The organism is Aliivibrio logei, assembly GCF_001691055.1.
Taxonomy (GTDB): domain Bacteria; phylum Pseudomonadota; class Gammaproteobacteria; order Enterobacterales; family Vibrionaceae; genus Aliivibrio; species Aliivibrio salmonicida.
The window spans coordinates 1-57,671 of sequence record NZ_MAJU01000002.1 but is presented as its reverse complement, the minus strand read 5'-3'; the positions used below and the strand labels follow the sequence as shown (position 1 = coordinate 57,671).

53 protein-coding genes (1 of these 53 running past the window's edge) are annotated in these 57,671 nt (G+C 40.7%); 24 read left to right on the top strand and 29 right to left on the bottom strand.

The window, feature by feature from the left end; translation table 11 throughout:
• From A6E04_RS00285 to A6E04_RS00275, 3 genes are all read left to right on the top strand, one after another.
• Positions 1 to 979, top strand: partial view of a PTS mannitol transporter subunit IICBA gene (locus A6E04_RS00285; RefSeq protein ID WP_065609303.1) — the 3' portion only. It extends 974 nt beyond the left edge of the window; the window shows 979 of its 1,953 coding nt (coding positions 975–1,953); its start codon lies beyond the left edge, outside the window; it ends in the stop codon at positions 977 to 979.
• 78 nt (positions 980 to 1,057) lie between these two features.
• Positions 1,058 to 2,206, top strand: a complete 1,149-nt coding sequence (locus tag A6E04_RS00280) for a mannitol-1-phosphate 5-dehydrogenase (RefSeq protein ID WP_065609301.1) — start codon at positions 1,058 to 1,060, stop codon at positions 2,204 to 2,206.
• Between the two features lie 49 nt (positions 2,207 to 2,255).
• Positions 2,256 to 2,786, top strand: coding sequence for an MltR family transcriptional regulator (locus tag A6E04_RS00275; protein ID WP_017022862.1), 531 nt, complete (start codon positions 2,256 to 2,258; stop codon positions 2,784 to 2,786).
• Between the two features lie 20 nt (positions 2,787 to 2,806).
• Here the strand turns inward: A6E04_RS00275 and arsJ are convergent, their stop codons facing one another.
• The 4 genes from arsJ to A6E04_RS00255 form a co-directional block, all read right to left on the bottom strand.
• Entirely contained in the window at positions 2,807 to 4,015 is a 1,209-nt protein-coding gene (gene arsJ / locus A6E04_RS00270) for an organoarsenical effux MFS transporter ArsJ (RefSeq protein ID WP_017022863.1), read from the bottom strand.
• A 70-nt stretch (positions 4,016 to 4,085) separates the two neighbouring features.
• Entirely contained in the window at positions 4,086 to 4,583 is a 498-nt protein-coding gene (locus tag A6E04_RS00265; protein ID WP_065609299.1) for a phosphatase domain-containing putative toxin, read from the bottom strand.
• A 17-nt stretch (positions 4,584 to 4,600) separates the two neighbouring features.
• Complete coding sequence (locus A6E04_RS00260) at positions 4,601 to 5,602, bottom strand: ArsJ-associated glyceraldehyde-3-phosphate dehydrogenase (protein WP_065609297.1); 1,002 nt, start codon at positions 5,600 to 5,602, stop codon at positions 4,601 to 4,603.
• Between the two features lie 16 nt (positions 5,603 to 5,618).
• Complete coding sequence (locus tag A6E04_RS00255; protein ID WP_065609295.1) at positions 5,619 to 5,948, bottom strand: metalloregulator ArsR/SmtB family transcription factor; 330 nt, start codon at positions 5,946 to 5,948, stop codon at positions 5,619 to 5,621.
• Positions 5,949 to 6,204: 256 nt separating this feature from the next.
• Here A6E04_RS00255 and A6E04_RS00250 point away from each other — a divergent pair, with 256 nt between their 5' ends.
• Entirely contained in the window at positions 6,205 to 7,191 is a 987-nt protein-coding gene (locus tag A6E04_RS00250; RefSeq protein ID WP_065609293.1) for a sensor domain-containing diguanylate cyclase, read from the top strand.
• Between the two features lie 61 nt (positions 7,192 to 7,252).
• Here the strand turns inward: A6E04_RS00250 and glmS are convergent, their stop codons facing one another.
• Both glmS and A6E04_RS00240 read right to left on the bottom strand, forming a co-directional pair.
• Complete coding sequence (gene glmS, locus A6E04_RS00245) at positions 7,253 to 9,085, bottom strand: glutamine--fructose-6-phosphate transaminase (isomerizing) (RefSeq protein ID WP_065609291.1); 1,833 nt, start codon at positions 9,083 to 9,085, stop codon at positions 7,253 to 7,255.
• 120 nt (positions 9,086 to 9,205) lie between these two features.
• Positions 9,206 to 9,970, bottom strand: coding sequence for a DeoR/GlpR family DNA-binding transcription regulator (locus A6E04_RS00240; RefSeq protein WP_012551255.1), 765 nt, complete (start codon positions 9,968 to 9,970; stop codon positions 9,206 to 9,208).
• A 226-nt stretch (positions 9,971 to 10,196) separates the two neighbouring features.
• Here A6E04_RS00240 and A6E04_RS00235 point away from each other — a divergent pair, with 226 nt between their 5' ends.
• From A6E04_RS00235 to A6E04_RS00220, 4 genes are all read left to right on the top strand, one after another.
• Positions 10,197 to 10,826, top strand: coding sequence for a response regulator (locus tag A6E04_RS00235; RefSeq protein WP_017022870.1), 630 nt, complete (start codon positions 10,197 to 10,199; stop codon positions 10,824 to 10,826).
• Positions 10,827 to 10,913: 87 nt separating this feature from the next.
• The gene (locus A6E04_RS00230; protein ID WP_012551257.1) at positions 10,914 to 11,537 is read left to right on the top strand and encodes a MarC family protein; all 624 of its coding nucleotides are present in this window, start codon (positions 10,914 to 10,916) and stop codon (positions 11,535 to 11,537) included.
• Between the two features lie 195 nt (positions 11,538 to 11,732).
• Complete coding sequence (locus A6E04_RS00225) at positions 11,733 to 11,999, top strand: DUF4212 domain-containing protein (protein WP_023604486.1); 267 nt, start codon at positions 11,733 to 11,735, stop codon at positions 11,997 to 11,999.
• A 10-nt stretch (positions 12,000 to 12,009) separates the two neighbouring features.
• Positions 12,010 to 13,713: a sodium:solute symporter family protein gene (locus A6E04_RS00220; RefSeq protein WP_017022872.1), complete on the top strand. Its 1,704-nt coding sequence runs from the start codon at positions 12,010 to 12,012 to the stop codon at positions 13,711 to 13,713.
• Positions 13,714 to 13,817: 104 nt separating this feature from the next.
• On the opposite strand, the gene A6E04_RS00215 is transcribed toward A6E04_RS00220, so the two are convergent.
• Both A6E04_RS00215 and A6E04_RS00210 read right to left on the bottom strand, forming a co-directional pair.
• Entirely contained in the window at positions 13,818 to 17,264 is a 3,447-nt protein-coding gene (locus tag A6E04_RS00215) for a PAS domain-containing hybrid sensor histidine kinase/response regulator (protein ID WP_065609289.1), read from the bottom strand.
• Positions 17,265 to 17,397: 133 nt separating this feature from the next.
• A complete protein-coding gene (locus A6E04_RS00210) occupies positions 17,398 to 18,543 on the bottom strand; it encodes a 3-phenylpropionate MFS transporter (protein WP_065609321.1) in 1,146 nt (381 codons plus the stop codon).
• A 205-nt stretch (positions 18,544 to 18,748) separates the two neighbouring features.
• Between A6E04_RS00210 and A6E04_RS00205 the strand changes: the two genes are divergently transcribed.
• From A6E04_RS00205 to fis, 9 genes are all read left to right on the top strand, one after another.
• Positions 18,749 to 20,581: a DUF294 nucleotidyltransferase-like domain-containing protein gene (locus A6E04_RS00205; protein WP_065609287.1), complete on the top strand. Its 1,833-nt coding sequence runs from the start codon at positions 18,749 to 18,751 to the stop codon at positions 20,579 to 20,581.
• Between the two features lies 1 nt (position 20,582).
• On the top strand, positions 20,583 to 21,215 hold the full coding sequence (locus tag A6E04_RS00200) for a 3'-5' exonuclease (protein ID WP_017022876.1): 633 nt from the start codon (positions 20,583 to 20,585) through the stop codon (positions 21,213 to 21,215).
• Between the two features lie 205 nt (positions 21,216 to 21,420).
• Entirely contained in the window at positions 21,421 to 23,370 is a 1,950-nt protein-coding gene (gene acs, locus A6E04_RS00195) for an acetate--CoA ligase (RefSeq protein ID WP_023604481.1), read from the top strand.
• Positions 23,371 to 23,828: 458 nt separating this feature from the next.
• Positions 23,829 to 24,278, top strand: a complete 450-nt coding sequence (aroQ, locus tag A6E04_RS00190; protein WP_012551265.1) for a type II 3-dehydroquinate dehydratase — start codon at positions 23,829 to 23,831, stop codon at positions 24,276 to 24,278.
• Positions 24,279 to 24,308: 30 nt separating this feature from the next.
• Positions 24,309 to 24,764: an acetyl-CoA carboxylase biotin carboxyl carrier protein gene (accB, locus tag A6E04_RS00185; RefSeq protein ID WP_012551266.1), complete on the top strand. Its 456-nt coding sequence runs from the start codon at positions 24,309 to 24,311 to the stop codon at positions 24,762 to 24,764.
• Positions 24,765 to 24,776: 12 nt separating this feature from the next.
• Positions 24,777 to 26,120 (top strand): acetyl-CoA carboxylase biotin carboxylase subunit, encoded by a 1,344-nt coding sequence (accC, locus tag A6E04_RS00180; RefSeq protein WP_017023492.1) that lies wholly within the window; start codon positions 24,777 to 24,779, stop codon positions 26,118 to 26,120.
• A 116-nt stretch (positions 26,121 to 26,236) separates the two neighbouring features.
• Entirely contained in the window at positions 26,237 to 27,121 is an 885-nt protein-coding gene (gene prmA, locus A6E04_RS00175) for a 50S ribosomal protein L11 methyltransferase (protein ID WP_065609285.1), read from the top strand.
• 195 nt (positions 27,122 to 27,316) lie between these two features.
• The gene (gene dusB / locus A6E04_RS00170; RefSeq protein WP_012551269.1) at positions 27,317 to 28,285 is read left to right on the top strand and encodes a tRNA dihydrouridine synthase DusB; all 969 of its coding nucleotides are present in this window, start codon (positions 27,317 to 27,319) and stop codon (positions 28,283 to 28,285) included.
• A gap of 22 nt (positions 28,286 to 28,307) precedes the next feature.
• Positions 28,308 to 28,604: a DNA-binding transcriptional regulator Fis gene (fis, locus tag A6E04_RS00165; protein ID WP_005421285.1), complete on the top strand. Its 297-nt coding sequence runs from the start codon at positions 28,308 to 28,310 to the stop codon at positions 28,602 to 28,604.
• Positions 28,605 to 28,743: 139 nt separating this feature from the next.
• Here fis and A6E04_RS00160 read toward each other — a convergent pair whose 3' ends face one another.
• Positions 28,744 to 29,046: a hypothetical protein gene (locus tag A6E04_RS00160; RefSeq protein WP_023604480.1), complete on the bottom strand. Its 303-nt coding sequence runs from the start codon at positions 29,044 to 29,046 to the stop codon at positions 28,744 to 28,746.
• 89 nt (positions 29,047 to 29,135) lie between these two features.
• The gene (gene zntR / locus A6E04_RS00155; RefSeq protein ID WP_012551271.1) at positions 29,136 to 29,555 is read right to left on the bottom strand and encodes a Zn(2+)-responsive transcriptional regulator; all 420 of its coding nucleotides are present in this window, start codon (positions 29,553 to 29,555) and stop codon (positions 29,136 to 29,138) included.
• A 280-nt stretch (positions 29,556 to 29,835) separates the two neighbouring features.
• Here zntR and purH point away from each other — a divergent pair, with 280 nt between their 5' ends.
• Both purH and purD read left to right on the top strand, forming a co-directional pair.
• A complete protein-coding gene (gene purH, locus A6E04_RS00150) occupies positions 29,836 to 31,428 on the top strand; it encodes a bifunctional phosphoribosylaminoimidazolecarboxamide formyltransferase/IMP cyclohydrolase (protein WP_065609283.1) in 1,593 nt (530 codons plus the stop codon).
• Between the two features lie 196 nt (positions 31,429 to 31,624).
• Entirely contained in the window at positions 31,625 to 32,917 is a 1,293-nt protein-coding gene (purD, locus tag A6E04_RS00145) for a phosphoribosylamine--glycine ligase (RefSeq protein ID WP_065609281.1), read from the top strand.
• Positions 32,918 to 32,979: 62 nt separating this feature from the next.
• On the opposite strand, the gene A6E04_RS00140 is transcribed toward purD, so the two are convergent.
• Together A6E04_RS00140 and A6E04_RS00135 are read right to left on the bottom strand one after the other, a co-directional pair.
• Positions 32,980 to 33,684 carry a DUF1481 domain-containing protein gene (locus A6E04_RS00140; protein ID WP_023604477.1) on the bottom strand — a complete coding sequence of 235 codons (705 nt, stop codon included), beginning with the start codon at positions 33,682 to 33,684 and terminating at the stop codon, positions 32,980 to 32,982.
• Positions 33,685 to 33,723: 39 nt separating this feature from the next.
• Positions 33,724 to 33,996 carry an HU family DNA-binding protein gene (locus tag A6E04_RS00135; protein WP_012551275.1) on the bottom strand — a complete coding sequence of 91 codons (273 nt, stop codon included), beginning with the start codon at positions 33,994 to 33,996 and terminating at the stop codon, positions 33,724 to 33,726.
• A 222-nt stretch (positions 33,997 to 34,218) separates the two neighbouring features.
• On the opposite strand from A6E04_RS00135, the gene A6E04_RS00130 reads away from it, so the two are divergent.
• Complete coding sequence (locus A6E04_RS00130; RefSeq protein WP_012551276.1) at positions 34,219 to 35,280, top strand: CNNM domain-containing protein; 1,062 nt, start codon at positions 34,219 to 34,221, stop codon at positions 35,278 to 35,280.
• Positions 35,281 to 35,376: 96 nt separating this feature from the next.
• Here the strand turns inward: A6E04_RS00130 and A6E04_RS00125 are convergent, their stop codons facing one another.
• Complete coding sequence (locus tag A6E04_RS00125; RefSeq protein WP_012551277.1) at positions 35,377 to 35,970, bottom strand: YjaG family protein; 594 nt, start codon at positions 35,968 to 35,970, stop codon at positions 35,377 to 35,379.
• A gap of 71 nt (positions 35,971 to 36,041) precedes the next feature.
• Here A6E04_RS00125 and A6E04_RS00120 point away from each other — a divergent pair, with 71 nt between their 5' ends.
• Positions 36,042 to 36,956 carry a D-2-hydroxyacid dehydrogenase gene (locus A6E04_RS00120; protein ID WP_065609278.1) on the top strand — a complete coding sequence of 305 codons (915 nt, stop codon included), beginning with the start codon at positions 36,042 to 36,044 and terminating at the stop codon, positions 36,954 to 36,956.
• Positions 36,957 to 36,996: 40 nt separating this feature from the next.
• On the opposite strand, the gene A6E04_RS00115 is transcribed toward A6E04_RS00120, so the two are convergent.
• The 3 genes from A6E04_RS00115 to nudC all read right to left on the bottom strand — a co-directional run bounded on the left by A6E04_RS00115 (position 36,997) and on the right by nudC (position 39,682).
• Positions 36,997 to 37,452, bottom strand: coding sequence for a tellurite resistance TerB family protein (locus A6E04_RS00115; protein WP_017023483.1), 456 nt, complete (start codon positions 37,450 to 37,452; stop codon positions 36,997 to 36,999).
• Between the two features lie 195 nt (positions 37,453 to 37,647).
• The gene (gene hemE, locus A6E04_RS00110) at positions 37,648 to 38,715 is read right to left on the bottom strand and encodes a uroporphyrinogen decarboxylase (RefSeq protein WP_017023482.1); all 1,068 of its coding nucleotides are present in this window, start codon (positions 38,713 to 38,715) and stop codon (positions 37,648 to 37,650) included.
• 202 nt (positions 38,716 to 38,917) lie between these two features.
• A complete protein-coding gene (gene nudC, locus A6E04_RS00100) occupies positions 38,918 to 39,682 on the bottom strand; it encodes an NAD(+) diphosphatase (protein ID WP_017023480.1) in 765 nt (254 codons plus the stop codon).
• Positions 39,683 to 39,844: 162 nt separating this feature from the next.
• On the opposite strand from nudC, the gene A6E04_RS00095 reads away from it, so the two are divergent.
• Entirely contained in the window at positions 39,845 to 40,327 is a 483-nt protein-coding gene (locus A6E04_RS00095; RefSeq protein WP_026025616.1) for an Rsd/AlgQ family anti-sigma factor, read from the top strand.
• A gap of 40 nt (positions 40,328 to 40,367) precedes the next feature.
• Here A6E04_RS00095 and A6E04_RS00090 read toward each other — a convergent pair whose 3' ends face one another.
• Genes A6E04_RS00090 through A6E04_RS00075 form a run of 4 tightly spaced genes read right to left on the bottom strand, consistent with a single transcriptional unit; the run spans position 40,368 to position 42,743 of the window.
• A complete protein-coding gene (locus A6E04_RS00090) occupies positions 40,368 to 41,204 on the bottom strand; it encodes a CsgG/HfaB family protein (RefSeq protein ID WP_017023479.1) in 837 nt (278 codons plus the stop codon).
• Positions 41,205 to 41,226: 22 nt separating this feature from the next.
• Positions 41,227 to 41,628 carry a curli assembly protein CsgF gene (locus A6E04_RS00085; protein WP_012551283.1) on the bottom strand — a complete coding sequence of 134 codons (402 nt, stop codon included), beginning with the start codon at positions 41,626 to 41,628 and terminating at the stop codon, positions 41,227 to 41,229.
• A 9-nt stretch (positions 41,629 to 41,637) separates the two neighbouring features.
• Entirely contained in the window at positions 41,638 to 42,099 is a 462-nt protein-coding gene (locus A6E04_RS00080; RefSeq protein ID WP_012551284.1) for a curli production assembly/transport protein CsgE, read from the bottom strand.
• Positions 42,096 to 42,743 (bottom strand): LuxR C-terminal-related transcriptional regulator, encoded by a 648-nt coding sequence (locus A6E04_RS00075; protein ID WP_012551285.1) that lies wholly within the window; start codon positions 42,741 to 42,743, stop codon positions 42,096 to 42,098. The genes A6E04_RS00080 and A6E04_RS00075 overlap by 4 nt, the downstream gene beginning before the upstream one ends.
• A gap of 255 nt (positions 42,744 to 42,998) precedes the next feature.
• Here A6E04_RS00075 and A6E04_RS00070 point away from each other — a divergent pair, with 255 nt between their 5' ends.
• Complete coding sequence (locus A6E04_RS00070; RefSeq protein ID WP_017023476.1) at positions 42,999 to 43,568, top strand: minor curlin subunit, nucleator CsgB; 570 nt, start codon at positions 42,999 to 43,001, stop codon at positions 43,566 to 43,568.
• A 21-nt stretch (positions 43,569 to 43,589) separates the two neighbouring features.
• Complete coding sequence (locus A6E04_RS00065) at positions 43,590 to 44,534, top strand: curlin associated precursor, CsgA like (protein WP_012551286.1); 945 nt, start codon at positions 43,590 to 43,592, stop codon at positions 44,532 to 44,534.
• Positions 44,535 to 44,608: 74 nt separating this feature from the next.
• Here the strand turns inward: A6E04_RS00065 and rpoC are convergent, their stop codons facing one another.
• From rpoC to tuf, 9 genes are all read right to left on the bottom strand, one after another.
• Positions 44,609 to 48,814, bottom strand: a complete 4,206-nt coding sequence (gene rpoC / locus A6E04_RS00060; protein WP_017023474.1) for a DNA-directed RNA polymerase subunit beta' — start codon at positions 48,812 to 48,814, stop codon at positions 44,609 to 44,611.
• 71 nt (positions 48,815 to 48,885) lie between these two features.
• The gene (gene rpoB / locus A6E04_RS00055) at positions 48,886 to 52,914 is read right to left on the bottom strand and encodes a DNA-directed RNA polymerase subunit beta (protein ID WP_017023473.1); all 4,029 of its coding nucleotides are present in this window, start codon (positions 52,912 to 52,914) and stop codon (positions 48,886 to 48,888) included.
• Positions 52,915 to 53,145: 231 nt separating this feature from the next.
• Positions 53,146 to 53,511 carry a 50S ribosomal protein L7/L12 gene (gene rplL / locus A6E04_RS00050; RefSeq protein ID WP_012551289.1) on the bottom strand — a complete coding sequence of 122 codons (366 nt, stop codon included), beginning with the start codon at positions 53,509 to 53,511 and terminating at the stop codon, positions 53,146 to 53,148.
• 55 nt (positions 53,512 to 53,566) lie between these two features.
• Entirely contained in the window at positions 53,567 to 54,061 is a 495-nt protein-coding gene (rplJ, locus tag A6E04_RS00045) for a 50S ribosomal protein L10 (RefSeq protein ID WP_012551290.1), read from the bottom strand.
• Positions 54,062 to 54,307: 246 nt separating this feature from the next.
• Complete coding sequence (rplA, locus tag A6E04_RS00035; protein ID WP_017023471.1) at positions 54,308 to 55,012, bottom strand: 50S ribosomal protein L1; 705 nt, start codon at positions 55,010 to 55,012, stop codon at positions 54,308 to 54,310.
• A gap of 4 nt (positions 55,013 to 55,016) precedes the next feature.
• A complete protein-coding gene (gene rplK / locus A6E04_RS00030; protein ID WP_017023470.1) occupies positions 55,017 to 55,445 on the bottom strand; it encodes a 50S ribosomal protein L11 in 429 nt (142 codons plus the stop codon).
• 119 nt (positions 55,446 to 55,564) lie between these two features.
• On the bottom strand, positions 55,565 to 56,110 hold the full coding sequence (nusG, locus tag A6E04_RS00025; protein ID WP_017023469.1) for a transcription termination/antitermination protein NusG: 546 nt from the start codon (positions 56,108 to 56,110) through the stop codon (positions 55,565 to 55,567).
• A 12-nt stretch (positions 56,111 to 56,122) separates the two neighbouring features.
• Complete coding sequence (secE, locus tag A6E04_RS00020) at positions 56,123 to 56,500, bottom strand: preprotein translocase subunit SecE (RefSeq protein ID WP_023604471.1); 378 nt, start codon at positions 56,498 to 56,500, stop codon at positions 56,123 to 56,125.
• 229 nt (positions 56,501 to 56,729) lie between these two features.
• A partial coding sequence (gene tuf / locus A6E04_RS00015; protein WP_065609276.1) for an elongation factor Tu occupies positions 56,730 to 57,671 on the bottom strand: 942 nt, incomplete at its 5' end.

Sequence of the window (57,671 nt, the reverse complement as noted above, 5' to 3'; positions counted from 1 at the left end):
CGTTTCATTTACTGTTGCCGCAATCCTAATGAAAACTCAAGCGACATCAGATGAAGATGACGGAACATCACTCGATGATGCGACATCAAAAATGCGTAATATGAAATCTGATTCAAAAGGTCAACCTTCTGGTATGACTGCTGAAAAAAGTAACTCAACAAAATTCAATAACATCCAAAAAATCATCGTAGCGTGTGACGCTGGCATGGGGTCAAGTGCAATGGGTGCAGGTCTGCTTCGCAAAAAAGTACAAGCAGCAGGCTTAAAAATCAGCGTAACAAACTGTGCTATCAATAACTTACCTACGGATGTCGATATTGTGATTACTCATAAAGATTTAACGGACCGTGCACGTAAGCACGCAGAAAACGCAGAGCATATTTCATTAACGAATTTCTTAGATAGCCATATCTATAACGATTTAATCGCTCGTATCATGGCTTCTACTTATCCAGAAGCGGCAAATGATGATGAGATGCCTCAAGTTTCTCCAGTGGCAGCAAATGACGATTTCTTTGAACCACAAAATGCACACCCTTTCCAAATCGAGTCAAAAAACATCCATCTTGGATTAACATGTAAAACGAAAGAAGAAGCCATTCAATACGCAGGAGAGCAACTCGTTTCTCTGGGTTATGCTGAACCAGAATATGTATCGGCGATGTTTGATCGTGAAAAACTGGTCTCCACTTACCTTGGCGAATCTATTGCCGTACCACATGGAACAATAGAGGCCAAAGACCGAATAATCAAAACAGGCATTGTTATCTGTCAGTACCCATCAGGTGTTCAATTCACTGAAGACGGTGATGATATCGCTAAATTGGTTATTGGTATTGCTGCAAAAAATGATGAACACATTCAAGTAATTACTGCAATTACGAATGCACTTGACGAACCTGGTGCCATCGAAAAACTAACATCGACTAACAGCGTTAGTGAGGTTTTAGAGATTCTTTCAGGCGAACAAGCAGCATAAGTATTTAGTACCAATAAGAAGTCAGCTTTACCCCTATAGGGCTGGCTTCCTCCTAATATAAAATTGAAGGTAATTATTATGAAAGCAGTACATTTTGGCGCAGGTAATATCGGTCGTGGTTTTATTGGTAAAGTTCTTTCTGATTCAAACGTCGCTGTTACATTCGCAGATGTTGATGCACCGTTAGTTGATCAACTTTGTCATGACCAATCATACAAAGTAAAAGTCGTTGGGTCTAAATGCCAAATCGACACAGTTACTCATGTAACTGCCGTAAACTCAACCAGTGACGATGTTATTGAGCGTATTGTACACACCGATTTAGTGACAACCGCGGTTGGCCCTAACGTATTAAATATTATTGCAAAAACCATCGCAAAAGGTCTAACCAAACGTTTTGAAGCCAACAATGAATCACCACTTAATATCATTGCTTGCGAAAATATGGTTCGAGGTACTACTCACCTTAAAAATGAAGTGTACTCTCATCTTGACGACTCTTTTCATGCACGTTGTGACGAATTAGTTGGTTTTGTTGATTCTGCGGTTGACCGTATTGTTCCACCATCAGAAGCGGCCAATGACGATTTACTTGAAGTCACCGTTGAAAGTTTTAGCGAATGGATTGTTGATGAAAAACAATTCAAAGGTGGCGTACCTAATATTGCTGGAATGGAAAAAACAGACAATCTAATGGCGTTTGTTGAGCGCAAACTCTTCACTTTAAATACCGGTCATTGCATTACGGCTTATCTTGGTGCATTAAAAGGCCATGAGACCGTACGTGACGCGATTCAAGACCCTGAAATTAGAACCGAAGTAAAAGCCGCAATGGAAGAAAGTGGGGAAGTGCTCATTCGTCGCTACGGTTTTGATAAAGAATTACATGCTGCCTATATCGAAAAAATCTTAGGCCGATTTGCGAATCCGTATTTACGAGATGAGATTGATCGCGTTGCCCGTCAGCCAATTCGTAAATTAGGTGAAAATGATCGCCTAATCAAACCGTTATTAGGTACAATCGAATACGGAATTGAAAATAAAACACTATTAAAAGGCATCGCTGCCGCATTTAAATACGTAAATGACACAGATCCACAAGCAGTAGAGCTACAAACTCGCTTACAGGAATCTGGCTTAAAAGCGACACTAGCGCATTACACCGGATTAAATGAAAACAGTGCAGAAGCGAAAAAGATTGAAGCAATCTTTACGACATTAAACTAATAAGAAACAGTTAGAGAGGCGTAATGCCTCTCTCTTTTATGGCTATTTTATGACAGAAGTAATAAACGAATCTAACATCATTGAACGACTAGACGATGCACCTTCTGTGCGTGGTTTTTTCATCATTGCTGTCGATATTCTTAATGAATCTATCGACGGGTTAATCCAACGTATTTTTCGTAAAGATGACTTCGCAGTTCAATCCGTGATCGGCCCATTACTTCAAGATTCAGGTCCACTCGGCGATTTAAACGTAAGGTTAAAGCTTCTTTTTGGCTTAGGTGTATTACCCAATAATACCTATCATGATATTGAAGGCTTAATTCAACTTCGTAATAAATTAAACGCTGAAATGAATGAATTTCAATTTACCGATCCACAAGTAATCACACCGATAAACTCACTTCATTTAGTTAAAAGAATGGGAATGATTCAACTAGAAATCACCCCAATGAATGACGACACCGACCTGATGTTCTATCAAATGCAAATAGATCGACAAAAACAAATGATCCGTTCTGGTCTGTCATTAGCAATTGTCGATATTTGTGCAGAATTACAGAAAGAAAGTCCATTTTAATGATTTAATCTCTATTAACGTCATTCTGTATTTTTAGGTAATTTAATTGATATCAGCGTAGATAGAAGCAAGAAACCGAAAGATACCCACAAACACGCTGCAAAACCTGCCACTTGAAAGACTAGTCCAGATAAAATCGTTCCGATCAAACGCCCCATCGCATTCGCCATATAGTAAAAGCCAACGTCCATAGAAACACCATCGCCTTTGGCGTAACTCACAATTAAATACGAATGCAGTGATGAGTTAATCGCAAAGACAGCGCCAAAAATCAACAAACCAATCACGATAGTATATTCAGCCTGCCATTCAATTTGGACTAAATACGCAATAATCCCCGTGACTATCGTTAACAGCGCAACCCAATGTAATGCCACTCTGCCATCAGGGGTTTGACCTTCTTTTTTACCTGTTATCTTAGGAGCAAATCCTTGAACAACCCCATAAGCAATAACCCACAATGCTAAAAAACCACCCACTAAAGAGTGATCCCAACCAAACACACTGCCTAAATAAATCGGTAAAGCAACGACGAACCAAACATCTCTTGCACCAAACAAAAATAAACGTGCCGCTGATAACTGATTAATCTGTTCTGATTTTGAAAATAACTGCGTAAATTTAGGTTTGGACTTTGCTTTTCCCATGTCACCATCAAGCAACATTACGCTACCAAGAAAAACAGCAAAAAGAACCGCTGCCATCCCGATAACGGCAAGCTGAAATCCAACCGTCGTTAATAGTAATCCACCTAAAAAGAACCCGGCCCCTTTAAGCGCATTTTTAGAACCAGTAAGAATCGCTATCCACTTATAAAGTGCCCCTTCTTGATCGCTAGGCACCAATGTTTTAATCGCACTTTTTGCACTCATCTTATTCAGATCTTTAGCAATACCAGATAATGCCTGTGCTGCCATCACCCATGGGATAGTTAACCAAACACTCGGTAATGCCAGCATCAATAATGCAAAAACTTGCATTATCAAACCAACATTCATGGTTTTATTTAGCCCTAGCCGAGCCCCTAACCACCCTCCGAGTAAATTCGTTACTACACCAAAAAATTCATAAAATAAAAAGAGGGAAGCAATGGCTAAGGTGCCGTAACCTAAATCATGAAAATACAGCACCACCAACATACGCAATGCGCCATCAGTAATGGTGAAATTCCAATAATTAAACGTCACTAACATATACTGTCGAACGTTATGGCTAAATTGAGAAAACATAATAGAAAACCTAATAAAATGAAAAGACCTTAAAACGAAAAAACAATATTAAGGTCTTTGTTAATGCAGATTATTTGTGATCAATAAAATCAATGTATTCAATTTGCACAGGCTTAGTGAAAGCCCCCGGACGTAACGCTTGAACTTGCTGTTTAATTACATCCAAATCCCAGCCTAAATCCAACAGTAAATGCCCAGCAAGTAATCCTGTACGACCAGATCCCCCCATGCAATGCATTGCTACTTTGCCATTGCTTTCTACCACTTGTTGCAGCTCAGGCGTTGCTAATTTCCATTGTTTTGCAAATTCATCCCCCGGTGCACAATCATCTTCAATGGGAAGATAAAACCATTTCATCCCTAGACGTTGTACCTCTTCACCAAGAGAGCCTACGCCTTTTTCGGTAAGTTCATCTTGGTTTAACGCCGTGGCAATGGCTTCTACACCTTGTGCTTTTAATTGCGTTAGAGATTCGATTAATTCAACGCCCTTAGTTCCCGGACAAGGCGTTAAAATCAACGCGCCATGAGTGCCAGAAACCGGTAATTCCCAAGTTGGATGTGTCATTATGAAACCTCTTAAAGTTAAGCTAAGCCAACAGTACGAACGAGTTCAGCAGTACGCGTCGCATACCCCATTTCATTGTCATACCATGCATAGATTTTTACCATTCGCTTACCTACAAGCATGGTAGATAACGCATCAACAATGGTTGAACGTTGGTCACCTTTATAGTCAATCGATACTAATGGGCGATCTTCATAACCTAAAATACCTTTTAGATCACCATAAGCCGCTTCCTTCAATAACTGATTTACTTCTTCAACCGTTGTGTCTCTTTTCACTTCAAAAACAATGTCCGTCAAAGACGCATTCGCTAAAGGGACTCGAACTGCATGACCATTAATTTTGTTTTCTAATTCAGGGAAGATTTCAACAATTGCTTTTGCCGATCCTGTCGTCGTTGGGATCAAACTCATTCCACATGCACGAGCACGACGTAAATCTTTATGGGGTGCATCTAAAATAGTTTGTGTATTAGTTAAATCATGAATAGTCGTAAATGCCGCGTTTGCGATACCAAACTCCTTATTGATAACTTTAACAATTGGTGCAAGGCAATTGGTAGTACAAGAAGCCGCAGTTACAATCTGATGAATTACAGGATCAAAAATATCGTCATTCACGCCAACAACGATATTCGCAACACCGTCTTCTTTTACTGGCGCAGACACAACGACACGCTTTACACCTTGCGCTAAATATTTATCGAGAAATGAGCGAGAGCGATGAACCCCTGTCGCTTCAATAACAACATCACAACCAGACCAGTCAACAGCATCAATGTCTTTTTCTTGTGTGGCCATTAGCTTTTGGTCACCAATGATCATAGTGTTGCCATCGGTAGTCACAGCATGATTCCAACGTCCTTGAATTGAATCGAACTCAAGTAAATGCGCTAGAGTATGGGCATCACCCGCCACATCATTAATTTGTACAAATTCAAGCTCTGGCCAATCAAATGCCGCTCTTAAAGCCAAACGTCCAATGCGACCAAACCCGTTAATACCTACTTTAATTGTCATCGTTTTAATCCTTAATTTAACAACATGATTTTATTGCGTTTAATTTATCGGTGTCTTTTTGATATTCAATCTGTAAGCAATTCGATTGCTTCAAACCCTCAATAATTTTGTTTAGCCAACCAGGTAATTGAGTACTAACTTGATAATAAACCCACTGCCCTTCACGGGTATCGACCAATACACCAGATTGACGTAGTTGAGCTAAATGCCGAGAAACTTTCGGTTGGCTTTCTTCTAACGCTTCGGTTAACTGATTTACACATAAACGGCCTTCACGCGCGATAAGCAATAAGCAACGCATTCGAGTTTCATCTGAAAGCAGTTTAAAAAATTGATGAGGTAACATAGTAAACCTTAAATATGGATATACGCATTTCCATATATGATATATATTATAGTGTAAAAAACAATAAAAAAACCACGGAGTCACAAAAGGTTCATATAAGAAAATAAAACCTAAATAGTGGTTCAGTAATCACTTCTCTAAACTAAAAGGTAAATGGTTTGATTTTGAACCTAATGACAATGAAATTAACATTTAATAATGATAGTTTTATAACTATACAAAATTCAAATAATAATCGCCTTACATGGATGTGCGTATGACAGCGTTTTTCACTTCTCATTTTGATTCACAAGACAACATTATTGACCTATCAAAATGGCAAGAACTTGCAGATTTAATTGTTGATATTTTTGGGGCCGACTGTGGTGCCGTTATCGAATTTACAGGTCATTCTTTCCATACCCTTATAAGCAGTAATAATAAAACAAATTTTCTTCGCCAAGGTTCTGAATGGCCTAGTGACAGCAAAAGCTTTTGTCGTGCCATTGTAGAAACAGGCAAAGAGTTATATGTACCTGATGCGTTAAAGAACGAATATTGGATTAATGCCCCAGCAGTTGAAGATGGCCCTGTAAGATCTTATTGTGGTGTTCCTGTCTTTCATCCTGATGGCTCTATTTATGGCACTATTTGTGCGATAGATACAAAGCATACTAATTATAAAAGTGCATTAGTTAAGCTACTGCATCACCTGTCAAAGCTCATTACGGCTGATTTGAAAATGGCAGAAGAAGCTGAGCAACATCGACAAATGGCACTTACCGATTCAATGACAGGGTTACTTAATCGTCGTGGATTAGACATTCTAGGTAAGCAGAAATTAAAAGATTCAAAAAGATACCAAGATAATATTGGTATCCTATATTTTGATATTGATAATTTAAAACAAGTAAATGACAACCATGGCCACGAATTCGGAGATCAATGCATTCAACTATTGGCCGATATTTTAAAAAGTACAATCAGAGAGTCGGATTTAACTGCTCGTACTGGCGGGGATGAGTTTATTGCTTTAGCCTTGCTGAATAAGGAAAACGACAATGAACTTGCCTTACTCGCAGAACAAATCCGCCAACGTTACCAAGAAAAAACAATGCATCAACCAGGCTTAAACCTCACCAATATTAGTATTGGTCGTCATCTTGAACCTTATGATTCAGTACTATCACTTAAAGACATGTTCATTAATGCAGATACCGCTATGTATAAAGAAAAAGATCAAAAAAAATCCATCAATGAATAATCAAATAAAAACGGCAACCTATCTGAGGCTGCCGTTTTTTATTTCAATCTTATAAGTAAACTTACTCTACCGTTACCGCTTTTGCTAAATTACGAGGCTGATCGACATCCGTCCCTTTAATCAGGGCAACATGATACGAAAGTAACTGCATTGGAACCGTATAATAGATTGGTGCAGTTATATCACTAACATGAGGCATGGTAATGATCTTCATGTTTTCATCGCCTTCAAAGCCCGCTTGCTCATCCGCGAAAACATACAGCAACCCACCACGAGCACGTACTTCTTCTACGTTTGATTTTAATTTTTCTAATAAATCATTGGTTGGGGCAACCACTACCACTGGCATATCCGCATCAATCAACGCTAAAGGACCGTGCTTTAATTCACCGGCGGCATACGCTTCCGCATGAATGTACGAAATCTCTTTTAATTTCAACGACGCTTCCATAGCGATTGGATAAAACTCTCCACGCCCTAAAAATAGCGTGTGTTGCTTGTCAGCAAAGTCAGGGGCTAACGCTTCAATTTCTTTATCAAATGACAGTGCTTTTTCTATTTGAGCGGGCAAAGCATGCAAGGCTTCAACAATCTCTTTCTCTTTCTCTTTCGAGATACGATTTTGTTGTTTACCTAACGCCGTCACTAACATCAATAACGCCGCAAGTTGAGTGGTAAAGGCTTTCGTCGATGCCACACCAATCTCTGTTCCTGCTCGCGTCATAAAGGCAAAATCAGATTCACGAACAAGAGATGAACCAGCAACATTACACACCGTCATTGCGCCCATGTAACCACGCTCTTTTGCTAGACGAAGGGCTGCTAACGTATCAGCCGTTTCACCCGATTGAGATAAGGTAATTAATAAGCTATTTGGACGCGTTACAAATTTACGGTAACGGAACTCAGACGCAATTTCGACATCACAACTAACACCCGCCAGTGACTCAAACCAATAACGAGCCGTCATTCCCGCGTTGTAAGAAGTACCACATGCGATGATTTGTACGTGTTCTACTTTGTTTAGTATCTCAACGGCATTAACACCAATACTCTCAGTAACCACTGAATCATGGGTGATTCGCCCTTCCATGGTATTGATTAAGGCTTTTGGCTGCTCGAACACTTCTTTTTGCATAAAATGACGATATTGACCTTTGTCTCCCGCATCATGCTCGGCGTTTGATTCTGTCACTTCACGCTCAACTTGTTCGCCACGCGCATCAAACACTCGAACATCACGACGAGTAATTTCAGCAACATCTCCTTCTTCAAGGTACATAAAGCGACGAGTTACGTTTAATAACGCCAGTTGATCTGACGCTAAAAAGTTTTCACCCACACCGCGACCAATAACGATTGGGCTACCAGAGCGAGCGACAACTAAACGCTCAGGATCACGACGATCCATTGCAACAGTACCGTACGCACCATCAAGTTGAGTCGCTGTTTTTTGTACCGCTTCAATCAAAGAATCCGACGTTCGTAATTCCCACTCAACTAAGTGTGCAATAACCTCGGTATCCGTTTGAGATTCAAATACATAACCGCGTTCTTTTAATAGCGCACGTAATGATTCGTGATTTTCAATAATGCCATTGTGAACAATCGTAATATCACCGGAAACGTGTGGGTGAGCGTTCACTTCAGACGGCTCGCCATGCGTTGCCCAACGAGTATGAGCGATACCAGTACCGCCGACCACATGTGATTCATTGACTGCATCCGCTAATTCTTTAACTTTACCTAAGCGACGCAGTCGAGTGTAATTACTGTCCGCATCAACAACGGCAACACCAGCCGAATCATAACCGCGATATTCTAAACGGCGTAATCCTTCAACTAATATTTCCGCAACGTCTCTTTGTGCAACAGCACCTACGATTCCACACATGGCAATACTCCATTATTCTATTTTTAAATTTAGTGGGCCCAATCCTGGTAATGCGATTGGTCTAGATAATGAGCTGGCAACAAAAAGCTCACTATTGATATTCTTTATTGAGGAATTAAATCACTGAGCTCTAATGACTCGTACGTTATGTGACTCAATTTTTTTCTGATGTTCTTCGCTTAAATCATTATTGGTGATCAGCACATCAATACTGTCCCATGGCAATTCCACATTCGGAATTTTTCGACCAATTTTTTCTGATTCAACCATTAAAATTACTTCACGAGCGACTTCAGACATCACTCGACTTAAACCCACCAGTTCATTGAAGGTCGTGGTTCCACGCTCTAAGTCAATGCCATCAGCACCAATGAACAACTGATCAAAATCATAGGATCTTAATACCGACTCTGCCACTTGACCCTGAAATGAATCAGAATGACTGTCCCATGTTCCACCTGTCATTAATAACGTGGGTTCATTTTCGATTTCTTGCAATGCATTCGCCACCGGTAATGAATTGGTCATAACAACCAAACCATTTTTCGTTGATAATTGGTTAATCAACGCCGCCGTCGTACTGCCACTATCAATAATGATTCGATTATGATCTTTAATCAGTTCTACCGCTGAAATAGCCAAAGATAACTTTCGATTCGAAACTTCTTCGCACGTATCTTCTTGAATGATATTTGAAGGCATTAACACCGCCCCGCCATACTTACGCATCAGCAAACCATTCTTCTCTAACTCCGTTAGATCCTTACGAATGGTTACTTCTGATATATCAAAGAGCTCCGAAAGTTCTTCAACCGTAATTTCCCCTTTCTCAATTAATAAAGAAAGGATCATATGTCGACGTTGTTTAGTGTTTCTTTTTGACATGACAAACTCAGTAAGTTTCGATTTGAAAGAAGTTTAGTTTCGTTTCATTCAATTGTCTAGTGTTGAGAATTAATTCGTTTTAAATATTAAGATCCCACGAATTTCATTTCATTTTTAAAAATAGAAATAAGATTAGAGAGGCAGCGCAGACTTTAGCGTCTAAAAATTGCTCGAAAATGGGTTAGATGTTAATTTTATTAGATTACTCATGAGGAATTTTGTAGCCATGGACGACAACTACACCATCATTATCGCGGACGATCATCCCTTATTTCGCAATGCGCTTTTTCAATCCATTCATATGGCGATCAGCGGAGCCAATCTACTCGAAGCCGATTCTCTAGATGCACTCTTAACTGTATTAGAAAAAGAGCCCGATCCCGACTTATTATTACTCGATCTTAAAATGCCGGGCAGTAACGGAATGTCTGGTTTAATTCACCTTCGCTCTCAATATCCAGACCTGCCTATTGTGGTTGTCTCTGCCAGCGAAGAAAGCAGCATTGTCTCTCAAGCAAAGAGCCATGGGGCTTTTGGCTTTATTCCAAAATCAAGTGACATGCGATCATTAATTTCAGCGTTGAACCAAATTTTGGCAGGGGACTCTTATTTTCCAGAAGGCTCTATTAAAAACAGCCAAGCGTGTGATGATCTCACGACAAGAATAAGCAGCCTTACTCCTCAGCAATATAAAGTGCTTGGTATGCTGTCAGATGGCCTACTCAACAAACAAATTGCGTATGATTTAGACGTATCAGAAGCGACGATCAAAGCTCACATGACCGCAATTTTTCGAAAATTAGGCGTAAAAAATCGTACTCAAGCGGTTATTTTTCTACAACAGACAGAAAGTTAACCTCGATATAACACTCTAGCCTATAAATTAAGGTAATCTATAGGTCTCTTTTATATCCCTCTGTTTAACCTAACTCTGGGAGAGTTCATGATAAGCATCCTCGTTACTCAATTCGTTGTTCTTTGGGCTGTTATCGATCCTATCGGTTCAGTACCTGTCTACCTTTCACAAACCCAACATTTATCAGCCAAACAAAGAAAAGCTGTCGCACTAAAAGCCGTTGCGATTGCAACCTCTGTGCTGTTATTTTTCCTCGTTATTGGTCAATTATTATTAGAAGCAATGCAAATCCCCTTACCCGCGTTCCAAGTTGCTGGTGGATTGGTTCTTCTTATCTTTGCCTTAACGATGATTTTTGGTGAAAGCAAACCAGAACAAGAACAAAAATTGAGTGAAGACATCAGTCATTCTGACTTAGCTAATTTGGCGGTGTACCCATTAGCCATTCCATCGATCGCCTCTCCTGGCGCCATGATGGCCATCGTAATGTTAACTGACAATTCTCGTTATTCTTTTATAGATCAGTCAATTACTGCCGCGGTAATGATTGTTGTGCTGATCATTACCTTATGTTTATTACTTGGTGCGACCTTTATCCATAAAATTATTGGCAATGTTGGTGCTGCAATAATTAGCCGTGTAATGGGGTTAATCTTAGCGGCAGTGGCGGTCAATAATCTTCTTATGGGGATTAAAAATTTCTACTTTTAATGAATACCGATGCCTTAGACCTTGGTATTGATTAACATAAGTTTAACATAGAAAAATCACAGCCCACCTCACATAAAACGCTCATATATTGGGCGTTTTTCTTTATCTGCTCGACTAAAGTTGCACTGTTTTCTTTTCTTCTCGCTGCTAATCTCTTTTTGGTTACATATCATTAACATTAAAAAGGAGCCGGCTATGGCGTTCGAAACAAAAGAACAAGCACAAGCCTATTGGAAGGAAAATCTAAGGATAATGGGTGGACTACTCTTCGTCTGGTTTGCCGTCTCATTTGGTGCAGGCATTTTATTTGTCGATGCTCTGGATACGATTCAAATTGGGGGCTTTAAATTGGGCTTCTGGTTTGCACAACAAGGTTCAATTTATACCTTTGTTGCCCTGATCTTTATCTATGTGGTTCGCATGAACTCACTGGATAAAAAATACAACGTACAAGAAGACTAGAGGAATTAGCATGGATATCCAAACTTGGACGTTTATATTAGTAGGTATCACTTTCACCCTTTATATCGGTATTGCGATATGGGCAAGAGCAGGATCAACCAGTGAATTCTATGTGGCAGGCGGAGGGGTTCACCCTATTGCTAATGGCATGGCAACCGCCGCTGACTGGATGTCGGCTGCATCATTTATCTCAATGGCAGGTATCATTTCTTTTGTTGGTTATGATGGGACTGTTTATTTAATGGGTTGGACTGGCGGCTATGTTTTATTAGCTTTATGTCTTGCGCCTTATTTACGTAAATTTGGTAAGTTTACGGTACCAGATTTTATTGGCGAGCGTTATTACTCACGAACCGCTCGTATGGTTGCGGTGTTCTGTGCCATCTTTGTCTCTTTCACGTATGTGGCAGGACAAATGCGTGGTGTTGGTGTGGTGTTCTCTCGGTTCCTAGAAGTTGATATCAACGTCGGCATCATCATTGGTATGGGTATCGTATTTTTCTATGCGGTATTAGGCGGTATGAAAGGCATCACTTATACGCAGGTTGCTCAATTCTGTGTTCTCATTTTCGCCTTCCTTGTTCCTGCTGTTTTTACTTCAATCATGATGACGGGTAATGTATTTCCTCAAATTGGTATGGGGTCTACTGTTACCGGTTCCGAAGTCTACTTATTGGATAAATTGGATGGATTAACCACTGAATTAGGATTTACACCTTATACCGATGGATCTAAGAGCATGGTCGATGTCTTCTTTATCTGTGCTGCACTAATGGTTGGTACAGCAGGGCTTCCTCACGTAATTATTCGTTTCTTCACGGTTCCTCGTGTTAAAGATGCACGTATCTCTGCAGGTTGGGCTTTACTGTTTATTTCATTCTTATACACCACTGCACCTGCGGTTGCCGCGTTTGCTCGTGTGAATATGATAGAAACGATCAATGGTCCAGACAGCCAAGGGGTTGCCGCTGCGGATGCACCGAGCTGGTATAAAAACTGGGAAGATACGGGTCTTGTTGCTTGGGAAGATAAAAATGGCGATGGTAAAATGTTCTACTCTGGTGATGAACGTAATGAAATGGACATCAACCGAGATATCATTGTTCTAGCATCTCCTGAACTGGCAAACTTACCAAACTGGGTTGTTGCATTACTAGCGGCGGGTGGCTTAGCCGCGGCATTATCAACGGCTGCTGGTCTATTACTGGTAATCTCGACCTCTATCTCTCATGACTTACTGAAAAAAGGCTTTAAGCCAAACATGACCGATAAACAAGAGCTACTCGCAGCCCGCCTTGCCGCCATCGTTGCTATCATTGGTGCAGGGTATTTAGGGATCAATCCGCCGGGCTTTGTCGCACAGGTGGTTGCCTTCTCGTTCGGTTTAGCAGCAGCTTCTTTCTTCCCAGCCATCATCTTAGGTATTTTCTATAAGAAGATGAATAAGGAAGGCGCAATTGCAGGCATGATTTCTGGTGTTACCTTTACTACCGCTTACATCGTTTACTTTAAATTCATTAACCCAGCAGCAAGCACACCAGACAACTGGTGGTTTGGTATCAGCCCTGAAGGGATCGGTACCCTAGGTATGTGTCTAAACTTTATTGTTTCGATTGCAGTAAACAAAGTCACCGCAGAAGTACCACAAGATGTTCAAGATCTGGTTGAATCGATTCGTTATCCTAAAGGTGCCGGTGAAGCTCACGATCATTAATCTGATAATGTTCAGTTTAATAGAACCAGAATAACGTCAGAAAAATAATTTGGCTGATATGAAAAGGGAGTTAGTGTGCTAGCTCCCTTCTTTTATGATTAGCCCTAAACCTCTGAGGTAGTGTGGCGATTTAACACAGATCTTAATTTTAACGGTTTGACTGGCTTTGCAATAAAACCAAAACCATTACTTTTAATACTTTCTAGTAAATCCTCAGTTTTATCTGCACTGATCATCACCCCTTCAAAATTATTTCCTAAACGTAAGCGGCATTGTTGTAATACTTCTAAGCCCGTTCTGTCGTTATCCAATCGGTAATCTGAGAAGATGACATCGGGTACCCAATCCTCTTCTAAGCAACGTAAACTGCCCATCAAATCCGTCGCCGTTTTGACTTCACAACCCCAACGTTCAAGTAACGATTCCATACCAATCAAAATATCGGGTTCATTATCCACACACAACACACGAACCGAACTTAATGGCAATTCAGGCTTTTGGGTTATGGTAGGCGCATCGCTTTCAAGCACCACACCACGCTCCAATGTGACAGAAAATACAGAGCCGTTATTTACCCATGAACGCAGAGAAATAGTATGCCCGAGCACATGAGAGATCCCTCTCGCAATCGCTAACCCTAACCCTAGCCCTTGATCAGCTCTGCTTTGATCGACACGAGTAAACTCTTCAAAAATGGCTTGTTGTTTTTCTTCTGGAATACCAATACCACTGTCCCATACATCCAGACGAATTTTACCTTCGATTCTTCTGGCACCCAGTACCACTTTGCCTTCTGGGTTATATCGAAAGGCGTTGGTTAAGAAGTTCTGTAATACTCGACGTAATAATTTCGGATCGGATTCCACCACCACATCAGAATGAATCACTGAAAAATCAATGCCTTGTTGTTTTGCTAACGCACCAAATTCGGCTTCTAAATTAGAGAGCATATGGTGGAGTGAAAAGCCGTGAACATTAGTTTCTAACTTACCCGCTTCTAAACGAGAAATATCCAATAAATCGCCGATTAACTCTTCTGCCGCCCCTAATGCACTTTCAATATGCCCTGATATTTTCTTTGTCTCACCGTCTTTAGCGACTTCGCTTAATGAAGACGCAAACAAGCGGGCGGCATTCAAGGGCTGCATTAAATCATGACTCACCGCCGCTAATAATCGTGTTTTTGAGTGCGAGGCTTTTTCTGCACTTTGGGTAGCGCCCACCAATCTCTGATTCAATTTTTCTAATTCTTTGGTTCGTTCATGCACTCGAAATTCTAGGCTTTCATTGGTTTCTTTTAGGGCTTTTTCTGCCTGTCTAAATACCGTGATGTCGGTAAAGCTCATCACAAAACCACCGTTTGGCATCGGGTTACCTTGCACTTCAATAACCTGTCCATCTGCTCGAATTCGAGAAGAAACGTGTCGAGTGCCTCGCTCTAAATGCTCAACTCGTCGCTTAACGTGCACTTCAGGATCACCCGGCCCACAAAGCCCTTGCTCTGCATTATGTCGGATAACATCCGCTATCGGACGCCCGACTTGAATAAGTCCTGCCGGAAACGTAAATAACTCTAAATAGCGTTGATTCCATGCCACTAGCTTCATCTGCTTATCAACCACAGCAATGCCTTGGCTTATGTGCTCGATCGCTCCTTGCAATAACCCACGACTAAAATCATAAAGTTCAGAAGCCTCATCAACAATGGTTGCGACCTCTTCAAGTTGCATATTTCGTCCCTGCAAAGCAGACGTCAGTACCAAGCGAGAAGAAGAGGCACCAAATACTCCGGCGAGCACTCTCTCTGTATGACGAATCAATTGAGAGCTAGCTTGTTGCTGTGGAAGTAACGCATCACCATGCTGCTGAGCAAACTGACGAAATGCTTTTCTTGCTCTTTTTCGCCCGACAAAACGGGACGCTAACATTTCAAGTTCAGCCACTGTCACGCGAGTTTGGTATACGCTTACATCCTCACTTTCAGGCAAGGGAGCACCAACAAAAGCCGCGGCTTGTAAACGCTCACTTAACGACGCTCGAGTAACAGAAGAAACAAAAATGAACAACATGGCATTCAAACTTAAGCTCAACATCATTCCCCAATCGGACGTTTTAACCTCCAGATTTTGCAGCCAATTAGGCGGAGTAATAATCCACAATAAAAAATTATTCTCAGCACTGCCCGCTAACATTTGCGTCTGACTCATCAGCGTGATTAACCACACCACAAAGCCAATCGCCAAACCCGCATAGACTCCTTTTTTATTTCCTTGTCGCCAATACAAACCACCAATAAGTGCCGGTGCAAATTGCGCAATTGCAGCAAACGCTAATAACCCAATAACAGAAAGAGAATCGATTGAATCTAACGCTTGATAAAAACCCCATGCGCCAACTAATAATAGAATTATCAACAACCGACGAATCGTCACTAATAATTTAGAAAAATGCCCAAAGGTTCGAGACGTGGTTCTTACTCTACGTAAGAGTAAAGGCAAGACTAAATCATTCGAAACCATAATCGCAAGTGCAATGGTCGAGACGATCACCATCCCACTTGCCGCTGAAGTCCCTCCAACAAAAGCAAGTAATGCCATGTGTTCAGCACCAATAGACAATGGCACACTAATGACAAAAGAGTCACTAACGCCACCAGAGAGCAATGCCTGTCCTGCCCATGAGATAGGTAAGACAAATAATCCCATCAATAATAAATAAAGAGGAAAGACCCAGCGTGCAGTCCTTAAGTCTTGTGCTTGTTCATTCTCTACCACTGTTGTGTGGAACTGACGAGGCAAACAAATTATCGCCGCCATCGTTAATAACGTATGAAACAATAAGGTAATTAGATTAGGCGATTGATAGGTGTCTTTTGCGACAGTAATCAGATCGACCGTTGGCTCTGAATACGCCAAATATAAAATGAATCCACCAACCGAAAGAAAGGCAACAAGCTTAACAATGGATTCAAAGGCCACTGCCATCATCAATCCACGATGATGTTCAGTGGTATCTATATGTCGAGTACCAAATAGAATAGTAAAAATCGCTAATGCACCACTGACAAACCAAGAAATGTGGCCATCTTGATAGCCTAAATCCTGAGCTAAATTAGGAGCAACAAGATCGAGCCCCATGGTGATCCCTCGTAATTGCAACGCAATATAAGGAAGAATACCAATCACCGCAATGACCGTAATCACACCAGCTAAACCTTGAGATTTACCGTAACGAGCCGCAATAAAATCAGCAATGGACGTAATGTGCTCTCGCTTTGCAATCAGAATAATTCGGGCTAAAAAACGCCATGCAAAAACAAACACAAGAATGGGGGCAAGATAAATAGGAAGAAAAGACCACGGGTTGCTAGTGGCTTGGCCTACCGTGCCATAAAAGGTCCAAGAGGTGCAGTAAACCGCAATAGAAAGACTGTAAATCCACGGGCGATAATGCGATAACCACCCTTTTTGACGATCACCATACCAGGCAATTAAAAATAGCAATCCTAAATAAGCCAGCGAAACTGGCACGACGATCCATCCTTGTGTCATCACTCATCCTTGGTGATACCACTCTCAGTTCTGATCATAAAAAAACGCCAGAGTGGTACGAATATTCTGTCGCACCAGTCTAACGTTTTATTATTACTTCGCTTTTATCCAAGCCAACAAATGTGATTAGGACCTATTTATCTTTTACTTTATCCAGCTTAATCATTAAGGCAAAGGCACCCATCACTGCCATACCCCAGAAAATATGCGCTCCCCACACTTCATAACCCCAACCACTTAATGTTGTCATTAAGGCAATAAAGGCACCAAGCGGAATCGCATTATATAAGGCTTGTAGTGGGATCATTTTGTTTTGAGGGAATTTTTGAATGTATTGAATGGCGGCCAAATGTGCCATCGCAAAGGTAACACCATGCAGTGCTTGAACCAATATTAGTGCCGATAACTCTGTCGTTGCCGCCGTTAATCCCCAGCGGATCATTACACCGACAGCCGCCACTTTAAATAAAGTTGATACCTTCCATCCCGCGAACAATTGCTTACTAAAGGCAAACACCAACACTTCAGCGACAACACCTAGGCTCCACAAATAACCAATGGTACTTTCTTCATAGCCTGACGCTTTCCAATAAATAGAGCTGAAACTGTAATACGCGGCATGGCTACCTTGAATTAACGACACTAAAATAATAAATTTTAATACCGGAACTTCACGAAGTAAGGCCAATAGTTTAGGGCGAGTTTGGTCTTCTTCCGAGACTGACACTGGCATTGGATTTGGATTACGCATCACTAAGAATAACGCCGCTAAAATACCAGCAATCGCAGTGTACACAATCATGTCGGTGCCAAAGCCTGACACTAGGTAACCCACGACCGTTGAGCCGGCAATAAAGCTGACTGAACCCCATAAACGAGTTCGACCATAATCTAATAACTTATTTTTCGCATAATAATTCGTCATTGCATCGGAGAGCGGTATAGCTGGACCACAGGACAAATTAAACAACACGGTGACAAATGCCATCCACCAGAAGTTGCCGCCATTAATAAGAAACAACCCAAGTGCAATCAAGGAGGCAAACGTTAATGCGCGCAGGGCTGGAATTAAATATTCAACTTTATGCAAGCGAGGAGTGATCACTAAGTTCGCCACACAACGTGTCGCAAATCCCAAACCAATTAAAACACCAATATCTCCTGCTGATACCCCTTGGTCGGCAAACCACAGCGCCCAAAAAGGCAAATACACACCATAGGCAAAAAAGAACCCACCAAAATATTGAGAGATCCAAGCAAAGGGAGAAACGCGTACCATGACAATGTCCAAAGGGAATAAAAAAGAGGCCGTCATTATGGCATCCTATTGATTTATAAAAAGGGAAAACAGAACAGAAGAAAAATGCACCTTTTAAAATGTGATAAACCCGAGATTTTAGAACTTTATGGGTAGACTAAAGTCCTCTTCATACTGTGCCTTTTTTTAGCCAAAATAGTAAAAAGGAACGCACAGAGGATGGGTTATGCCAAACGATATTGATCTCACCATTGCACCCTTCAATAAATTAAACGACAGACAGAAAAAGACGTTAATTAATCATCTTGATATTGCGTATTTTCGGCATGGCGACACGTTACTTTATCAAGGTCAGCCTTCTGAGCATCTTTTCATTATCATTAAGGGCATTGTTGAAGAACGATCCAGCAGTAATGGAGAAATTTACGCTCATTATACGAATGACGATATTTTTGACGTACGATCTCAACTCGAACAACCCGTAAAACATACCTATCAAGCCATTGAAGATACCTTGTGCCACCTGCTGCCTACCGCCATTTTCCTTACTCTTTATCATGAAAACACAGAGTTCGCCGCTTATTTCAATAGCAGTTTGGCCACACGAAAAGCGTTAATGACACAAGCTCATCAACAGCAAAACTTAGCGGAGTTTATTCTCACCAAAATAGATAACGAAACCATTCAACCCAGTTTAGTTGTTGATTGGAATACCTCATTACAGCAAGTCACTCAATTATTAAAAGACAATGCAGTGGATGCATTATTTGTTGAACTAAACCAATACGATACTCGCCATAAATCGAATACTGCGCATTTACCGATTGGGATAATTACTCGAACAGATTTACTGCACGCTCTTATGCTCGAAGGCTATTCTCCTAATCATCCGGTAGGTCCAATAACCACTTACCCGATAGTAAGTATCAAAAAATACGATTATCTGTTTAATGCCATGACACTAATGACCCGCCACCACGTGAAACGAGTGGCAGTTGTTGAAGAAAATAAGTTGATCGGTATGTTAGATATGACTCAAATATTGAGTTTATTTTCCACCCACTCCCATGTACTCACATTGAGAATTGCTCGAGCACAAACCATTGATGAACTCGCTTTGGCGGCCAACAGCCAAGCACAGTTAGTTGAAACGCTTCTTAACAATGGAATTCGTACCCGTTTTATTATGGAATTGATTTCTACCATTAATGAACAAATTATAGAAAAAGCATTTAATCTCACCGTGCCTAAAGCTCTGCATGATCATTGCTGCTTGATCGTGATGGGATCGGAAGGAAGAGGCGAACAAATTCTTAAAACCGATCAAGACAATGCCTTAATCATTAAAGAAGGATTGGAGTGGCATCAATGCCATGAACTGATGAAGAAGTTCACTCACACCCTGTTGCAGCTAGGCTATCCATTATGCAAAGGGAATATCATGGTCAGCAATGCACATTGGGTAAAAACTGAATGTGAATGGCAACATTACATCACCAAATTAAGCACCGAATATAACGGTGAAAACATGATGCACCTTGCTATTTTATCGGATGCTCATGCCGTTGCGGGAAATCATCAATTACTTTCTCCTTTAAAACATTTATTAACTCAGAAGATGCAAGAAAATGAGCTCGCACTCAGTATCTTTGCTCGCCCTGCATTGCAATTTATTGTGCCATTAACTCTATTCGGAAAAGTAAAAAACAAAAAAGAAGGCATTGATATTAAACAAGGCGGCATTTTCCCTATCGTTCACGGAATTCGAACTCTCAGCTTAGAACATGGTATTACCGACACAAACACATTTACTCGTATTGAACTTCTTTGCCAACAGAACATCCTTGAATCCACAACAGCAGAAAATTTGAGTGAAGCTCTAAAGCTATTTTTTAAATTACGCTTACGCCACCAGTTAGAAGAAGTAAACCCAATGCCCAGTAATCAAATTCACATTCAACGATTAGATAGAAGTGAACGTGATTTACTTCGTCACAGTTTACACATCGTTAAAAAATTCAAAGAATGGCTTGGTTATCATTACCAAATTAGGGATTAACATGAATCAACTTCAACGCCTGTGGTGGCGCTATAAACTACAAAACCACTCGAATCACTTTCTTTTTGAACGCTACAACGGCGAAGAATTGGTTTCTATTGATTGCGAAACAACAAGTCTTGACCCTAATCATGCGGAATTAGTGTCGATCGCGGCCATAAAAATAAAACAGAACAGAGTATTAACAAGCCAAACGATTCACCTCAAATTAAGACCACCACACAACCTAACGTCAGAATCAGTCAAAATACATCAACTAAGGCATCACGATCTCTCTCATGGACTGTCCGAAAAAGACGCTATCATTCAATTACTTCAATTTATTGGTAATCGACCGATTGTCGGTTACCACATTCACTACGACAAAAAGATTTTAGACCGCAGTTGCTTACGTCACTGTGGTCACCCTTTTCCTAATAGGCTAATCGAAGTCTGCCATATTTATCACCATAAATTAGAGCGCCTATTACCTAATGCGTATTACGATTTAAGTATTGAGGCCATCTCTACCCATTTAGATCTACCACAAGCCGAACGCCATGATGCTTTGCAAGATGCCATTGCCGCAGCATTGATTTATGTTCGCCTTCATTATGGTGATTTCCCTGAACTGCCTACCCCAAGAGCGCTTTAATTCACAACTTACTGATCTGAGTCTCAAAACGCTCTTCTCTTTTCCTCTCAAACTCAGTCATTTCCTCTTTCTCTGACTAAAGTCTAATTGTTGAAAATCGATTTCTAGCAGAAAGTAATATCAACGAAGCGCAGAACCAATGAAGGGGCTGCCATAAAATCCAGTCATAAATTGGATATTTGCTGTATTCACAAGGAGAATCAACATGAGTGACATTCACGTATACCCAGTCAATCAAGACATCGCAAAAAATGCACATGCCGATGAAGATAAATACCGTGAAATGTATCAGCAATCCGTCATCAATCCCGAAGGGTTTTGGCGTGAGCACGGACAAATAGTCGACTGGATGACTCCTTACACTAAAGTGAAAAACACCTCGTTCGATACTGGTCACGTAGACATCAAATGGTTTGAAGATGGTGAATTGAATGTCTCTGCAAACTGTATCGATCGCCATCTTGCTGCTCGCGGTGATGAAGTCGCGATCATCTGGGAAGGTGACGATCCACAAGATGATGCATCAATTACCTTCAATGAGCTGCACGAACAAGTGTGTAAATTCTCAAACGCACTTAAGAGTCAAGGCGTTCGCAAAGGCGATGTCGTGTGTATTTACATGCCAATGGTTGCAGAAGCAGCCGTTGCAATGCTTGCTTGTACTCGCATTGGTGCGGTTCATACTGTTGTTTTTGGTGGGTTCTCACCAGAAGCATTGGCTGGTCGAATCGTTGATTCCGATGCGAAAGTCGTGATTACCGCCGATGAAGGCGTTCGTGGCGGTCGTACCGTACCTTTAAAGAAAAACGTCGACGATGCATTAAATAACCCTGAAGTAACAACCATTGAAAAAGTCGTTGTATTCCAACGTACCGGTAATGATATTGATTGGAATGAAGAACGCGATGTATGGTGGCATGAAGCAACCGCTGTAGCTTCTGCACATTGCGAACCAGAAGCCATGAATGCTGAAGATCCTCTTTTTATTCTTTATACCTCTGGCTCAACAGGTAAACCCAAAGGCGTATTACACACCACTGGCGGCTACCTTGTTTATGCAGCAATGACCTTCAAATACATCTTTGATTACCAAGAAGGTGAGGTGTTCTGGTGTACCGCTGATGTAGGTTGGATCACTGGCCATACTTATTTAATCTACGGACCTCTCGCTAATGGCGCAAAAACCATTCTGTTTGAAGGTGTACCAAACTACCCAAGCACTAGCCGCATGAGTGAAGTGGTAGATAAGCACAACGTAAATATTCTTTATACTGCGCCAACAGCCATTCGAGCACTCATGGCTCACGGTAATGATGCTGTAGAAGGAACCTCAAGATCCTCATTACGCGTGATGGGATCCGTCGGCGAACCGATCAACCCTGAAGCATGGGAGTGGTATTACAACACCATTGGTGACGCTCGCTGTCCAATCGTTGATACGTGGTGGCAAACCGAAACGGGCGGGATTTTAATCTCTCCTCTTCCTGGTGCAACAGCTTTAAAACCGGGCTCGGCAACGCGTCCTTTCTTTGGTGTTCAACCTGCTTTGGTTGATAACATGGGTAACCTTATTGAAGGTGCTGCCGATGGAAACCTCGTGATTACCGATTCATGGCCGGGTCAAATGCGCACCATTTATGGCGATCACGACCGTTTCGAACAAACTTATTTTTCAACGTTTAAAGGCATGTACTTTACCAGTGATGGTGCTCGACGTGATGAAGATGGTTATTACTGGATAACAGGCCGTGTCGATGATGTGCTCAATGTGTCTGGTCACCGAATGGGTACCGCTGAAGTTGAATCCGCCTTGGTTTCTTTCAGTAAAATTGCAGAGGCTGCCATTGTCGGTGTTCCTCATGATATTAAAGGCCAAGCGATTTACGCATACATCACCTTAAATTCGGGCGAATACCCAAGTGCTGAGCTCCATAAAGAAGTCAAAGATTGGGTAAGAAAAGAAATAGGCCCTATCGCAACACCTGATTTCTTGCATTGGACCGACTCATTACCAAAAACACGTTCAGGGAAAATAATGCGTCGAATTCTTCGTAAAATTGCGACGGGGGATACTTCAAATCTAGGCGATACATCCACACTTGCCGACCCTAGCGTGGTTGATAAACTAATTGAAGAACAAAGAAAAATTGCTTAACTGAATAGATTTAAGAACATAACGGGCTAGAGCAAAAACTCAAACCGAATGAAAAAGTCGCTATTATTCGTAATAGCGACTTTTTTCTTGTGATTTCAAGCTCAAATTTACATATTGATAACGAGAGATATTTAACTCAACCAAATAAACAAAATACAAAACTGTATAATTGTTCAACACATTGAAAGTATTTGTTAACTAATCATAAAATGGTTGAACCAACTCATTAACCTAAGCTCTAATCTCATAAATAGAGATGACATTCACCCAAGCTTCGATACATAAAATAAGAACTTAGAGCTGATAAGACCAGTATTTTGCTGCGATTTGCTGTGATATTGTCTATAATTGCTTTTTATGAGCATTCGCAAGGCAAAAATTGCAAAAGCTCATCAAATCGAATATAAAAGGTGTGCTTTTTTTACTTTAACCGTAAAAACAAGGAATTTAGCATCACAATGTCTACTCAATCGCGAATTTTAATACTAAATGGCCCTAATCTTAATTTATTAGGACTTCGAGAGCCGGCACATTACGGCAGTCAAAATTTAGAACAGATCGTTAACGCTCTGACCATTCAAGCAACTGCATTGAATGTCGAACTTGAGCATTTACAATCTAACCGTGAATATGAGTTGATTGAAGCGATCCATAATGCTTATCAACGTATTGATTTCATTATTATCAATCCAGCAGCGTTTACACATACCAGTGTCGCTTTACGTGATGCTCTGCTTGGGGTTGATATTCCTTTTATTGAAGTACATTTATCTAATGTCCATGCACGCGAACCTTTCCGCCACCACTCTTATCTTTCAGATAAGGCCGTTGGTGTGATTTGCGGTTTAGGCGCAGATGGCTACGAATTTGCTTTGAAGGCGGCAGTAAAACGTCTGCGTTCAAATTGATCACTGAATATAAACAGAAGAGATTACACAATGGATATCCGTAAAATTAAGAAACTGATTGAACTAGTTGAAGAGTCTGGCATTGCTGAACTTGAGATTTCTGAAGGTGAAGAATCTGTACGTATCAGTCGCGCTGTAGCTCCTATGGCTCAACTAACACCAATGCAACCATACCCAGCGCCAGTTGCTCCTATGGCTGCACCAGTAGCCGCTCCGGTAGCTGCAGTTGAAGCTCCAGTAGCCGTAGCCGCTGGTCATAAGGTGTGTTCTCCAATGGTTGGTACTTTCTACGGTGCTTCAAGCCCTGATGCAAAACCATTTGTTAAAGTTGGCCAACAAGTTACTGCTGGCGATACATTATGTATCGTTGAAGCAATGAAAATGATGAACCAAATCGAAGCAGATAAGTCTGGTGTAGTGACTGCTATCCTAGCTGAAGACGGCCAACCGGTTGAATTCGACCAGCCACTTGTTGTGATCGAATAAATAGAGGTCACTATGTTAGATAAATTAGTTATCGCAAACCGTGGTGAAATTGCACTGCGTATCTTGCGAGCATGTAAAGAGCTTGGCATCAAAACGGTTGCTGTGCACTCTACTGCTGACCGTGATTTAAAACACGTATTACTTGCTGATGAAACCATTTGTATCGGTCCTGCTCGCAGTACTGACAGCTACTTAAACATCCCACGTATTATTAGTGCGGCGGAAGTAACAGGTGCAGTTGCTGTTCACCCTGGTTACGGTTTCTTAGCTGAAAATGCTGACTTTGCAGAGCAAGTTGAACGTTCAGGCTTTATTTTTGTTGGTCCTAAAGCGGAAACTATTCGCATGATGGGTGACAAAGTGTCTGCGATCAGTTCAATGAAAAAAGCCGGTGTACCTTGTGTTCCGGGTTCTGACGGCCCGTTAGATAACGATGAAGCAAAAAACAAATCATTTGCTAAACGTATCGGCTATCCAATTATCATCAAAGCCTCTAGCGGTGGCGGTGGTCGTGGTATGCGTGTTGTTCGTGCAGAAAAAGACCTTATTGAAGCGATTGCAATGACACGTGCAGAAGCAACAGCGTGTTTTGGTGATGGTACGGTTTACATGGAAAAATTCCTTGAAAACCCTCGTCACATTGAAGTTCAAATCATTGCTGATGGTCAAGGTAACGCGATTCATCTTGGCGAACGTGATTGTTCTATGCAACGTCGTCATCAAAAAGTGGTTGAAGAAGCTCCGGCTCCTGGTATCACCGAAGAAATGCGTAAATACATTGGTGAGCGTTGTACGCGTGCTTGTGTTGATATCGCTTATCGTGGTGCCGGTACGTTTGAATTCCTATATGAAAATGGTGAATTCTACTTCATTGAGATGAATACTCGTATTCAAGTTGAACACACAATTACCGAAATGGTAACGGGTATCGACTTAATCAAAGAGCAACTGCGCATTGCTGCAGGTCAACCTCTTTCATTCACTCAAGATGATATCAAATTGCGTGGTCACTCAATTGAGTGTCGTATTAATGCTGAAGATCCTGTTCGTTTCCTACCTTCTCCAGGTAAGATTGAACGTTTTCATGCACCAGGTGGTATGGGAGTTCGTTGGGAATCTCACATTTACACTGGCTACACAGTACCGCCACACTACGATTCAATGATTGGTAAGCTAATTACTTACGGTGAAAACCGTGACGTAGCTATCGCACGTATGAAAAATGCATTAAGTGAAATGATCATTGAAGGCATCAATACAAATATCACTCTACACTTAGATATTATGAATGATGAAAACTTCCAACATGGTGGCGCTAATATCCACTATCTTGAGAAAAAACTGGGTCTTCAATAAGACACCAATTTCATTCTTTAAGTTAAAGACATAAATAAAGGCCATGAGTAATTATACTCATGGCCTTTTTCTATGATAAAATTCGTCGATATTTTCAACTAAATAAAGTGATCCCCATGCCTTGGATTCAAGTAAAACTAAATGCAACATCTGAAAATGCTGAACTAATCAGCGACATGCTAGTAGAAGAGACCGGTGCTCTTTCTGTTACATTTTTAGATGCTAAAGATACCCCTATCTTTGAACCTCTTCCTGGAGAGACTCGCTTATGGGGTGAAACGGACATTGTAGCTCTTTATGATGCAGAAACCGACATGGATTTAGTCATTACACAATTGAAAGCAAGCACCGTACTTGATGACAATTTTGCCTACAAAGTAGAGCAACTTGAAGATAAAGACTGGGAACGCGAATGGATGGATAACTTCCACCCAATGAAATTTGGTGAGCGCTTGTGGATTTGCCCAAGCTGGCGTGAAATTCCAGAGCCAGACGCGATTAACGTCATGCTTGATCCTGGTCTTGCATTTGGCACAGGAACGCATGCAACAACCGCACTTTGTCTTGAATGGCTAGAAAGCATCGATCTTACTGGTAAAACAGTTATCGATTTCGGTTGTGGTTCTGGCATCTTAGCGATCGCCGCTATCAAACTAGGTGCAGCGAAAGTGGTTGGGATCGATATAGATCCTCAAGCGATCACAGCATCAAAAGACAATGCAACTCGCAATGGTGTTGCTGATCAACTAGAGCTTTTCCTTCCTCAAGACCAACCAGAAAACCTTGTCGCTGACGTTGTTGTTGCTAATATTCTTGCCGCTCCTTTACGTGAACTTTCAAGTATTATTACGGCTCATGTGAAGCCTGGAGGCGCACTAGCTATGTCTGGTGTACTCGATACTCAGGCAAATAATGTCGCTTCATACTACTCAGACAACTTCACTCTTGATGCGATTGCAGAGCAACAAGAATGGTGCAGAATCTCAGGAATTAAGAAGTAACGGCCTCTAAGACCTACTCTTCCTAGAAAAAACTTCAATGCCTCAATACTAAATTTGAGGCATAAAACCATCTAATTGACTGAAATATAAACAAATTACACAAACAATTTGTAAATGCTCAAAATTTGGTCTTTTCAGGCGAGGAAAAAATGCGTAAAATGCGCGCCCTTGCTGACACAAACGTGCGTGGATGTTTTGCAGATAGGTAAATATACATTAAAGAACAATCTTATCGTTGCTCCTATGGCTGGTGTGACTGATAAACCTTTTCGTGAGTTATGTATGCGTTACGGCGCAGGCATGGCTGTGAGCGAGATGATGTCTTCTAATCCAAAACTGTGGAAAACATCTAAGTCCCAAAATCGCATGGTACATGAAGGTGAATCTGGTATTCGCTCGGTACAAATTGCAGGGGCAGATCCTAAGTTAATGGCGGAAGCAGCGCGATACTGTGTTGAGACTGGTGCGCAAATCATCGATATCAATATGGGATGCCCTGCTAAGAAAGTGAATAAGAAGCTTGCAGGCTCAGCGCTCCTACAACGCCCAGATTTGATTGAAGAGATCTTACTGGCAGTTGTGAAGGCGGTTGATGTTCCTGTCACTCTGAAAACGCGCACAGGCTGGGATCCGGACAATAGAAACTGTGTTCAGGTTGCAAAAATGGCAGAACAATGCGGCATTCAAGCTTTAGCGCTCCATGGGCGTACCAGAGCTTGTATGTACAAAGGTGATGCTGAGTACGACAACATTAAAGCGGTAAAAGAAGCGATTTCGATTCCGGTTATAGCAAACGGTGATATTGACTCACCGGAAAAGGCTCGTTTTGTGCTTGATTACACCGGCGCAGACGCTTTAATGATCGGCCGACCTGCACAAGGTAGGCCATGGATTTTTCAAGAAATCCAACATTATTTAGAAACGGGCGAATTCATGCCACCTCTTCCAATTGAAGAAGTGAAGGCCACTTTATTGGGTCATGTTCAAGCGCTTCACCTATTTTATGGTGAGTTTTTAGGCCCTCGCATTGCTCGTAAGCATGTGGGTTGGTATTTAAAAGAGCACGAACAAGCAAATGAATTCCGCCGCGGCTTTAATGCTATTGAAGATGCCCATCAGCAACTTCAACAGCTTGAAAGCTATTTCGACCACGTTGCATCATAATAACAGAAGAGCTAAACAGAATATGTTCGATCAATCTATGACTTCAGAAGCATTAACAGTTACAACAGTTACAGCACAAGACCAGATTACTCAGAAGCCACTACGTGACTCTGTTAAGGCTTCGCTGAAAAACTACTTAGGCCAATTAAACGGTCAAGAAGTTAACGACTTATATGAATTAGTATTAGCTGAAGTAGAGCAACCTCTACTAGACATGATCATGCAGCATACTCGCGGCAACCAAACAAAAGCAGCAAATATGATGGGTATCAACCGTGGTACTCTTCGCAAGAAACTTAAAAAATACGGCATGAACTAATCACGCCTTATGAAAAATTTAAAGCAGTGTTAAGCAATTAACACTGCTTTTTTTATATCTAATAATCTTCATATTACTAGAAATAAAAAAGCCGATACTACATCACTGTAATATCGGCTTTTTTATTTGATTTACTCGACTACGGCCAAGCGCGCTTCTTAGCACCACCAGTCCCGGCCCCTGAACGAAGAAGTTCGACAGCTTTTGCTGTTTTCTCTTCAATGCCTTTTAAACGCTCATCTAACTCACTTAAATCTGCAGATGCTCCGGCTGTACTAGAGCCTTTAGATCCCGCATCCACCATTTGAGCGATTTTTGCGTTCTGGGCTTCAATACGCTTAATGCGAGCATCTAGCTCCATTACCGCTTTGCCTTGCTCACTGATCTTTCTATCGATAACTTTCAGAGCAGAAAGCAATTTGATTACGTATTGTTTTTCCATTAATGGGCTCTCACCTAATTTTCGCTCAAACTTCTATACATTACTTATCGACCATTTTATCAACATCTTTAATAAACAGTCACAATAAATTACGCTTTCTTCTCTTCTAAATCAGCCAATGCCGAAAGTATTGAACAATGCGAAGCATCATCATCAATATGACCACAACACGCATCATTAATACTTTTCAATGCAATACGAATGTCGGTTAACTGTGCAATTTTCTCATCTATAATCGTTAACTTGGTTTGAGTGATCGATTTAACTTCTGCACAGCTATGCTTGGTTGCCTCTAAGCGAATCGCAAGCAACTCTTTAATCTCATCAAGAGTTAGACCTAATTGCTTTGCTTTTAAAATAAAACGGATTTGTGCTAGATTTTCTTCATTGTAAAGACGATAGCCACTATTGCTTCTTCCTGACGGAATGAGTAATCCATTCTTTTCATAAAAACGTAATGTATCACTGGTTACATTACAGTGTTTTGCCAATTCACCAATTAAATACATTTTCATTAACTCTAATCCTTCTTTGTCTGCTCTCATTTTCATTCTTTTTTCATAAAAATGGCATCTTTTTTTGAGAATGCAATCGATTGCGGGAGCTTTTTTGTTTAACTTTAGTTAGAATATGCGCCATTACGTTGATGTGATGTTTCGCGCTTAACTCTTTATTAGGGTATTTCCCAAAACTGGCCAATTGCTGTTTGCTTTCTTTATAAGAATGATAAACAGAACAAGTTCATTTTTGGCAAAAATCCTAACTTAATTCTAAAGGAAGAAAGTAGCAATGAATAACCCACGTCCGATCCGTCGCGCGCTAATTAGCGTATCTGATAAAACTGGTATTGTAGAATTTGCTCAAGCACTGACTGAACGTGGTGTAGATATTCTATCTACTGGCGGCACTGCTCGCCTGCTTGCGGAAAAAAATATCCCTGTAACAGAAGTATCTGATTACACTGGCTTCCCAGAAATGATGGATGGCCGCGTTAAAACTCTTCATCCTAAAGTGCATGGTGGTGTTCTTGGTCGTCGCGGTCAAGATGATGGCATCATGGAACAACACGGCATCGGCCCTATCGATATCGTTGTTGTAAACCTTTACCCATTCGCTGAAACCGTAGCAAAAGAAGGCTGTACCCTTGCAGATGCTGTTGAGAACATCGATATCGGTGGTCCAACAATGGTTCGCTCTGCGGCTAAAAACCACAAAGACGTTACTATTGTCGTTAATGCTCACGATTACGATCGCGTCATTGCTGAAATGGACGCTAACGAAAAATCACTGACTCAAGCAACGCGTTTTGATTTAGCGATTGCAGCATTTGAGCACACCGCTTCTTACGATGGCATGATCGCTAATTACTTCGGCACTATGGTTCCTAGCTATGGTGAGAATAAAGAAGGCGATAACGAATCTAAATTCCCTCGCACCTTCAATCAACAGTTCGAGAAAAAACAAGACATGCGCTACGGTGAGAACAGTCATCAAGCCGCTGCATTCTATGTTGAAGCCAACCCTGCAGAAGCATCTGTATCAACGGCTCGTCAAATTCAAGGTAAAGCCCTTTCTTACAACAATATCGCAGACACTGACGCTGCTCTTGAGTGTGTGAAAGAATTCGACGAACCAGCCTGTGTTATCGTTAAACATGCAAATCCATGTGGTGTTGCCCTAGGTAAAGATGTTCTTGAAGCTTATGACCGCGCTTTCAAAACAGATCCAACATCAGCATTTGGCGGTATCATCGCATTTAACCGCGAACTAGATGCAGCCACAGCAACGGCAATTACTGAACGTCAATTCGTTGAAGTGATCATTGCTCCTTCTGTTTCTGCTGAAGCAATTGAAATCGTCGCAGCTAAGAAAAACCTTCGCCTACTTGAATGTGGTAAGTGGACAAGTAAAACAACTGGCTTTGACATTAAGCGTGTTAACGGCGGCCTGCTAGTTCAAGACCGTGACCAAGGCATGGTATCTGAAGATGATCTTAAAGTGGTTTCTAAGCGCCAACCAACTGCTGAAGAATTAAAAGATGCGTTGTTCTGTTGGAAAGTAGCAAAATACGTTAAATCTAACGCCATTGTTTACTCTAAAGGTGACATGACTATCGGTGTCGGCGCTGGCCAAATGAGCCGCGTTTACTCTGCAAAAATTGCCGGTATTAAAGCCGCCGACGAAGGTCTTGTGGTTGAAGGCTGTGCAATGGCATCTGATGCATTCTTCCCATTCCGTGATGGTATTGATGCTGCTGCTGAAGCGGGTATTAAGTGTGTTATCCAGCCAGGAGGCTCTATGCGTGATGACGAAGTTATTGCTGCTGCCGATGAACATGGTATGGCGATGATCTTTACGGGTATGCGCCACTTCCGCCACTAGGGAATACAGTAACGAGAGCGCTTCGCTTCTAGAGGCTAGAACGCTGCGCTCCTATAAGTGCAAAAGAACACACTTTGTGAGTTTACATTACTCTTATAGTTTCTAGTTTCTAGTTTCTAGTTTCTAGCAAACTGAACTTTGTATTCACCAATTTGCATAATTTATTCCCATTACAATATGCTATTAAGGATTAAAAATGGACATTCTTATTATAGGTGCAGGCGGTCGTGAGCACGCGCTTGGCTGGAAAGCAGCACAAAACCCAAACGTTGAAACGGTATTTATCGCTCCAGGTAATGCAGGTACAGCGCTTGAACCAAAATTAGAAAACGTAGCGATTGATGTTGAAGACATCGCTAGCCTTGTTGCATTCGCTAAAGAAAAAGCCATTGAGCTAACTATCGTTGGCCCTGAAGGCCCATTAGTAATTGGTGTTGTTGATGCATTCCGTGAAGCAGGATTACCTATCTTTGGTCCAACGAAAGCGGCAGCACAACTAGAAGGATCTAAAGCGTTTACTAAAGACTTCTTAGCTCGCCATGATATCCCAACAGGCTACTACGCTAACTTCACTGAGATTGAGCCAGCATTGGCTTATGTTCGCGAACAAGGCGCACCTATTGTCGTTAAAGCCGATGGCCTTGCTGCTGGTAAAGGCGTTATTGTTGCGATGACTCTGAAAGAAGCTGAAGATGCTATCAAAGACATGCTTTCTGGCAATGTTTTTGGTGAAGCCGGTAGCCGTGTCGTTATCGAAGAGTTCTTAGAAGGTGAAGAAGCAAGCTTTATCGTGATGGTTGATGGTGCTAGCGTTCTACCTATGGCAACAAGCCAAGATCATAAACGTGTTGGTGATAAAGATACAGGCCCTAACACAGGAGGCATGGGTGCATATTCTCCAGCGCCTGTTGTCACACCTGAAATCCATAACCGTATTCTAGAAGAAGTTATCTACCCTACCGTTCGCGGCATGGATGCAGAAGGCGCACCTTACACTGGCTTCCTATATGCAGGTTTAATGATTGATGCTGATGGTACACCAAAAGTAATCGAATATAACTGCCGCTTTGGTGATCCAGAAACACAACCAATTATGATGCGCATGGAATCAGATCTTGTAGAACTGTGTTTAATGGCTATCGATGAAAAACTGGATGAAGCAGAATCTAAATGGGATCCTCGTGCTGCTATTGGTGTTGTTCTAGCTGCCGGCGGTTACCCTGCCGATTATGCAAAAGGTGATGTTATTTCTCTTCCTGCAACAGAACTTGAAGGTCAGAAAATATTCCACGCAGGAACAACCAACAACGCCGCTGGTGATGTGACAACAAATGGTGGACGTGTACTTTGTGCGACCGCACTGGGTAATACCGTCTCAGAAGCTCAAGAGCGCGCATATGAGCTAACTAAACAAGTAAGTTGGAATGGAATGTTCCATCGCAATGACATCGGTTACCGCGCCATTGCTCGCGAATTAGAAAGCAAGTAAACATTACTTTTCTACAAATAACAAAAAAGGCGCTGTGATAGCGCCTTTTTTCTAATAACAGATTACTCTTGAATCAGTTCAGGGCGTTCTATACAGGCAGAACTGTCGTCTGTTAATAGTAATAATTCGGACATTTTTAATACTGCTTTATCTTTATTTTCAGTGGTTCCTAAAAACGAAATAAAACTGTCTAGCCCTGAAAGTCGAGCCACCACAAAGTTAGGCAATATTTGATTAAACTCTAATTGATCGTATTGCTTACCATCACACGAGTAAAATGTTTCACCATCCCACTCACCTTGGAATAACGAGTTATCATTCTTATCTAACTCTTCCACTTTCGCAATTAAGTATTTGGACTGATCTTGAAACTGAGTTAATTGATTTGGCATTAACGGGAATATTTTTCCATCTTTACGATAACGCTGATATACCGCTTCACCATTGCTGTTATAGCGAACATGCATCATGTAAGGAATTAGTCCATCACTACCATCAAGCATCTCGCCTTCACGAACGGCTTCAACCAGTGTGCTTTTTTCCCAACGATATGTTGTTTTATACCAACCATAATCCCCCATAGTGACGTAATCAGAAGCAATAACAGGTTGTTGTAAACGACGTGTATACCAATAGTAACTCGTTGCGTCACCTTGGATTTGACCACCAGTCAAGACCGTTGGTTTTATGCGTTGTTCGTCTAATGGATTAGATGAACAGCCAAAAAGAAATGCGGAGAGAAGTAAGGTGGATAGAATGCGCTTCATAAAAATGCCGAGTTAAGGAATAACTCGGCAAAGTATATCTTAGTTTACTGATTCTTTCAGTGCTTTACCGGCAACAAATGCTGGAACATTAGCCGCTTTAATTTGAATCTCTTCACCAGTCTTAGGGTTGCGACCAGTACGAGCTGCGCGGTGATTAACTTTAAATGTACCAAAGCCAATAAGTTGAACCTGATCGCCATCTTTCAATGCGCCAGTTACGCCTTCTAGAGTCGCTTCAAGAGCTGCTTTTGCTTGTGCTTTTGATAGGTCTGCTTTTTCAGCAATAGCATCAATTAACTGGGTTTTATTCATTAGGGTTTCCCTTCTATTTTTTTTAAAATCACCTTCACTCTAATGCATAAAGCCCCTACCTGGCAAAGGTTTGTCGCTATTCTTGCTGCAGAATGCGCGTTCTTTAGGCATAAACTGAGTAACGTCTCACAATTTGTTACTAATTTTCAATTATGAGTCATTGTAATTTGCTCATTCAATACCCATTTTATAAGGGCTTGCTTACTTTTTTTGAGATTACTAATGTTAATTTTATCCATCTATATCGCTATTTCTATCAGCGTATCTTTTATATGTTCTGTTCTTGAGGCTATTTTGCTCAGTATCAGTCCTAGCTATCTAGCCCAAATGCGACAGGAAAAACATCCTTCTGCAGAAAGATTAACGCAACTAAAAAACAATGTAGATCGCCCTTTAGCTTCCATTTTGACACTAAACACTATTGCCCATACCGCAGGTGCTGCAGCATCTGGTGCTCAAGCTTCCATCGTATTTGGCAGTGAATGGCTAGGCGTATTCTCTGCGTTCTTAACATTCGCTATTTTATTGTTCTCTGAAATCGTCCCTAAAACTATCGGGGCAACCTATTGGCGTCAACTCGCACCACTTGCGGGGAAAATGCTTTATTGGATGGTTTTATTACTAACGCCTGTTGTATGGGCTTCAGAGCAATTAACAAAACGCTTAGCTCGTGGACATCAGCCTCCGAAATTAAGAGACGAAATTGCAGCAATGGCTACGCTTGCAAAAGAAAATGGGGAATTTGCGGAAGGTGAATCAAAAATCTTAACTAATATTTTAAATATTAAAGATATTTCAGTGACTCAAGTGATGACTCCGAGAACGGTACTGTTTCGTGTAAATTCAGAAATGAGTATTGACGATTTCTTACAAGATTATGCAGACACTCCATTTTCTCGCCCTTTAGTTTACAGCGAAGACAGCGATAACATCATTGGTTTCACACATCGATTAGAATTATTCTCTGCAGTACGTAAAGGTCAAGGCAGACGTACTTTAGGCTCTGTGATGCGTCCAATTCAAGTGGTCATTAGTACTTCAACATTGCCAAAAGCTTTTGAGCATCTAATGAAGCACAGAGCACAGCTTGCTCTTGTCATTGATGAATACGGTACCGTTCAAGGCTTATTGACTCTAGAAGATATCTTTGAGTATATGGTTGGTGAAGAGATCATTGATGAAGCAGACAAAACGACAGATATGCAACAATTAGCTCAACAACGTTGGATTAATTGGAAAAATAAACATGGCGTGATCGATAATACAGATGCAGAAGAACACTAATATTATTAGTGCGTAGTATAAAGGTGTTAGCAAGCCCCTTTAGATAAAAACAAAAAAACCGATGAATAATCATCGGTTTTTTTATATGAGAAAAAATTAATATTGCAGCTCTAAGCCTATATTACTTACATTTTCATCTCTTAATTCTTGGCGTAAATCTTTAATCAAATCAATATCACGTTCTTCAGCTTCACGCAGTGGTCTAAAGATAGCCCATTGAACGTCCCACTCTTCACAAATCACTTCAATTTCTTTTTGATTTTCATCAGTGACTTCTTCACCTGTTTGAGCTTCAACCAACTGAGCAACTGTTGTTACTGATAATTGGCTAACCTTAAACATTGCATCTTCTAAAACATCGCGATCTAAGATCCCATGTAAAAAAGTAGATAGAGCAACACATGCATCAATCGCTGGATAAGTTAGATAAATTGAATCATCATTTACCTCTGGGATCATTTCTTCTAGTTTTTCTAATTGACGTTCAAAATTAATTTTGGCATTTTTAACGGTCAATAGCTCCCAAATACTATCTAGAATAACTCGATAAGTTTGAGGCTCAGCAAAGCCTGTTGCCTTACAATAATGCGCGTAGTTTGGATACATACGTTCACATAAAGAAGCCATAAAAGTTATTTGTTGCCATGGTTCAAATTTTTCTAAACGAACTTGGATAGGATTGCGTAACATATACGATTCTACACTATAAAAAAATGACGCTTTAAGTGTACTTGATAACCACGAATGACAAAAGGAAGGTTATGAATAAATTACTTATCATTTCACAAGAAAAAGAGAAATATATCTCTCTTTTTGAGCAATCGGATCTTCCTGATCTTGAAATTTGTCATGATCTGAAAAAAGCGGACATTATTCTTGCCGATCCACCACTGATTAAAGACCTTCTTAATCAACTTAAATCAGTCAAATGGATCCAATCAACCTTCGCAGGGATTGATACGTTAATACAACCACATTTAAGACAAGACTACGATCTTACTAATGTAAAAGGGATCTTCGGCCAACAAATTTCAGAGTATGTTTTAGGTTATTCTATTCAGTATTTCCGACATTTCCAACACTATGCTAAACAACAGCATAACAAAGAATGGTTAGTTCATTCTTATTCTAGTTTATCGGAAAAAAGCATGGTGATTTTAGGTACGGGATCGATAGGTTGTTATTTAGCAAAGACAGCAAAAGCACTCGGTTTTAGTGTTTCTGGCATTAATCGCTCAGGTATCCCACCGAAAGACTCGCCATTTAATCAAGTATTTCATATCTCAGAAATAAAAAATGCGCTTAAAACGGCCGATGTCATCGTAAGTACTCTTCCTAAAACGGAACAAACAATAGACCTACTTAATATAGATACATTAGAAAATTGCAATCAGGCCCTATTATTTAACGTTGGTCGTGGAGAAGTGTTGGATAACTATGGATTGTTGAATGCTCTCACTTCAGGATCGTTATCCCATGTTTTTCTTGATGTGTTTAATAATGAGCCTTTATCACAGGAGTGCCCGTATTGGCACCACCCAAACATTACGATTACCCCTCATATCGCTGCACTTAGTTTTCCTGAGCAAGTATTTCAGCAATTCTCAGAAAACTATTTACGTTGGCATGATGGTTTTTCATTACTTAATCAAATTGATTTTGATAAAGGCTATTAATCTCAGGCTTTCATTCTATTCACATATCGTTATGCGAGTATTATTCACTCGCTTTTTTGGCTGCTAGTTTTGCTCGGATAAATGCTGAATGTTCAATGTAAATAAGGTCTGATACTTGTCGTATTACGGCCTCTTCCATTGGTTCAATAATCCCATCCGCGTATGCAATTTCCCACATGCCTTCGATTAATTGAAAGCGCTCTTCTGGCAGTAAACTGCGTAATTTAGTCGTAAATTCATACAAAGAAACGGATGCTTTACTTTTTATTTTAGCTTGAACAAGTAACTCTTGAGCACTTTCTTCATTAAGATCAAGCAGCTTAATTAATAATTGTATTTTTGCCGCTTCTTCTTTTGCATTCACTTGATGATCAGCATTAGAAACTTCACACAATAATGATGCCATTGCTAAATTCATACCCGCGGTATCAATCGCACCACCCTCACCGCCTTCATGCATAATTTTACGGAATAATGTCTGTAATTGTTTAAACATGTTATGCCTCTTACTTTAATCTCTATATATTATGGAATGTATTCAGGTACTAATTAAGAATACTCAATGATTCTTTGAATGCCAATAAGTATACGACAACACTTATCTTCACGTGTTCCTTTTGACCTCTGCTTACCATCAAGCATAAAAAAAGAGGCTCTACTAATAGGCCCCTTGATTTTCTTATTCTATCTACTATTTATGATATGGTTTTGATAACTCATGAACCGCATCAACAAATACACCCGCATTTTCAGGCGGTACATCAAGATGAATACCATGACCTAGATTGAATACGTGGCCTGTTCCTTCATTACCAAACCCTTCAAGAATAGTGCTAACTTCTTGGCGAATACGCTCAGGTTGTGCATAAAGGATTGATGGATCCATATTACCTTGCAGAGCAACTTTATCACCAACACGTTTCTTCGCATCAGCAATATTGATTGTCCAATCCAGACCAATGGCATCACAACCTGTTGCTGCAATTTGCTCTAACCACATTCCACCATTCTTTGTGAATAGAGTCACAGGAACACGACGACCTTCATTTTCACGAATTAATGCATCGACAATTTTATGCATATAACGTAATGAGAACTCGTTATAGTCACGAGGGGTTAATACACCACCCCATGTATCAAATACCATGACCGATTGTGCACCGGCTTTAATTTGAGCATTAAGGTACTCAATAACAGTATCTGCCAATTTATCGAGTAATAGATGTAATATTGCAGGCTCTGCATACATCATTTTTTTGATTTTAGTAAAAGCTTTAGAGCTTCCGCCTTCAACCATGTAAGTCGCCAGCGTCCACGGGCTACCAGAGAAGCCAATCAATGGAACTTCACCTTTAAGATCTTTACGGATCTGACGTACGGCATTCATTACGTATTGTAATTCACCTTCAGGATCAGGAATGCCAATTTTATCGACGTCTGCTTTACACGTAATTGGACGTTCAAATTTAGGACCTTCGCCGGCTTCAAAGTACAGACCTAGACCCATTGCATCTGGAATCGTCAGGATATCTGAAAATAAAATCGCAGCATCTAGAGGGAAACGGCGCAAAGGCTGAAGCGTAACTTCAGAAGCAAGTTCTGCATTCTTACACAAAGACATAAAATCGCCCGCTTCTGCACGCGTGGCTTTATATTCTGGTAGGTAACGGCCTGCTTGGCGCATCATCCAAACTGGTGTGTAATCTACTGGTTGTTTTAATAACGCACGTAGGTAACGGTCGTTTTTTAATTCTGTCATGATCTTTCCCCATACTTAGATCCCGCTATTGTAACATCCAATTCATTGAACAGAAGCTTACCTTTGCTAGCGAGATCATATTTACTTAATGTTCTCTTAAAACCAAATGACCACAAATTAAAAATTGTCTTATAAATGAAGTGAGATATCCTATTTATAATAGAATTATAAATTAAAACGTTACCCTTTTTCATTCACTATTTTAGGCTTTTATTTTCTCTAATGTGGTCTCAATTAATGTTCTCGCTATCGTGCCTTTTGGTGCCAATTCGGGCAAATCATCCTCACAATACCAATCCGCTTTAATTAACTCATTTTTATCAATACGAATGTCGCCAGAATCATAATCCGCCATATACCCCATCATTAAACTTGAAGGGAACGCCCAAGGCTGACTCCCTATATAACGGATATTTTTTATCTTAATGCCCGTTTCTTCAAACACTTCGCGCTCAACGGCCATCTCAAGCGTCTCACCGACTTCCACAAAACCAGCTAAAACGGTAAATAATCCCCCTTTATGCCTTTGATGTTGTGCAAGTAAGATCTGCTCACCACGACGAACAGCGACAATGATAGAAGGGAATATTCTAGGGTAATGTAATTTACGACATTCATTACATTGCATCGCGATTTGATTAATATTGAGTTGATTACGTCCACCACACTGAGGACAAAATCGAAACTCTCTCGCCATAAAGCCATATTGAATTGATTTACTGATCATAAAAAAAAGTGATTCTTTCACTAATAAAAGTGACCTTAAATTAGTATAAATCAACGTCTGCTCTACATGCTCATCATTCAACCATAAAACTGGTCTGTTCTCGTATTCTCCAATGCACACGGCGCTTTCAAAAGGCAAATTCACATCAATGGCGCTACCATAAGGGAGAGATTCTGCTTCTAACCAAATTGCGGAATCATTTACGACACACCAATACGCTTTTGTATGTTGGTTTAACATCTTTCTCACAACCCTCTTGCAGCCATCAATATTTACTGGCAATCTTAATCAATATAGTAATGAGTGTATACCTAACCCATTTCCGCTGAAACCGTATTTGGATGTAACTTAGGTATAGCTATAAAACTTTGGTTTATGACTTGCAACTACAAGGATATCGTTATGCTAACTAAACTAAATCAATTTCAAGAAGAATGGGGTGGGAATAGCGAGGTTATTGATCATTGGTTATCAACTCGTCAAGACTTGCTAGTTGAATACTGTAAATTGGCAGGCTTACCTCCTTTTGATTCATCAAACTCCTCTCTGCCGTCTTTCTCATCAATTCAATTGTTTACACAACATTTAATTGATTACATTTCTGAAGGACATTTCAAAATTTATAACATGGTAATGGCGAAGTGGGATTCAACTGGTTTTTCTCCAACAGAAGAGATGAGTCAGCTATATGCCAAAATCACAAAAACAACTGATCCAATGTTGAATTTTACCGATAAATACTCACAAGAAAATGAAGACTTACTGCTCTCTGACTTTGATAAAGATTTTTCAATCTTAGGTGAGACCATTGGCGAACGTTTTGAACTGGAAGATGGACTAATTGAGCAAATTGCGACTAGTTTAAATCACCCACCAGGGGCTTAACAAAAAAGAGCGTTTATGTATTTTAAACGCTCTTTTTCCATTATAAAACTTGATTCGTTTCTGAGGAATACTTGCGGAATATTGGGTTTTCTTTGCCATTTTGATTCTCTGGACGCCATAAGCCCTCTTCAATCCCTTTAACAATGAGATGAATCACCGCTGAGTCAATTGCTGACATTAACGCAATATTTACGGGCTCATTATTGGTGTAACCTAACTCCACCTCTAATAACTCTTTATAATCAACAAATCGAAATGCTCCTGCTGATAATTCATAAGATAAGATTGTTTTGCTTGTTGTTACACTTGTTAAGATTTTCCCACTTCGAACATCGACGGCTCTGATATTAACCGTTACCTGATCCGCTCTATACTGCCCTGAACCACCAATACCTAGATATCGAGCACCAGCCCCTCCTGTTTTAATATTTGAATCATAAGCGACAATCCCCCCTTCAATCATAACATTCGCTGACAAAAGCGAAGGCAATGTTGAACCATGGTTACTGATTGACTCTTGTTTTTTTTGTGCCGCTCTAATGATCTTTCTTTCCGTTAACAGGTTTTGAAGCCCTTGACGCTCTAACGGATAAAACCATTCAGAATCCAACAATGCCATTGTGAGTAAAGCCGTACCGCCCTGAGGGACTGCCGTTGAGAAGTTACTATTAGGCTGAGGCTTATACTGTCCGGTCTGATCTCTGAAATCATAAACAGAAACATAAATTTTACCTTGAGGTTTAGGCAAAGAGATCAAATCTAAATACGTGGCACCACGCTGCATTAATGTCGGAGATTCCGAAGCGTCAGGAACTCCGATTGATTTAGAGCAACCTGATATAATAAAAAGTAATAAAAATAACATTGAATATTTCATTGCTGATTCCTTAGCTTAGAAATTAATCTGGAGTAAGACCACTGACTTGTATTTCAGAGGTTTCACCTGTTTCTTTATCAACAATTTGAATCAGTAACGCTCCAGAATCATCAACAATATTAAGTATAAAATCATCAGTAACTAATTGGCCTGTATTACCGTTGCCCACATCCGCCAATAGCTGGCTAATCAAACGAGATTCTAAACTTGAGGTTAAGCGATCTAACGCCGATTCTTGCTCAAATAATGAGTCATCTTGTGGCCCTTTATAATCATTAATGGCATTCGCTCCAGCAAATAAATGGCTTGTGTTAAGCGGGTTTCCCCCAAAATTTGGATTTACTGGAATATAAACAAGCTCACTTGCTTGACCTACGCTTGCTACCATATTGATCAGAATAAAGAGTATGATCCTTATGTTCATGCTACATCCTTAGATCTCCGGAAAATCGAGATCATATGTATCTTTAAATAATTTTTCTGTTTGCCATTTCACGATATATTGATTAACCGCTTCTACTGCTTGCTCTGCTTTCTCTTCTGCTTGTCTTTGACCTGGAGAAAGAGCGCCTCGATAAATCACCTTATCAAAATGGTAAACCCCGATAATGCTGCCAGATAATGCTGTTGGTCTCTCTTTTACAGTTAAGTTCACGCCTAAATCATCGTATTTACTGTTCATTTTTATGGAAAAAGAAAAATAAAAATCTTTTCCTAATCGAGTTAAAGTACGATCAATAATTAACCCATCAATCTCAACAAGGTCATCAACCTCATTTACCTTGTCTTTTTCTAATGGTGTCGAATTTTCTAATGCTGCTTTGCTTTCAGAAGCATTCGATAGAGAAGAAAAAAGTAAGGCCATAAGTACTTTAAATAAAATATATTTATTCATTCACTTATCCCTTCAAAGTCATACCCCTTTGTCCATATCATTGCTTGCAAGCGATTCTTTACATTCAATTTTTTAAATACATTATGCAAATGTGTTTTAACCGTATTTTCACTAACAAAAAGTGTATTTGCGATATCTATATTTGATGCCCCTAAAGAAAGAAGCTTTAATATTTCTTTTTCTCTTGTCGTTAAAGAAACCGATGATGTTAATATTCCATTTTGTTTTGAACGATAAATAGAAATAAGATCATTTGTTATTTTCCGGCTAAGCCACATCTCACCATCAATTATTTTCTTTACCCCTTCAGATATTACGTCGACATTATCTTTTTCATAAAAAACGCCAACAACACTGGGGTATCTCATTATATTTTTTGTTATATTTTCATTAGTTACGTTAAAGAGTATTTCTTTTACCTTCAATTTATATTTCGTTATAACTGAGAGATACTGTTTATATTTCTTATCTGTTTGGTTTTTGAAATCCAAAATAACTAAAATGTCTTCATCTTCTTTTTCTCCTTTCATACCTAACTCATCACAATCAAGTGTCATTATCTTTCTACCAGAAGATTTTTCTAATAAATCAATGAGTAAAGATGAATACAAGGTTGGACTTGATGATAAATAATAAATGTTCATCCCTGACCTCCACTAATATTGTTATTTAAAACTAGTTCAAACGGACTATATATCCACTAAATAACTACGTATTCCGTAGATATATAAGACCAGTATCAAAATTGAGAATGCAATAATAGTAACAAAAACAAAATCCCTAATACTTTAGTTTATTTTTTTAAATTAAAAATATCATAATTAAGTTCATGGTTGTTCTCTGTGTAAATCCCATACTTTTGATGTAGCAAACTTGCTATTGAAAAGAGGGATACTGATATGAAAAAACTATCAGTAAATTATCTCTATTTATTAATGGCTGTGAGTAGTTATACATACGCAGATTTAGATTTAGGCATCAACGAGTTTAATGCACCTAGTGAGCTAACTGAATTATCAGAGCTTAATACGGGTCATAATAATAATGCCATCGTAGATCTTACTACTTCGACAAATTCTCGAATAACTATTGTGCAGCATAATGTAAGTGGAGCAGGAAATAATAAAGCAAAAGTAAGACAAGCTGGTTATAACAATACAGCGGCAGTATTGCAGCTTGGAAGCAACAACACTGGGCTAATCGTTCAAAATGGCACAAATAATTCAGCCTCTCTAGAGCAATGGGGTGTGAACCATGAAGCGGCTATTTTACAGAATGGTAATGACAACATAGCCCATTTAAGACAGACGGGTAATGGTAAACAAAACGCAGTAAATCAAACGGGTGATTCAAATATTGCAGCAGCAGTGAATAAAAATAATGGTGCAGGTTTTTCCATTAATCAGACTGGCAATCACGGAATTATCTTAGTCAATGGAATGGATAGATTCATATCCATCATAAATTAAATCATTTCAAGGAAGTTTATTATGAAAAAGCTAGCAATCGCAATCTCAACCATCTTACTGTCTAGTACAGTTTATGCAGGAAATACAGCAGACGTAGAGTTGTTTAATGCAGATGATAATGACGTTAATATTTTCCAATTATCCCCCGCTGTTGGTAATGACGCAGATGTGTTAATTAGAAATTCAGATGATAATGACGTTGATATCTATCAAATGGGACGCCACAACGAAGCAGTAGTACGAGCTCGTAATGGTAGTGATGATAATGACCTAATGATAGAGCAAGATGGCCGTCATAATAGAGCTGTATTAAAAGCTCGTTTTGGTAGTGACGATAATGATTTTTCTATTGAACAAGATGGTCGTAATAATCTAGGTAAAGTTATTGCTTATGGAAGTGATGATAACAATGGATTAATAGATCAACGTGGACGAAGCAATAAAGCCAATATCAACTTTGATAATGCAGACAATAATGCAAATAATAAAATTGTACAAAGAGGCCGTCGAAACGAAGGTGATATAAGTATTATGGGCGGTTCAAACAATGGAACTCTTAAAATTCACCAAAAAGGACGTGATAACGATTCTACAATTCATGTTTATGGTGGTTCAGGTAATGATGCATTAACAAAAATTAATGGTAATGACAATACAACTTATACTGCATTCTATGCCGGTGCATCAGACAATGATACGAACATACGTATGAAAAATGATTCACTAGATAACACGGTTTATGCCGTTGTTGTTGGTGGTAGCTTTAATGAAGCAGATGTAACAATTGACGCAAGTAATGATAACTACCTTACTGTCTCTCAATGGGGTAGTGATTCTGATGCCACTCTTACTTTGGAAAATGGATCAAATAATAACTGGATGATGATTAATCAAACTAATAATGATTCAGCGACTGTTATGGCTGACAATAGTAGTAATAACGTTGTTTTAATCACACAGTTATAATCACACATACGTTTAAATATAAAAAAAGCCCTGCATTTCTGTAGGGCTTTTTATTTAGCGAATATTAAAACTAATTACTCTTCAGAAGAGAAACCCGCATTCAATAGCGCCGCTAAGTTATCTGTTGCTTCTTCAGCAGAAGGCGCAACTTTCGCTGCTGCTTTTTGCTTTTGACGAGCTTGGTGGTATGCGAAACCTGTACCCGCTGGAATCAGACGACCAACGATTACGTTTTCTTTCAGACCACGTAGTTCATCACGCTTACCAGAAACCGCAGCTTCAGTAAGTACGCGCGTCGTTTCTTGGAACGATGCAGCAGAGATGAACGACTCAGTAGCAAGAGATGCTTTAGTAATACCAAGTAAATCACGGCCAAAACGAGCTGGTTGCTTACCTTCAGCTTCAAGCTGACGGTTTGCAATAGTTACGTTTGCAAATTCTAATTGCTCACCTTCAAGGAAAGTAGAGTCACCAGAATGTGTGATAGTACACTTACGTAGCATTTGACGAACGATAGTCTCAATGTGCTTATCGTTAATCTTAACGCCTTGTAAGCGGTAAACTTCTTGAACTTCGTTTGTGATGTATTCAGTAACTGCATGAATACCACGTAAACGTAGAATATCATGTGGAGTTTCTGGACCATCAGAAATAACGTCACCACGCTCAACTTTATCACCATCAAAGATGTTAAGTTGACGATGTTTATGAATCATTTCTTCATAAACTTCACCAGTGTCATCACGAGTGATCAATAAGCGTACTTTACCTTTAGTTTCTTTACCGAAAGCAACGATACCTGCGTGCTCAGCAAGAATTGCTGGCTCTTTAGGTTTACGAGCTTCAAATAAATCCGCTACGCGTGGAAGACCACCGGTAATATCTTTAGTACCACTTGAAGCTTGAGGAATACGAGCCAGTGTTTCACCGATACCTACATCGCCACCATCTGCCAGGTTAACAATTGCTTTACCTGGTAGGAAGTATTGAGCTGGCATTTCAGTGCCAGGGATCATGATGTCACGGCCATTCGCATCAACAAGTTTCACTGTTGGACGCATGTCTTTACCTGCAGAAGCACGCTCAGCCGCATCAAGGATAACAATTGAAGATAGACCCGTTAACTCATCAGTTTGAGTTGTAATAGTCACACCATCAATCATATCAACGAATTGAACTTGGCCTTTTACTTCTGTGATGATTGGCATTGTATGCGGGTCCCAAGCAGCGATCTTATCGCCTTGGTTTACTGCATCACCATCTTTCTTAGAAAGAATAGTACCGTAAGATAGCTTGTAGCTTTCTTTCGTACGGCCATGTTCATCAATAACAGTCATTTCAGATGCACGAGACGTAATAACTAAGTTACCTTCGCCATTCGTTACGTGCTTAGCATTGTGAAGTTTAATCGAACCATTCGTTTTAACTTGAATGCTGTTGTCTGCTGCAGCCGTAGATGCCGCACCACCGATGTGGAACGTACGCATCGTTAGCTGTGTACCAGGTTCACCGATAGACTGAGCAGCGATAACGCCTACTGACTCACCTTGGTTTACCATGTGTCCACGAGCAAGGTCACGACCGTAACAGTTTGCACAACAACCGAAGTCAGCTTCACAACTTACAACTGAACGTACTTTAATTTGGTCAACTGAGTTCTCTTCAACGATTTGACACTGCTTCTCATCAAGAAGCGTGTTACGTGGAAGAAGGATCTCATCTGTACCTGGTTTCAATACATCTTCAGCAACTACACGACCTAGAACACGCTCATGTAGAGGTTCTTTAACATCACCACCTTCAATTAGAGGGATCATGGTAACACCTTCCAGTGTTCCACAGTCATCTAAGTGAACTACTACATCTTGAGCAACGTCTACTAAACGACGAGTCAGGTAACCTGAGTTCGCTGTTTTAAGTGCTGTATCGGCAAGACCTTTACGCGCACCATGCGTTGAGATGAAGTATTGGTTTACGTTTAGACCTTCACGGAAGTTCGCCGTGATCGGTGTTTCGATGATTGAACCATCTGGTTTCGCCATCAGACCACGCATACCTGCAAGCTGACGAATCTGAGCTGCAGAACCACGAGCACCTGAATCGGCCATCATGTAAACGCTGTTAAACGATTCTTGTTGCTCTTCTTCACCATCGCGGTTAAGCACAGTTTCTGAAGACAAGTTATCCATCATCTCTTTAGCAACTTGTTCATTCGTTGCTGCCCAGATATCGATAACTTTGTTGTAACGTTCGCCCGCAGTTACAAGACCAGATTGATATTGTTCTTGAATTTGCTTAACTTCTTCTTCTGCTTCAGCAACTTTCGTATACTTAGCATCAGGGATAACCATGTCATCGATACCAACAGACGCACCAGACAATGCTGCGTATGCGAAACCGGTGTACATGATTTGGTCTGCAAAGATTACTGTATCTTTAGAACCAAGAGTACGATATGCCTCGTTTAATAGGTTAGAGATTTGCTTCTTACCTAACTTCTGGTTAATGATGCTGTAAGGAAGACCTTCAGGAACGATCTGCCATAGCATTGCACGACCAACAGTCGTATCAACCAGTTTAGTTTCACGAGTTTCAATACCGTTCTCATCACGAAGAACTTCTGTGATACGAACTTTAACGCGAGCATGTAGCTCAGCATTACCTGTACGGTATGCTTTTTCAGCTTCAGCAAAACCTTCTAGGTACATGCCTTCGCCTTTCGCGTTAATTCTGTCACGCGTCATGTAGTACAGACCTAATACAACATCCTGAGAAGGAACGATGATTGGGTCACCTGATGCTGGCGACAGAATATTATTCGTCGACATCATTAGGGTACGAGCTTCTAGCTGAGCTTCCAGAGTTAGTGGTACGTGTACCGCCATCTGGTCACCATCGAAATCGGCGTTATATGCCGCACACACTAGTGGGTGAAGCTGAATCGCTTTACCTTCGATTAGTACTGGTTCAAACGCTTGAATACCAAGACGGTGAAGTGTTGGTGCACGGTTAAGCAGTACTGGGTGTTCACGAATAACGTCATCTAGGATATCCCAAACGATCGCTTCTTCACGCTCTACCATTTTCTTAGCAGCTTTGATTGTCGTAGCAAAACCACGACCTTCTAATTTGCTATAAATAAATGGTTTAAATAATTCAAGTGCCATCTTCTTAGGAAGACCACACTGATGTAGACGAAGGTATGGACCGACTGTAATAACAGAACGACCAGAATAGTCTACACGTTTACCAAGCAAGTTCTGACGGAAACGACCTTGTTTACCCTTGATCATATCAGCAAGAGATTTCAAAGGACGCTTGTTAGAACCTGTAATCGCACGACCACGACGACCGTTATCAAGCAGTGCATCAACAGACTCTTGCAGCATACGTTTTTCATTACGTACGATGATGTCTGGTGCAGCTAAGTCTAAAAGACGCTTCAAACGGTTGTTACGGTTAATCACACGACGGTATAAGTCATTTAGATCAGACGTAGCAAAACGACCGCCATCTAGTGGAACTAGAGGACGAAGATCTGGCGGAAGAACAGGTAGAACAGTTAAGATCATCCATTCTGGGTTGTTACCAGATTGAACAAATGCTTCTACAAGTTTTAAACGCTTAGTCAGCTTCTTACGTTTTGTTTCTGAGTTAGTTGTTTCTAACTCTTCACGCATGTTCTCGATTTCAGCTTGCATGTCCATAGAACCAAGCAAGTCTTTAATCGCTTCCGCACCCATCTTAGCTGTGAATTCGTCACCGAACTCTTCAAGCTTATCAAGATATTCTTCTTCTGAAAGAAGTTGGCTGCGCTCTAAGTCAGTCATACCTGGCTCTGTAACCACATATGATTCAAAATAAAGTACACGTTCGATATCACGCAGTGGGATGTCCATTAACAAACCAATACGAGACGGAAGTGACTTAAGGAACCAGATATGTGCAACAGGAGACGCAAGTTCAATATGACCCATACGGTCACGACGAACTTTAGTTTGCGTTACTTCTACGCCACATTTTTCACAGATAACACCACGGTGCTTCAGGCGCTTATATTTACCACATAAGCACTCGTAGTCTTTCACTGGGCCAAAGATACGTGCACAGAAAAGACCGTCACGTTCTGGCTTAAAGGTACGATAGTTGATTGTTTCTGGCTTTTTAACTTCACCAAAAGACCATGAACGAATTTGGTCAGGTGAAGCAAGACCGATTTTGATTGCATCAAATTCTTCGGTCTTATGTTGTGCTTTCAGAAACTTTAATAAGTCTTTCACATTCGGCTCCTGTAAGGAGAAAAAAGGCGCTCGGCGAGCGCCTTATATTCTACCGGACAATCTCAATGAGATTATTCTTCGTCTTCTAACTCGATGTTGATACCAAGTGAGCGGATCTCTTTCAACAATACGTTGAACGATTCTGGCATACCTGGTTCCATACGATGATCGCCATCTACGATGTTTTTATACATCTTAGTACGACCGTTCACGTCATCCGACTTAACTGTTAGCATTTCTTGTAGAGTATATGCAGCACCATAAGCTTCAAGTGCCCATACTTCCATCTCACCGAAACGCTGACCACCGAACTGAGCTTTACCACCAAGTGGCTGCTGAGTTACAAGGCTGTAAGAGCCGGTAGAACGTGCGTGCATCTTGTCATCAACTAAGTGGTTTAGTTTTAGCATATACATGTAACCAACAGTTACAGGACGCTCAAACGCATCACCAGTACGACCATCAAACAATTTCAACTGACCAGATTCTGGCAGATCAACAAGTTTTAATAGTTCTTTAATTGATGATTCTGGAGCACCATCAAAGATTGGTGTTGCGATTGGTAAACCACCGCGTAAGTTCTTAACTAATGTACGAACTTCGTCATCAGACAGTGCAGCGATGTCTACTTCTTGGCGAGTTTCACCAAGATCGTATACTTTTTGTAAGAAGTTACGGAACTTATGCAGTTCTTGTTGCTCTTTAAGCATTTGGTTAAGTTTATCACCAACACCTTTCGCAGCAAGACCCATATGAACTTCAAGAATTTGACCGATGTTCATACGAGAAGGTACACCCAGTGGGTTCAGTACGATATCTACTGGCTGACCTTTTTCATCATAAGGCATGTCTTCAACAGGATTAATCTTAGAGATTACACCCTTGTTACCATGACGACCCGCCATCTTATCACCAGGCTGAATACGACGTTTTACCGCTAGGTAAACTTTAACGATTTTCAGTACGCCTGGAGCAAGATCATCACCTTGAGTGATCTTACGACGTTTAGTTTCGAATTTCTTATCGAACTCAGCTTTAAGTTCATCATATTGCTCAGCAAGCTGCTCAAGTTGATTTTGTTGTGATTCATCATCAAGCGTGATTTCTAACCACTGCTTACGATCCATCGCATCAAGTTTAACTTCAGAAGTACCTGCAAGCGTTAGAAGTGTGCGAACACGTGCTAATAAGCCACCTTCAAGAATCTGGAATTCTTCAGTGATGTCTTTCTTAGCTTCTTTAAGCTGCATTTGTTCGATTTCTAGAGCACGTTTATCTTTTTCAACACCATCACGCGTAAATACTTGTACGTCAATGATAGTACCTGAAACAGAGTTTGGTACACGTAGAGAAGAATCTTTAACATCTGATGCTTTTTCACCAAAGATAGCTCGTAGTAGCTTCTCTTCTGGAGTCAGTTGAGTTTCACCTTTAGGTGTTACTTTACCAACTAGGATGTCTCCACCCTTAACTTCAGCACCGATATAAACAATACCTGATTCATCTAGTTTAGACAGAGCAGCTTCGCCTACGTTAGGGATATCTGCAGTGATCTCTTCTGAACCAAGTTTAGTATCACGAGCCACACAAGATAGTTCTTGAATGTGAATCGTCGTGAAACGGTCTTCCTGAACTACACGCTCAGATACAAGGATTGAATCCTCGAAGTTATAACCATTCCAAGGCATAAATGCGATACGCATGTTCTGACCAAGTGCAAGCTCACCAAGATCCGTTGACGGACCATCAGCAAGAACATCACCACGAGTAACAGGTTCACCAGGAAGCACTGTTGGACGTTGGTTGATACACGTATTTTGGTTAGAACGAGTGTATTTAGTTAAGTTGTAGATATCGATACCAGCTTCGCCAGATACCAATTCTTCTTCGTTCACTTTAATAACGATACGAGAAGCATCTACTGACTGAACCATACCGCCACGTTTAGCAACAGCAGTTACACCTGAATCGATTGCTACACAACGCTCAATACCAGTACCAACTAAAGGCTTATCAGCTCTTAATGTAGGTACAGCTTGACGTTGCATGTTCGCACCCATTAGGGCACGGTTCGCATCATCGTGTTCTAGGAACGGGATAAGCGATGCAGCTACAGATACAACTTGGTTTGTCGCGACATCCATATATTGGATGTGTTCACGTGGATGTAGGCCTGATTCACCTTTCTGACGAGCGATGATTAATTCATCAGCGAAAGTACCTTCTTCTGTTAACACGGCATTCGCCTGTGCAATAACAAAAGTACCTTCTTCAATCGCAGATAGGTAATCTACATCTTCAGTCACAATATTATCAACAACACGACGATATGGAGTTTCTAGGAAACCATATTCATTACATCGAGCATACGCTGATAATGAGTTAATTAGACCGATGTTTGGTCCTTCAGGAGTTTCGATTGGACATAGGCGACCGTAGTGAGTCGCGTGTACATCACGAACTTCGAAACCAGCACGCTCACGAGTTAGACCGCCAGGCCCTAAAGCAGAAATACGACGTTTGTGCGTAACTTCTGACAATGGGTTATTCTGATCCATAAACTGAGACAACTGTGAAGAGCCAAAGAATTCTTTAACTGCAGCTGAAATCGGCTTAGCGTTGATAAGATCTTGAGGCATAATTGCATCAAGGTCACCAAGACTTAGACGTTCACGAACAGCACGTTCTACACGAACTAAACCAACACGGAATTGGTTTTCTGCCATTTCGCCAACAGAACGAATACGACGGTTACCAAGGTGATCGATATCATCAACCTCGCCTTTACCGTTACGAATATCGATCAGTTTACGCATAACTTCGATGATGTCTGTTTCATCAAGGATGCCAGCGCCTTCACCATTATCACGACCAATTGAGCTATTGAACTTCATACGACCAACAGTCGATAAGTCATAACGATCTTCAGAGAAGAATAGGCTTTCAAATAATGATTCAGCAGCTTCTTTTGTTGGTGGCTCGCCTGGGCGCATCATACGATAAACTTCAACAAGTGCCGATAAACGGTCAACAGTTGAATCTGCACGTAATGTGTCAGAAATGTATGCACCATGATCAAGGTCATTCGTAAATAACACTTCGATCTTTTTGTGGCCAGCTTGAGATAAATTAGCAAGATCTTCTAAGCTAAACTCTTGGTTAGCCGCGATAATGATCTCACCAGTGTCTTCATTCACATAATCGTGAGAAGCCACTTTACCTACGATATAATCTACTGGTACTTCGATATTATTTACTTCGTCTTTCGTCAATTGACGAATATGACGCGCAGTAATACGACGACCGGCTTCAACATAAACTTTGCCGTTCGATTCAATATCAAATGTTGCAGTCTCACCACGTAAACGTTCAGGAAGTAATTCCATCATTAACGTTTGATCTTTCACTTCAAATACAACTTTATCGAAGAATAGATCTAAGATTTCTTCTGTTGTTTTACGAAGTGCACGTAAGATGATCGTTGCTGGTAATTTACGACGACGGTCGATACGTACGAATAAGTTATCCTTAGGATCAAATTCGAAATCTAACCATGAACCACGGTAAGGAATTACACGCGCGTTATAAAGAACTTTACCAGATGAATGGGTTTTACCCTTATCGCTGTCGAAGAAGACACCTGGGCTGCGGTGCAGCTGGGATACGATAACCCTTTCAGTACCATTGATTACAAAAGTACCGTTGTCAGTCATAAGCGGAATTTCGCCCATGTAGACTTCTTGTTCTTTAATGTCTTTTACCGTGCCTGCAGGTGCATCTTTATCGTACACAACTAAACGTAATTTAACGCGTAAAGGTGCAGAATAGGTAACACCGCGGATTTGACATTCTTTAACATCAAATTCTGGCTCACGGAGATTGTAGCTAACGTATTCTAGCTTAGAGTTGCCATTGTAGCTCTGAATTGGAAAAACAGAACGGAAAGCAGCCTCAAGACCGTATTGCCCTTCAGGATCTTGCTCGATAAACTTAGTAAAAGAATCAAGCTGGATCGATAGTAAGTATGGTATGTCCAACACTTGTGGACGCTTACCAAAATCCTTACGGATGCGCTTTTTCTCTGTATAAGAGTAAACCATGGGGTTCCTCAGCTCGCTGATAAGTGACCCGAACCGTCCGCCTTCGAAAGGTTTGGACAGCACTAATAGCACTGTTTAATGTAGGACATAATCTCTGATTGAGACTATGTTTTTTGCTCGAATATAGGGACTTTAAACAGTGTGAAATTACCCTATACCCTACAGCGCAAAAAGGCCAGTGGTTAATAAACCACCAGCCATTAGCCGCTAGGCTATGAAACTAAGTAATAATTACTTGATTTCAACAGTTGCACCAGCTTCTTCAAGCTGTGCTTTAAGGCCTTCAGCTTCAGCTTTGTCAACGCCTTCTTTAAGTGCAGCAGGAGCAGAATCAACTAGACCCTTAGCTTCTTTCAGGCCAAGACCTGTAGCGCCACGTACTGCTTTGATTACAGAAACTTTGTTTCCGCCAATTGCAGTTAGGATAACATCAAATTCAGTTTGCTCTTCAGCAGCTTCAGCAGCAGCGCCACCAGCAACTACTGCAGCAGCAGCAGTAACACCGAATTTTTCTTCCATAGCTTCGATAAGCTCAACAACTTGCATTACAGACATTTCTGCAACTGCGTCTAGGATTTGCTCGTTAGTAATAGACATAACAATTCTCTTTTAAGTCAACAATAATTTATTTTGTAATCAAATAAAGCAGGGCTTATGCCTCAGCTTCTTCTTTTTGATCACGAACAGCAGCGATAGTACGTACCAGTTTACCAGCAGAAGCTTCTTTCATGCACATCATTAAGCGTGCAATTGCTTCGTCGTAAGTTGGTAGTGTCGCTAGTACATCAGCATCAGTAACTGCGCCTTCAAATGCAGCAGCTTTAATCTCGAAGTTTTTATTCTCTTTAGCAAAGTCTTTAAAAAGACGTGCTGCAGCACCTGGGTGCTCGTTAGAGAATGCAAGTAGAGATGGGCCAGTAAATGTGTCTTGTAGACACTCATACTGAGTACCTTCTACTGCACGACGTGCTAGTGTGTTACGAACAACTCTCATGTAAACACCCGCTTCACGCGCTTGTTTACGTAGAGAAGTCATTGCGCCAACAGTAACGCCACGAGAGTCAGCTACAACTGCAGAAAGTGCACCACTGGCTGCTTCGTTGACTTCAGCAACAATTGCTTTTTTGTCTTGAAGATTTAAAGCCATTTGGATTAACCTCTGGTTGTGATTACACCACTCACTACAAAAACTGTAGGAGAGTAATTACGATGCATTCACAGAAAACTAATTTCGAAAAATTAGCCTTTAGTTCGGCACCGTCTACGCAGGTTTTATTAAGCCCTTTCGAGCGCCTACGGTCTTGGACGGAGACTGTTTTAATTAAAAATCAAACAGCCCCAACCATAAATTTGATAGGCGCAAAATTATACATAAATTTTGCGCGTTTGCAAATTATTTTAATGTAGTCTCTAAAGTAGCTTGATCTAGAGAAACACCAGCACCCATTGTAGTAGAGATGCTTACCTTCTTCAGGAAAACACCTTTAGCTGAAGTAGGTTTTGCTTTTTTCAGTGCAACTAGAAGAGATTCTAAGTTCTCTTTAAGTTGAGCGCCATCAAAGTCCACTTTACCAATAGTAGTGTGGATGATGCCGTTTTTGTCGTTACGGTAACGAACCTGACCAGCTTTAGCATTTTTAACTGCTTGAGCAACATTAGGCGTTACAGTACCAACTTTAGGGTTTGGCATAAGACCGCGAGGACCTAGGATTGTACCTAGTTGACCAACAACGCGCATTGCATCTGGAGAAGCAACAACAACGTCAAAGTTCATTTCGCCTTTCTTAACTAGCTCAGCAAGATCTTCCATGCCTACTAGATCAGCGCCTGCTTCTTTAGCAGCTTCTGCGTTTGCACCTTGAGTGAACACAGCAACACGAACATTACGACCAGTACCGTGTGGTAGTACAGTTGCACCACGTACGTTTTGGTCTGATTTACGTGCATCAATGCCAAGGTTAACAGCAACGTCAACGCTTTCATTGAAGTTAGCTGTTGCTAATTCTTTAAGAAGAGCAATTGCTTCGTTGATTTCGTAGTCTTTAGTAACTTCCACTTTTTCGCGGATATTACGCATACGCTTAGTAAGTTTAGTCATAATCTTAACCCTCTACCACTAGGCCCATAGAACGAGCAGTACCAGCAATTGAACGCTTCATAGCTTCAATGTCAGCACCAGTCATGTCCGCAGCTTTAGTTTCTGCGATCTCTTGTATTTGAGCGTCTGTAACAGTACCAACTTTGTCACTGTTTGGACGGCCAGAACCAGACTTAACGCCTGCAGCTTTCTTAAGAAGAACTGCTGCTGGTGGAGTCTTAGTTATGAACGTAAAAGAACGGTCGCTGTATACAGAGATAACTACTGGAGTAGGTAGACCTTTCTCAACAGATTCTGTTCTTGCGTTAAACGCTTTACAGAATTCCATGATATTTACACCGTGTTGACCTAGAGCAGGACCAACTGGTGGACTTGGGTTCGCCATACCTGCTGCAACTTGCAGTTTGATATAAGCTTCAACTTTCTTAGCCATGATATTTCCTAATTTTTGGGTTCATACGCTGTCCAATAGGAGCAGCTCCCCGTTAACAAAAACGCGCGAAATTATAATAATAATTCGCGCCTTTTACAATAGCTTTGCTGATTTTTCGATCAGTTTTTTTCTACTTGGCTAAACTCTAGTTCAACTGGAGTTGCACGGCCAAAAATAGAAACTGACACTTTGATGCGACTTTTTTCGTAATCAACATTTTCAACAGTACCGTTAAAGTCAGCAAATGGTCCTTCAGTAACACGAACCACTTCACCAGCTTCAAATAACGTTTTAGGGCGAGGTGCTTCACTCGCTTGTTGAAGGCGATTTAAAATTGCATCAGCTTCTTTATCAGTAATTGGTGCAGGGCGATCTGAAGTACCACCAATGAATCCCATAACACGTGGAATACTACGTACCAAGTGCCATGATTCATCATTCATGATCATTTGCACTAACACGTAACCAGGGAAAAATTTACGTTCGCTTTTACGACGTTGACCGGCACGCATTTCTACCACTTCTTCAGTTGGTACAAGTACTTCGCCAAATAACTCTTCCATGTTATGCATTTTAATATATTCGCGTAACGATTGAGATACACGACCTTCAAACCCTGAAAAGGCTTGAACTACATACCAACGTTTCTTTGGAGCTTCACTCATGATCACTTATCCTCAAACACCTGTGATTAAGCCAATTAGTCTTACCATAATACCATCAATACCCCATAAAATAAGAGCCATTACGATACATACAGCAAGAACAATGAAAGTTGTTTGTGTTGTTTCTTGGCGTGTAGGCCAAACAACCTTACGTACTTCCATTCTTGATTCGCGAGCAAATGCAATTGCAGTTTGACCTTTTGCTGTGAAGGCAGCAATACCACCAGCAGCAGCAATTAATGCAACTACACCGGCAGCTCGAATAACAACAGACAAATCAGCTAGTAAATAATTACCAATTACCGCAGCAGAAAGTAGAACTAAAACTAGTAACCACTTTATTGTATCAACTGCGCCTGAAGTTTCTGTCGTCTCAGTATTTGTTTTCATAAAACCAACCTGTGACATAACTAAAATCATTTTCCATCATTAGACAGAAATTCAAAAACAAGAGTAAATATACCCTACTCTCTTCATCCTATAAACCAGCGATTTGCTAATTTATCTGCGCTGTACTCTGCATTTTCTTAAAAAATCAAGGTGCAGATAAAACAACACACAATACAACGCAGAAAAAGGGCATCAAATGATGCCCTTTTTGCTAGTACTTAGTCAAATCTTAAGCGAAGATTTTAGCAACAACACCAGCACCAACTGTACGGCCACCTTCACGGATTGCGAAGCGTAGACCTTCGTCCATTGCGATTGGAGCAATTAGCTCAACCGTCATTTGAACGTTATCACCAGGCATTACCATTTCAACACCTTCAGGAAGTGTGATATCACCAGTTACATCCGTTGTACGGAAGTAGAACTGTGGACGGTAGCCTTTGAAGAAAGGAGTATGACGGCCGCCTTCATCTTTAGAAAGAACGTATACTTCTGACTCAAATTTAGTGTGTGGGTTGATTGAACCTTTAGCAGCAAGTACTTGGCCACGTTCAACGTCATCACGCTTAGTACCACGTAGAAGTGCACCAACGTTCTCACCAGCACGACCTTCGTCAAGCAGTTTACGGAACATTTCAACACCAGTACATGTAGAAACTGTAGTTTCTTTGATACCAATGATTTCTACTTCGTCGCCTACACGTAGAATACCACGTTCGATACGACCAGTAACAACAGTACCACGACCTTGAATTGAGAATACATCTTCAATAGGAAGTAGGAAAGGCATGTCAACAGCACGCTCAGGAAGAGGAATATATGTATCTAGAGCTTCTGCAAGCTCAATGATTTTATCTTCCCATTGTTTTTCGCCGTTTAGAGCGCCAAGAGCTGAACCTTGGATTACTGGTAAATCATCACCTGGGTAATCGTATTCAGAAAGAAGTTCACGAACTTCCATTTCTACTAGCTCAAGAAGTTCTTCATCATCAACCATGTCACATTTGTTCATGAACACAACGATGAAAGGAATACCAACTTGACGACCAAGTAGGATGTGCTCACGTGTTTGTGGCATAGGACCATCAGTTGCAGCAACAACTAGGATACCACCATCCATTTGAGCAGCACCAGTGATCATGTTTTTAACATAATCGGCGTGTCCAGGACA

Excerpts from the sequence above, each read along its gene's own strand:
- A6E04_RS00240 (WP_012551255.1), bottom strand. The coding sequence starts at position 9,970 with ATGTCAAAAAGAAACACTAAACAACGTCGACATATGATCCTTTCTTTA.
- purH (WP_065609283.1), top strand. The coding sequence starts at position 29,836 with ATGAATAACCCACGTCCGATCCGTCGCGCGCTAATTAGCGTATCTGAT.
- nudC (WP_017023480.1), bottom strand. The coding sequence starts at position 39,682 with ATGTTAAACCAACATACAAAAGCGTATTGGTGTGTCGTAAATGATTCC.
- nusG (WP_017023469.1), bottom strand. The coding sequence starts at position 56,110 with ATGAGTGAAGCTCCAAAGAAACGTTGGTATGTAGTTCAAGCCTTTTCA.
- A6E04_RS00260 (WP_065609297.1), bottom strand. The coding sequence starts at position 5,602 with ATGACAATTAAAGTAGGTATTAACGGGTTTGGTCGCATTGGACGTTTG.
- purD (WP_065609281.1), top strand. The coding sequence starts at position 31,625 with ATGGACATTCTTATTATAGGTGCAGGCGGTCGTGAGCACGCGCTTGGC.
- A6E04_RS00095 (WP_026025616.1), top strand. The coding sequence starts at position 39,845 with ATGCTAACTAAACTAAATCAATTTCAAGAAGAATGGGGTGGGAATAGC.
- A6E04_RS00135 (WP_012551275.1), bottom strand. The coding sequence starts at position 33,996 with ATGAATAAAACCCAGTTAATTGATGCTATTGCTGAAAAAGCAGACCTA.
- A6E04_RS00200 (WP_017022876.1), top strand. The coding sequence starts at position 20,583 with ATGAATCAACTTCAACGCCTGTGGTGGCGCTATAAACTACAAAACCAC.
- accC (WP_017023492.1), top strand. The coding sequence starts at position 24,777 with ATGTTAGATAAATTAGTTATCGCAAACCGTGGTGAAATTGCACTGCGT.
- prmA (WP_065609285.1), top strand. The coding sequence starts at position 26,237 with ATGCCTTGGATTCAAGTAAAACTAAATGCAACATCTGAAAATGCTGAA.
- A6E04_RS00115 (WP_017023483.1), bottom strand. The coding sequence starts at position 37,452 with ATGTTTAAACAATTACAGACATTATTCCGTAAAATTATGCATGAAGGC.
- A6E04_RS00220 (WP_017022872.1), top strand. The coding sequence starts at position 12,010 with ATGGATATCCAAACTTGGACGTTTATATTAGTAGGTATCACTTTCACC.
- glmS (WP_065609291.1), bottom strand. The coding sequence starts at position 9,085 with ATGTGTGGAATCGTAGGTGCTGTTGCACAAAGAGACGTTGCGGAAATA.
- A6E04_RS00130 (WP_012551276.1), top strand. The coding sequence starts at position 34,219 with ATGTTAATTTTATCCATCTATATCGCTATTTCTATCAGCGTATCTTTT.
- rplJ (WP_012551290.1), bottom strand. The coding sequence starts at position 54,061 with ATGGCTTTAAATCTTCAAGACAAAAAAGCAATTGTTGCTGAAGTCAAC.
- A6E04_RS00230 (WP_012551257.1), top strand. The coding sequence starts at position 10,914 with ATGATAAGCATCCTCGTTACTCAATTCGTTGTTCTTTGGGCTGTTATC.
- A6E04_RS00250 (WP_065609293.1), top strand. The coding sequence starts at position 6,205 with ATGACAGCGTTTTTCACTTCTCATTTTGATTCACAAGACAACATTATT.
- A6E04_RS00120 (WP_065609278.1), top strand. The coding sequence starts at position 36,042 with ATGAATAAATTACTTATCATTTCACAAGAAAAAGAGAAATATATCTCT.
- A6E04_RS00160 (WP_023604480.1), bottom strand. The coding sequence starts at position 29,046 with ATGGAAAAACAATACGTAATCAAATTGCTTTCTGCTCTGAAAGTTATC.
- A6E04_RS00205 (WP_065609287.1), top strand. The coding sequence starts at position 18,749 with ATGCCAAACGATATTGATCTCACCATTGCACCCTTCAATAAATTAAAC.
- A6E04_RS00065 (WP_012551286.1), top strand. The coding sequence starts at position 43,590 with ATGAAAAAGCTAGCAATCGCAATCTCAACCATCTTACTGTCTAGTACA.
- A6E04_RS00225 (WP_023604486.1), top strand. The coding sequence starts at position 11,733 with ATGGCGTTCGAAACAAAAGAACAAGCACAAGCCTATTGGAAGGAAAAT.
- acs (WP_023604481.1), top strand. The coding sequence starts at position 21,421 with ATGAGTGACATTCACGTATACCCAGTCAATCAAGACATCGCAAAAAAT.
- rplA (WP_017023471.1), bottom strand. The coding sequence starts at position 55,012 with ATGACTAAACTTACTAAGCGTATGCGTAATATCCGCGAAAAAGTGGAA.
- A6E04_RS00280 (WP_065609301.1), top strand. The coding sequence starts at position 1,058 with ATGAAAGCAGTACATTTTGGCGCAGGTAATATCGGTCGTGGTTTTATT.
- zntR (WP_012551271.1), bottom strand. The coding sequence starts at position 29,555 with ATGTATTTAATTGGTGAATTGGCAAAACACTGTAATGTAACCAGTGAT.
- aroQ (WP_012551265.1), top strand. The coding sequence starts at position 23,829 with ATGTCTACTCAATCGCGAATTTTAATACTAAATGGCCCTAATCTTAAT.
- accB (WP_012551266.1), top strand. The coding sequence starts at position 24,309 with ATGGATATCCGTAAAATTAAGAAACTGATTGAACTAGTTGAAGAGTCT.
- A6E04_RS00070 (WP_017023476.1), top strand. The coding sequence starts at position 42,999 with ATGAAAAAACTATCAGTAAATTATCTCTATTTATTAATGGCTGTGAGT.
- A6E04_RS00140 (WP_023604477.1), bottom strand. The coding sequence starts at position 33,684 with ATGAAGCGCATTCTATCCACCTTACTTCTCTCCGCATTTCTTTTTGGC.
- secE (WP_023604471.1), bottom strand. The coding sequence starts at position 56,500 with ATGAAAACAAATACTGAGACGACAGAAACTTCAGGCGCAGTTGATACA.
- A6E04_RS00255 (WP_065609295.1), bottom strand. The coding sequence starts at position 5,948 with ATGTTACCTCATCAATTTTTTAAACTGCTTTCAGATGAAACTCGAATG.
- A6E04_RS00125 (WP_012551277.1), bottom strand. The coding sequence starts at position 35,970 with ATGTTACGCAATCCTATCCAAGTTCGTTTAGAAAAATTTGAACCATGG.
- A6E04_RS00085 (WP_012551283.1), bottom strand. The coding sequence starts at position 41,628 with ATGAACATAAGGATCATACTCTTTATTCTGATCAATATGGTAGCAAGC.
- A6E04_RS00275 (WP_017022862.1), top strand. The coding sequence starts at position 2,256 with ATGACAGAAGTAATAAACGAATCTAACATCATTGAACGACTAGACGAT.
- rplL (WP_012551289.1), bottom strand. The coding sequence starts at position 53,511 with ATGTCTATTACTAACGAGCAAATCCTAGACGCAGTTGCAGAAATGTCT.
- A6E04_RS00075 (WP_012551285.1), bottom strand. The coding sequence starts at position 42,743 with ATGAACATTTATTATTTATCATCAAGTCCAACCTTGTATTCATCTTTA.
- A6E04_RS00210 (WP_065609321.1), bottom strand. The coding sequence starts at position 18,543 with ATGGTACGCGTTTCTCCCTTTGCTTGGATCTCTCAATATTTTGGTGGG.
- rpoB (WP_017023473.1), bottom strand. The coding sequence starts at position 52,914 with ATGGTTTACTCTTATACAGAGAAAAAGCGCATCCGTAAGGATTTTGGT.
- A6E04_RS00235 (WP_017022870.1), top strand. The coding sequence starts at position 10,197 with ATGGACGACAACTACACCATCATTATCGCGGACGATCATCCCTTATTT.
- A6E04_RS00090 (WP_017023479.1), bottom strand. The coding sequence starts at position 41,204 with ATGAAATATTCAATGTTATTTTTATTACTTTTTATTATATCAGGTTGC.
- hemE (WP_017023482.1), bottom strand. The coding sequence starts at position 38,715 with ATGACAGAATTAAAAAACGACCGTTACCTACGTGCGTTATTAAAACAA.
- A6E04_RS00080 (WP_012551284.1), bottom strand. The coding sequence starts at position 42,099 with ATGAATAAATATATTTTATTTAAAGTACTTATGGCCTTACTTTTTTCT.
- rplK (WP_017023470.1), bottom strand. The coding sequence starts at position 55,445 with ATGGCTAAGAAAGTTGAAGCTTATATCAAACTGCAAGTTGCAGCAGGT.
- arsJ (WP_017022863.1), bottom strand. The coding sequence starts at position 4,015 with ATGTTTTCTCAATTTAGCCATAACGTTCGACAGTATATGTTAGTGACG.
- A6E04_RS00215 (WP_065609289.1), bottom strand. The coding sequence starts at position 17,264 with ATGACACAAGGATGGATCGTCGTGCCAGTTTCGCTGGCTTATTTAGGA.
- A6E04_RS00265 (WP_065609299.1), bottom strand. The coding sequence starts at position 4,583 with ATGACACATCCAACTTGGGAATTACCGGTTTCTGGCACTCATGGCGCG.
- fis (WP_005421285.1), top strand. The coding sequence starts at position 28,308 with ATGTTCGATCAATCTATGACTTCAGAAGCATTAACAGTTACAACAGTT.